Raw genomic sequence first — 57,671 nt, forward strand, 5'->3', positions numbered from 1 at the left:
GAAAGGAGAGGTTTTGCTTTTATAGCACCCATGTCCAAAATTGATATAGTTGTAACGGACAAAAACATTTCCGAGGATGCGAAATCCAAACTGGAGGGCGCAGGTGTAAAAGTAATTATTGCGTAAACAGGTGTTCTGGCCTCTTTCATGAGATTAAATAGATTTTTTTGGTTCAGCCCTGAGCTTAAAGGGTGGCCAAGTGCTACTGGTTCTATCTGTGCTTACAGGGTTATTTGTATCCACTAATCCATGATTTAACAACAGTATCAATGGTGATTATACGGTACCCAATCTTTTTTTGATTTTCTCCTGGAATCCTCGTATTTGGGTAGGCCATTCCAATACCTTCCATTCTTTTGAATGGACTCTAAAGATGATTTTATATGGGTAATTCCATTCTGAATTTCGGGAATAGAAAAATCAGTAATAGGGTGATCCTGTGTGACATCATGCGAAAGGTTATAGGCTTCGAAGGAATCTATTTGGATAGTTTGTATGTATTTCATATCACTTTCCGCAAATGAATGAGAGTGTTTTATGGTGTCATTGGGTATCCCCAGAATAGAATAATCCCCTATTCTTACGGAGAACTGAGGTGTAGTGCGGTAAAAGAACCAGGACAAGGGGCTTTTTCTTATGAATGGATTATCAGACCACAGGGGCGTTAAATCTTTTCCGTGGAGGTTCTCAGTGTTCCCTCCACTTGCTCCGGTAAGACCTGATATAGTTGGGAATAAATCTATTAACCCTGCGGGAGTGTGTTCTACGCCTGGTTGAATGTTTTTAGACCAGGAAATAATTCCTGGAATTCGAATTCCCCCTTCATATACATAACTTTTTAATGCGCGTAATTCCCCATTTGAGCCATTTCGGTATGAGCCGTTATCGGAGGCAAAAACTATAAACGTATTTTCTAGCAGGTTTTGGTCATATAGGTATTTATATAACTTGCCAAAAGCCGAATCCAGGTTTTCTATGTTGGCAAAATATTTGGCATCAAATGGATTTTCTGATGGATAGTGTTGTATCAATTGAGTAGGAGAAGCTATTTTCTTGTGGGGTTCATGAAAAGAAATATTAAGGAAGAATGGATTATTGGTGACGTTTGTTGACTGCAACCAGGCCATGGCTTCCTCAATTACTATTTGGCAGGAAAATCCATCTATTTTCCCAATTTCCTTTCCATTTTTTATAAAGTTCACAGGATTTTTGTGTGATGGTTCGGCATTATTTTCTGTGGCGAAGTAAAATTCAAAACCCTGCTCCAGGGGCCCCGGCTGTCCCTGTTCGCCGGTTAAATTACTAAGGTGCCACTTGCCGAAGTGTCCGGTTTTGTATCCTTTGTTTTTTAAAATTTCAGCAATGGTGATTTCTTGATCATGTAGATGCATGGGGTGCCCTGGTGGACGGTAATTGTACATCCCTGCAATTGAGGGTAATTTTCCTGTCAGATAACCGGTTCTGGAAGGTGAGCAATTGGGTGCAGCAGCGTAAAAGTTAGTGAACCGAAGCCCTGATTTCGCAAGTTTATCCAGATTGGGGGTTTTTGCTTTCCCCCCATAACAGCCTAAATCCCTGTAGCCCAAATCATCTGCCAAAACAACGATAACATTAGGACTTTGTCTTTTCTCGACACTGGACTTGCAACTAACGGTGAAAATTAAAAGAATTATTCCCAGTACGGTCATCGTTGGCAATCCATTTTCCATTTTCCCAAAATTAATGGAAATACATCTTTTTGTAGAACGAAATATATTCGTTTAATTCAACAAGATATTTTTCCATTCCCAATATGTCCTCATCGTACACCCAGTATCTCATATCAGGTGTGCGGTTCGCAAAATGCCTAGCGCGGTCTTGTTGGAAAAAATAATCCTTTTCACGGGTTGAAAGTCCTTTCGGTAAACGTGTTTCTTCCCAAACAGATACCATATTTTCATATATTTCTTCCTTGCGATTTATAGCTGTCTCCACGAGATCTTTTGCTTGAAATAAGTAATCTAGAGCGGTTTTATGACTTACGTAGTGGTTCCTGTGTGCATCGCGAATTAGGTATTCAAGCTTTGAAAGGTCCCGATAGGTCAGAGCCGTGTTTCTAATCACTTCCGCTACGGTTTTAAAAACCCTCAGGTCATAAGCATTTTCAATCTTTTCAGCCAGATTGTTGTTAATTATCTGGATAGCTCTATACATTTTCTTTTCCATTCTTCGAGAATAAGTCAACATTTCCTTGTATTCCCTGTTCCAGAATGGGTCATATTCTATATTTTCCGCTCTGGGCAAATCGGGCATGTGTGTTTTTCCTACGTCCCCCCAATGCCATACTTTCCGTTCCAGAGTTGACATGTAATAATAAGCTCCTTCATTGAGGAGTTCGAATAATTCAATAAGTTCAGTCGAGTTTTTTCCGTAATAGTTCCTAAAAAATGAATGGGTAAATTCTGCCAGGTCGGGTTTGTTGCCGTTCCATGAAAAAGCAGCGGAGGTTACAAAACTGAGGATCCAGGCTTGATTGTGATGGCCCGAATCATCCCAGGAGGTATTGATCATCCCATCAAAAATTCCCGATTGAGCGGTAGCTTTGAGGAATTCATACGAATTCTGAAGGCTTCCCGTTTGATTAATTCCTCCCCTTTCCGAATAAAAATAAGGTAAAAATCCCATTTCAATCCCGGGGTTAGGGTCATAGGCAAACACTGTATAACCAAGGTCTTTGGCTTTTTTAGCATATTGAAAGTCGGGTTCTTCATAGTCGTAGCTTTCCGTAAGGACCAGACTGGTATCTGGAGTCATGTTTTTAATAGGTGAATTACTCATTTCCCATCCCATGGGCCTTTCCCAGACCATAACTTCTCTTCCCAGGGTTTTCAAATATGCATTGGCTTTTTCTACAAAGTAGTGGTATACCCCACTGGCACCTATTTCTTGTGCTTTTGCCTTGCATTCATAACAATGGGCTAATTCAAAAGTTTCATCGCTCCCAATGTGAATATATTTGGATCCGGGGGTCACTTCTACTGCCTCTTTCCAAAGGTCGAAAAGTAAATCATAAGTTCCTTCTTTTAAAGGACAAAATTCCCAGGCAGATGCTTCTATTTCACGGAGATGGTGGTACTGTGGCCACTTTAAAATAAAGCTGACATGTCCCAGTCCCTGTACAAGGGGAACCAATTGGATATGATATTTTTTGGCATATTCTGTAAATTCGATCATCTCTTCTTTAGTAAACGCACCTGGAGCACCGATGTCCGGATGTGTTTCATATGCAAGTTTATCTTCCCATTCCCATACAATTATATTGATTTTGTACCGGGCCATATCCCGGATAAACTTTTTTACATAAGATTTTTTATCCTGATGGTGTTTTGTGTCGTAGTGAACTGCCCTTTCTTCGATGTCCGGCCAGTCGGAAATGGTCATTCCCGGAATATAGGTACTTGCATCTCCTTGCTTGACTAATTGTACCAATGTCTGGCTTCCATAAAACAATCCTGTTGATGATTGCGCTTCTATGGTTACTTCATCAGGTGTTATTCTGATCGTATATCCCTGTTTTCCGAGGGTATTATTTTCTTTATTGATTTTGAAGAAAATGTTGCTATTACGAGCCGAGGTAGATGTTGACAGGCTAAGGCCAAACCCATCATGCAATTCTGTAAGTAAATTTTCTATTATAAATTCTTCCTCCTCATTGAGATTACCGGATTGGTAAACCTTTGCCCCTTTTAGATAGAATGGGGTTCCATCGACAGTTACTTCCTGCGGGTATGGAATCACATCCAGGCCTAGACGGCTCAATTCGGATGAGTGTAATAAAACGATTTGGCAAAATATAATAAGTAAGAGAGTAAATACAGAGCGTTGGATACTAGTTGTGTACATATGAGTAATTAAATTTTTAATAAACGGAAGTGATACCTGGTGTTGGAAATGGGTAAATTCCTTTTTGATCCGGAAGAACAGGTGGTATGTCGTCCCAACTTGTAATTTCCTGATATAACTTTAAATCGGATTTCAACGCCATTTCCTGAGAAATTTCCCTGCCTGAATGAGCGGCCATCCTGCCCATATTGGCCGTAAGAGTACTATAGGCACCAAACCTGGTATCATTTTGTGGTTTGTCATGGATTATAGCGTCAAAAAAGACGTCGTGTTCCAGCTGGTATGCATTATTCCCTTTTGAAGGATCAAAACTCCACAAGGCTTTTCCGGTGTGGCTTTGGATTCCTTCACGTACGTTAGCTGTACCTTCTGTACCTATAAACCATGTTCCGTTTTTATTGAAATTTTTGTCAATATTTCTGATTTCACTATGCATTGTAGTGCCGTCATCATAGGTGTATTCAATATAAAAATGATCAAAGACATCTCCTGAGTCCGGGCCTTTAAGGGAAGCTCGTCCTCCCATTCCCTGGGCTTTTACGGGGTAATTGCCTTTTGCCCAATGAACAATGTCTGCATTGTGTATTTGCAGTCCAGCAGGAGCTCCGGCCCAAACCCAGGTAAAATAATGCCAATTCTTTATTTGAAATTCTAATTCTGACGAAACAGTACTCCGAGGAATGAGTGGGTACCCACCTTTCAAATAATAACATGTACTGGAGACTATTTTCCCAATGACCCCGTCTTGAAGCTGTTGAACCATTTCCTGATAAGCCGGGTCGTATCTGTTTTGTAACCCTACTACAACCTTTAGATTTTTCTCATCTGCTACTTTTCCCGCATCCAGTATCCTGCGTGTCCCGGGGCCGTCGCAGGAAAGAGGTTTTTCCATAAATACGTGCTTGCCCTGGTCAACGGCTAATTCGAAATGCTCAGGGCGAAATGCTGGTGGTGTTGCAAGAATGACCACATCACATTTTTCTATCACATTTTTATATGCATCAAATCCCAAAAATTTATTCTCATTGCTGACTTGAAGTTGCTTTTGGATTTCTTCAACTTCCATTAACCCTTCAAAACTTCTGGATAAATGGTCCTCAAAAAGGTCGCCCATAGCTACAAGTGTATTTCCCGGATGAGCCATAAGGGCCTGGGCTGCCGCTCCTGTTCCTCGACCTCCGCATCCCACCAATCCAATTTTCAAGCTGTTCGTTGTTTGGGAACCAAATCTTAAAATACCCGGAAAGGGGGAAACAGCTACTCCACCTGTTATTAATCCGGATTTTTTAATAAAACCTCTTCTATCATATCCTGACATAATCAATTAATGCTTTTATTTCATTTGCAATATATGTATTATGCTTTTATTTTCTTATTTTTATTGCTAGTTTTTAAATCGAAACCTTATTTTTAATTAATTAATTTAAAATGAAGTATTATCCGTTAGTATTTGTTCTTACAGTTTTTTTGGGGTGTGGAACAGAGGAGAATTATTATACAATGGAAGATTTTTCCAAGGTAAAAAAGATAGATACTCACGTACATATAGAGACAGAACGTGAAAACTTTATGGAAAAAGCCCGTTCTGATAATTTTGAGATTATTAATGTTTCGCTGGAAACAAAGAATGGTTGGGATGATGTACATAGAAAGTATCGTTATGGTAATATCCAAAAGAAAAAATACCCTGATCTAGTAGAGACCGTTACGGCTTTTTCTGTAAGTGACTGGGATGATGAGCATTGGAAAGAAAAGGTAATTACCTGGTTGGACAGTTGTTTCCAGGAAGGTGCACTGGGTGTAAAAGTTTGGAAAAATATAGGAATGGTGTCTCGCGATACCATGGGTAAATTAATAATGATTGATGATCCGAAATTCGATCCCATATTCAATTATATCCGGGATCAGGGGAAAACGCTAATGGGGCATTTAGGAGAGCCCAAAAATTGTTGGTTGCCCCTGGATTCAATGACTACCAATAACGACAGGGGGTATTTTGAAAGACATCCGGAATATCATATGTACAAACATCCGGAGATGCCGAGTTATGAGGATCAAATTGAGGCCAGGGACCGTATGCTTGAAAAGAATCCCGACCTTCCTTTTGTTGGAGCTCATATTGGAAGTATTGAATGGAGTGTTGATGAGCTGGCCAAGAGATTAGATAAATTTCCTAATATGTCTGTAGATCTGGCTGCCAGAATGGGGCAAATCTTTTATCAGACGGCGCGGGACCGGGAAAAAGTCCGTGAATTCTTTATAAATTATCAGGATCGTATTTTATACGCAACTGATTTGGCAGATCATGGTAATTCAAGCCAGGAAGAATTATATCAAGGAATGGATAACAATTGGAAAAGGGATTGGCGTTTCTTTGTGACGGATGATGAAATGGAGAGCGACCTGATAAATACAAAATTTATAGGGTTGAAATTACCGGCTTCTGTAATTGATAAAATCTTTTATGGGAACGCTGTAAGATGGTTTGGTATAAAAAAATAAAAACATCCATGAAAAGCACTATCTCTTTATTTGTACTTTTTATCATTCCTGGATTCCTAATGTCCCAATCTTATCACGAAGTGATTACAGGCCCCCTGGACCAGCCCAATAATATCCGGAATTATTTGATGAAGGAGGCTGCTGAATTATCATCAAAATCCTTGGATTCTATTACTACACTTGGAGAATGGAAAGCGGTAAAGGGACAAAAGAAAACCGAATTGGCAGAAATGTTAGGACTAGAGAATTATCCCGTTTTTGAAAAAAGGTCATCCCCGGATATTACGATAGTGGATACCATTTCTCAGGATGGCTTTGATATTGTAAAGCTGTACTATGAGTCGCTGGATAATGTATTTGTTCCGGCGAATTTGTACATTCCCCAGGATCTCGGTACAGCTGCACCTGCTATATTGTACGTTTGCGGTCATGCTCATACGCAAAAACATCATTATCAGGCACATGCCCGCAGTTTTGCAGAACAGGGCTTTGTATGTTTGATCATTGAGACCATTCAGCGTGGAGAGGTCAGAGGAGAGCATTTGGGCGCGTACGAAAAAGGTTGGTTTCAATGGTATAGTCGCGGATATAACCCTGCGGGAGTTGAAGTATGGAATGGGATTCGTGGTATTGATTTGTTGCAACATTTGGATGAGGTAGACCCGGGCAGAATTGGGGTGACAGGCATTTCCGGGGGAGGTTCCCAGAGCTGGTATTTGCCAGCATTGGATGAAAGAATACAAGCTGCTGTAGCTGTGGCAGGCGCTGGATCCCTGGAAGGTCAGGTTTGTCAAAAAACCTTAGACGACCATTGCGACTGTATGATGCCTGTAAATACATATTTGTGGGACTTTCCCGATATAGGGGCTCTCATTGCTCCCAGGCCATTTGTCATTGCACAGACCAGGCATGATGGTTATTATTCTATTGAAAGTGTTCGCGATTTATACCATAGAACTTTAAAAATTTACGACCTGTATGGTACTGCGGAGAATCTTGCTATGATGGAAGCTCCCGGAGGGCATAGTTATGGAGCCAATGAAGAAATGCGTCCGTTGATTCTATCTTTTTTTCTGGAACAATTGCAAGGCATTAAAAAGTCACCGGATGAAATTGGAGTCATTGAAATCGCAAAAGTACTTTCTAATGAGCAACTAGCTGTTTATACAGAAGGTCCACCTGATAAAGATCGTACTAAATCGATCCAGGAAACTTTTGTCCCTAGAGCAAATATTCCTGATTTCAAGAATAAGGAAGAATTGTTTGAGTACAGGGAAGAAATTAAGAAGGTATTGAAGGAAAAGACTTTCAGGGCATTTCCGGAAGAACCTGTTTCATTTGAAGGAAGGTTGGACTTTTCCACCCGTAATTTTTCCAAATTCGGTAGGGAAGTATACAGTTTTGTGCCAGAGGAAGGCTGGAGGTTGAAATTAGATATAAGAAGAACGGCTTCCCAGAAGGAAGAACCTGCTCCAGTGATCCTGGTTCTTAAGAATCCGAATGAAGGTAAATGGGAGTCCAATCATTTGGTATCTGGGAAAAATAAAGATCACAACGTAGTGTATTTTGAAGCCCGGGGAATAGGGGAATCCGGATGGGCTGAAAATCAAAAGTGGCATATACGGAGAGCTTCAGCCTGGATAGGAAGGACGATAGCCTCAATGCGAGTATATGACGTGATACGGTGCCTCGAATATTTGAGGACCCTGGATGGAGTAGACCCCAATAATATTCATCTGGCGGCAAAAGACGAAATGACCGTCGTAGCAGCCTATGCAGCACTGTTGGATGGTAATATTAAATCCCTTACGCTGGAAAACCCACCAGCTACGCAAGATATAGAGAGTGATCCGGAAGGAAGAGGGCCAGCGATGGAAATGTTGAATTGCCTGCGAATAACGGATATTGTGCAGGTAGTTGCCAGTCATTTTCCGCAAAAAATTACATTGCTCGGGCATATTCCGGAGACTTATGAATGGGTAAAAACGACATACAATAATTTAGGATTTGCTGAAAGAATAGAAATTTTGGATTAATCCTTCCGGGATAGAAGGCTTATGAATTCTTCGAAAAAATATTTTATTTTTTCCTCTGTTTCAGAATCTATTATATTCCCGTCATTCTTAATTTTACTTTTTACGCCCCGAATCAACAAGGTTGTTTCTTCTGTAAATACGGCTTGTAAAGTTTTCATAATAAGCTTTAATTCTTCATGTCCTTTTATACCGCTGGTGGAAGCAGTAATGATTCCTACGGGTTTGTCGGACAAAACGGTAGTGGATACACACCACTCCAATATATTTTTCAGTCCGCTGGGAATACTGAATACATATTCAGGTGTACATATAATGATTCCATTGCATGTTCCAATTTGTTTTCGCAAATGTTGTATTTTCAGTGGTATATTATGTTCTGTCCTGTCTGTTTGAAAATGCGGAAATTCAGTCAGATTGTCCAATATTTCAAATTCGAATTCTTTGTTTGTTTGCTTTTCTATCCATTTGAGAATGGATAGATTGGAAGAATTGGGACTTGCACTTCCATTGATAGCTAGTATTTTTTGTTTCATTAAAATGGCTTTAGTAGTTTTGGAACATTTTCATTATTTACCTGCGCTGAGAACAAAACCAACTTAAGGATTTCTATATTGTTTAATCCCTAAGTAGGAAAAGTTAGGTATTTATCTTTTATACTTTAACGCAATAAGCAATCACTTCGGATGTCAGAATTACGGTACTTACGATTTACAGGATTCCATACCAGGGGGACAAAACAAAATAAGAAGATTTCGTTGCAATCTATTCTATGTATTTCCGGGGGTAGTGAGCAATTACGATCTGAATTTATCAAAGAATTATATAATTCACGAAATGGAGGTAGCAAGAGAATACAATTGGTCAATGAGAACGGAGAATCTGTGGTCCAGCACATATTATTGGCGCAGGATAGGAATAAATATTTGAAGAAACATAGTCATCAGGGGCTGTTTTTTCAGCAACGGTTCCAGAGTGCCTATGCAGATATCGGCGATACAGTCAAGGATGTGATCTATAGTGCCCAGCAGAAATTTCATTTTCCCGACTTTCCTAAGTTACTGGATATTCTGGAAGTTCAACCCCTTTTGGAAAAACCGTTAATACAATTGTCATCAGGGGAGTGGCAGAGATATACCTTTATGTTAAATATTATAAAAAAGCCGGACATTTTACTTTTTGAGGACGGATTGAAAGGCCTCGATTCCCGGTGGAGAAATAATATTATCGATTTATTTTTGTCCGGGGTATTACCAGTTCCGACCCTGATTTTTACTTCTGATAATGTCCTTGATGAAATACCCACTGAATACAAACTACATTTAGGCAATCAATATAAAGAAACTTCAGGTGGGGATCCCGGTATTTCTGATGATCTACGGGATTTGATCAATTCATACTATTCTTCGCCGAAAAATCCAAAAGTGATTGTGCGCATGGATGGTGTGAATATACAATACGGTACAAAAAAAGTATTGCAAAATATCAGGTGGGAAGTAAAAAGTGGTGAAAGCTGGAAGATTCAAGGGCATAATGGAGCCGGAAAAAGTACATTATTGAGCCTGATATATGGAGATAATCCCCAGGCTTATAGCCAACCCGTATACCTGTTCGGAAGGAAAAAAGGAAGTGGGCAGTCAATTTGGGAACTTAAATCTAAAATTTCTTACTTCAGCTCAGATCTTTTCCAATACTTTAATTCCAAAAAGTCCGGATGGGGTGTAATTCAATCTGAAATGAAAACACCACATATAGAATCGAATATGCCAGCAGAGGAATTAATATTTGGATTAGCGGATTATTTTGAGATAACAGAGCACTTGGATACACCTTTCTCTCGATTAAACCCGAATGTAAGAAGGCAGGTTTTACTTATTGCTACCTATTTAAAATCCTCAGAGTTAATTATTCTGGATGAGCCGTATCATGGCTTTGACAACAAAACTATCGCCAGGAATAATCGCTTAATTGAATATATAATATCAAATTCTAACCAAGCCCTTCTGTTTGTTTCCCATTATTCACAATATTTTCCTGAAGACATAATGAATAAATTGGTATTAAACGAAGGAGAAATACATGAAATCACAATTTCCTGATCCATACATTCCGGAAGCTAACGGGATTGCTATGATCTTGAAGAACAAGAGGACCAGGCCCGTGAGTCTCATAGCTCGGTTGACCAATAAATGCGGTACCTCCTTTTATCTCGGAATGGTTTTGTACGAGAACACCATTGTGTAATACAGTGACATAAGCTGGTTTTTCAAGGGATCCATCACTTCCAAACTTGGGTGCGGTATAGATTATATCATAGCTATTCCATTCTCCAGTTCGCTGCATTGCATTGACTAACGGAATATGTTGTTTATATATACTAGCGGCCTGGCCATTAGAGTAGGTCCTGTTTTGATAGGAGTCTAATACCTGTACCTCGTATTTACCCTGGAGAAAAATACCACTGTTTCCCCTTCCCTGTCCTTCACCTTTTATTATTAAGGGAGATCTCCATTCAATGTGGAGTTGAAAATCCTCAAATTTTTCTTTAGTTTGAATGGGACCTGTTCCCGGAACTACAGTAAATAGATTTCCTTTAATCTGCCATGATGGATCATTGCCATCCTTATCTGTCCATTTGTCCAGATTATTCTCAGAAAATAAAATAATTGCATCGCTAGGCGGGGTGGCATAACTTCGTCCGGGGTTGATAACTTGAGGTTCTGGTTCCCATACCTCGGTATCTTTAGGATCGCCTTGGCCAAAACTAGTTCCCATACTAAATGCCAATAAAAATGCGAGGAAAAATATTGCTTTTTTCATTAAGGATAAAATTTTCCACTAAATATACATGAAAATGGTAAAAATAAAAGGGGCACATAAAAAAAAAGAGGAGGTTGGACATTGCATCCAACCCCCAAAGCTAAACCCCAAAAGAAACAAAAAGATATATAATCTTTGTGTAAAGATACAAAAATAAAACTATTCTGTATCTAATGACTCTTTTATTTTAGATTCAATTTCTTCGGCTACCTCAGGATTATCCAGCATAAATTGTTTAGCTGCTTCTCTACCCTGAGCAATCTTGGTATCGCCATAGCTATACCATGATCCCGCTTTTTTTATTACATCCTGGTCTACACCAAGGTCTACTATTTCACCTTCTTTGGATATACCCTTACCATAAAGGATATCAAACATAGCTACTCTAAAAGGTGGTGCCAATTTATTCTTTACTACTTTTACCTTAACGGTATTTCCGACGACATCTCCATCTTTATTTTTTATTGGAGAACCACTTCTTCTAATGTCCAGTCTGATTGAAGAATAAAATTTAAGGGCATTTCCACCCGTAGTGGTTTCGGGATTTCCAAACATTACCCCAATTTTTTCCCTCAACTGGTTGATGAATATACAACAACATCCGGTTCTCCCGATTGTCCCGGTCAATTTTCTTAAAGCCTGTGACATTAATCTTGCTTGCAGTCCCATTTTTGAATCCCCCATTTCTCCTTCGATTTCGGAGCGGGGAGTCAAAGCTGCTACGGAGTCAATGACGAGAATGTCAATAGCTCCTGAACGAATTAGGTTTTCCGCTATTTCAAGTGCTTGCTCTCCATTATCGGGTTGCGAAATCAGTAGATTTTCTGTATCGACACCCAAAGAGTTGGCATAATTTCGATCAAATGCATGTTCAGCATCTATAAAAGCAGCAATTCCGCCTTTTTTTTGACATTCGGCTATTGCATGTATAGCTAATGTAGTTTTACCTGAGGATTCTGGGCCGTAAATTTCCACTACCCTGCCTTTGGGAAGTCCATTTACTCCCAATGCCAGGTCCAGGCTCAACGAGCCCGTTGAAATCGATTCTACATCGATTACCGGGGAATCCCCCATTTTCATTATAGCGCCTTTGCCGTAGGTTTTTTCCAACCTATCCATGGTCATTTTAAGCGCTTTGAGTTTAGCTTCCTTATTTTCTGACATCTACATTACAATATTTTCTCTTAACAGAGTTAATTCAAATGTATGATATTTTCTCAGGGAAAACAAATATTTATTGGCAATAAATCCGAAAAAATACAAACACTTTTAATTATGCCGTTTTAATTCCTGTTTTCTCACTGTATTCTAAAATTCTTTGGCGAGATTTTCGTGAAGGTTTTAAGTTTTCACTGTTCAAAATCTCTTTTGCCTCCATAAATTCTGAATACATGTCATTTGATTTGGCATCAGTTTGTATTCTATCCAATATCTGCGAATTCTCTTCAGCAGACGTTTCGTTGTAAATGAAAGAAATTAATTTAAGTGTAAATTCTAGTTTCATAGGCACTTTTAAAATTTAATAATCAAAATTTCCATACTAAAACTATTTTTAATTTACCAATATTGCAGTCTTTTTTTACTTTAACATATACAAAATCTTTCTCATTTATAAAAGATAAAACTTCGTATCAAACCACAACATTGGTTTATATTGATGTTATTGTAACTATTAATCTTGTTATCTTATTTTTTAAAACCTGAAAAGTTTTCTAAATGAAGAGAATGAAGAATTTTTCAATATTATTCAATCTTTATCATAAAGGTTTTAAAATGACAGTTTAACGTCAGGGGGTTAATAGATTTTTATAACAACTCATTAGCTGGAACCCATAAGTAGTTTTGAATTTTAACTACTTTATTGTGTTTTACTTTCACCCCTTCCGACTCTAATTGATTAGCCATGAAATCAGGGGTGGGAAAATGCAACCTCCCGGAAAGTACCCCGGCTGCATTGACGACCCTATGTGCCGGAATTTCCCCATAACCTGCATGGTAATTACGAAGGGCATACCCGACCATTCGGGCCGACCCCAAAGCTAAGTAATCAGCGATATTTCCATAAGTGGTAACCTTACCCCTAGGAATTTGGGCTACAACTTCATAAACCTGTTCGTAATAAAATTTGCTATTATTTGTCATACCTTTGCCATCCTGAAAGTAAAAAATCGATATGAATTTTTCAGATATTAGCTATTTAATTTTAGAAGTTAAAAATTTAACGGACGCCAGATATTTTACAGCTATGGGGGTTGATTATCTTCATTTTGAACTTGATCCCCGGGAGGAAGGTGCCATAACAACGGAGGCGTTTACCGGAATTATTGAATGGGTTGAGGGCCCAAAAATTTTATGCTCTATTGATCATATGTTCACGGACGAGCATATAAGGGAAATTATAGAACAAGATGCTGTACATGGTATCCTTAGTAAACATGCAGACCTCATAGACTTTTGTAACAGAATCAAACCATTAACATCCATTTTAAAGGTAGGAAATGGCACCGCTCCATTAAAGGAGGATCAGACCATAAATGGTATTCTTAGTGAAACTATAGTATCAACCTCAATTCCTAATTTTGTGATTTGTAACTCACCTCATGATGCTCATAAGAAAATAAAAGAGGGGCTTAGGGAACTGGCTCTTTACGCCGGTGATGAAACGCAAGTGGGCATTAAGAATTTTGATGACTTTGATGATCTATTTTACATGGAATAAACTTACTTTCCAACTTCTTCCACTTTTTTAGCCAAATCAACAAAAGTTTCCATTTTTACCTGTTCACCCCGTAAGTCATTGAGATTCATTTCTTCAGCTTTTTGTTTAAGGACGGGGTCAGAAAAGTTATTTCTCAATTTTTTACGGCGGTGAGTAAAAGCCGATCGAACTACTTTTTCAAGCGAGTGGAAAGAAATACCGGGGTCTTCATTTTTCCTTTCAAAACGCACTACAGCTGACAGGACATTTGGGGGCGGGGAAAAATCTCCGGGTTTAACCTTATACACAATCTTTGCATCGTAGAAGACCTGTGTAAGTATTGCAAGAGACCCGTAATCTTTGGTATTCACTTTTCCCACGATCCTTTTGGCCATTTCATATTGAAACATCCCTAATCCGGCGGGAATCAAATTTTTATTCTGCAACATTTTGATCACTATTCGCGAGGATATATTGTAGGGGAAATTACCGACCAGCAAGAAGGGTTCCCCTTGAAATACCTCTTTCATATCCAGTTTCAAAATATCTTGCTCTATGAGCTCATTATCCGCAAGTAGATGTTGGTCTTTTAAATAGGCTATCATATCTCTGTCTAATTCTACTGCTCGAAACTTTTTATCCAGACGAATTAGCTCTTTTGTTAGAATTCCCCGGCCCGGACCAACTTCCAATAAGTTGGGAACATGATTCCATTCACTTACTATTTTGGCCATATTAGCCGTTAAATATGTATTCTTTAAAAAGTGTTGACCAAAAGATTTTTTTGCTTTCATGGATATTTACAATTCATCAATCGCTTTTGTTAACTTTGCGAATGTTTTGACTAAAGTAACACGAAAATATGTATAAGCCTAAAATAGGAATTTCCCTGGGGGATGTTAATGGAATAGGACCCGAAGTAATCATCAAGGTTTTGATGGAAAAACGCATTCTCAATCAGTGTATTCCATTAATTTATGGTTCTTCAAAAGTTATTTCGTACCACAAAAATATTGTTAATCCTACCGAATTCGAATATTCCAATCTTTCTTCAGCAGAAACTCCTGTCGAAAATAAGATAAACATCATTAATTGCTGGTCAGAGAATGTAAATATTACGTTGGGGGAGCCCACTGAAGATGGGGGGAAATATTCAGCTTTGTCATTGGAAAGAGCATTGACAGATTTGAAAAATGGTCTGATTGATGCTGTAGTTACTGCTCCTATTAACAAGCAATCCATGTCCAAAGTCAATTTTGGATTTCCGGGTCATACGGAGTATATCACGCAATTCTTCGGAGAAAAAAATTCCATGATGTGTATGGTGCGTGAAGATTTGCGGATTGGATTGGTTACCAACCATATCCCTATTTCGGTAGTAGCTTCCTCCATTTCTAAGGAATTGATAGGTAAAAAAATAAAAACATTCAAAGAGAGTTTGATCAGGGATTTCGGGATTGAAAAACCGCTCATAGCTGTTTTGGGATTAAATCCACATGCCAGCGACGGGGGGGTAATTGGAGATGAGGACGAGACCATCGTCCGCCCTGCGGTTATTGAAGCAAAAAAGAATGGCAATCTTGTATTCGGGCCCTTTGCAGCTGATGGGTTTTTTGGGAGTAATGAGTATAAGAAATTTCACGGGATACTGGCTATGTACCACGATCAGGGTTTGGTACCATTTAAATTACTTAGTTTTGGTGAAGGTATTAATTTTACAGCAGGATTGCCAATAGTCCGCACTTCTCCTGATCATGGAACCGGGTTCGATATTGTCGGCAAGAATATTGCTAATCCTATGTCCATGCGCAAGGCTCTTTATCAAGCGGTAGACATCGTTCGACAGCGTAAGACTTTTGATGAATGGAACAAAGACCCTTTAGTAAAACAAGGAACTCACCAGGAAGGGGATGACAGTTTTAATCCGGATGAATTCGATCAATAAAAATAAATAACTTGAAAAAAAGTACTATTTCGATATTAGTCATTGTCGGCGTTTTGTTAGTCGATCAGGTCGTAAAATTCGTTATAAAAACGAACATGTACTACCATCAACAGATCCCTATTCTCGGACAAGACTGGGCATTTATCCATTTTGTAGAAAATAATGGAATGGCGTTCGGAATTAGCCTTGGTGAAAATTACGGAAAGTTAGCTTTGAGTATTTTTAGAATTATTACCGTAATAGGACTGGGTTGGCTAATCAACTCATTACTAAAAAAGAAAGAGCGTTTTGGATTAATTGTGGCGCTTTGTTTAATATTTGCAGGCGCAATGGGCAATATTATTGATAGCGTATTTTACGGTGTAATATTTTCAGATAGCGGATTTGTACCCTCGGAAATAGCTACGTTCCTACCCCCGGAGGGAGGCTATTCTTCATTTTTGCACGGTAAGGTTGTCGATATGTTTTATTTTCCGATGATTGATACGGTGTGGCCATCCTGGGTTCCCATAATTGGAGGAAATAGTTTTCAGTTTTTCAGACCGGTATTTAATGTCGCCGATTCCAGTATCTGTATTGGAATGTTTACACTACTTATCTTTTACAGGGATTTTTTTTCCGGAGGGAGCCATAAAAAAGCGAAAGAAGTTCAAGAGACAGCTAACACAGATTAGTAATTTTAAAAAATAAAAGGCTATCTATTGTTGATAGACAGCCTTTCAATTTATTCCTGCTGGGAAGTCAGATATTTAATAGTTTTCTTAGCTGAACTGACCAGCAATTTCTTTGCAGTTGTTGCAGAAATCAATGGGCCATTTGAAACAGTTGATCCGCTTTGGTATATGATGCAACCGCAGAGGAAGCTTTGCTTATGCGATCATAATTGATGGCATAATGTACAAACTTTCCGTCTTTTTCATTTGAAACAATGTCCGCATCGCGTAAAATTCTCAAGTGCTGTGAGGTGATAGATTGCTCAATCTGAAGAGTTTTGTAAATGTTATTTACATTTGTTTTCCCCATGCTGTCAATATATTCCAATATCCTCAGACGGAGGGGATGAGCTAAAGCATGGGCAATAGCCCAAGCAGTATTAACCCGCTCAGGGTTAAGTGAAACCTTTGTAGTTTTCATAACCTTTTAGTTTTCGTAGTTTTGAATTAATTAAACCTTAGTGTAACAAATATTACAATTTTTTATATATATTCCAAGTAAACACAAAAAAAAATGCTGTAAATTTTTACAGCATTTAGGTTCTAGGTTCTAATAGGTCATATTCACAGAGTCCTTAACGGTCTCGTAAAAACAAAACTCATCGTAAAAAAAGGTTTATTCGTTAGTTGGTAAAAGAGTAAAGGTTCTTGGAATAGACAGAAGGTTTTCTTTGAAATGCTATTCAGCTAACTCTTCTACTAAGCGGTTGATTTGTTTAAGTCGTTCTTTATCAAGAGAATAATAAATATACTTCCCTTGTCTCTCTGTACTTACCACTCCTGCTCTTCTTAAAATGGCTAAATGTTGAGACGCTACACTTTGTTCGAGTCGAAGTTTGATATAAATATCGGTTACAGTCATCTCCCCATTCTCTTCAAGCAAGTTAATAATTCTTTGCCTGAGTTTGTGGTTTACTGCGCGTAATACTAATACAGCCTTTCTTAACTCGGAATAGTTCAGAAGGATATCCTTCTTTCCCATTTTCAGTGTAAATGTCTCTTTCTTATGCTTTCTCATTTTTATTGTTTTAGGCTTATCAAATGACATTTAATCTTAATACCAAAACTGTACCAAAAACAGACAAGCCTATAAATAATTATTAAAATTTGTTAAACAATCATTTCCAATTTCAAATATACAACAATAATAACAAATGTGTAAAACATTGATTATTAATTAAAGTATTGCTTTTTCGACGTAGTTATATTCGGCTTTTTAATATAAAGCGGGTTCGTATGAAAAAGATCAGAAAATTTATTTTTACCGTATTTTTCTGATGAAATAGGGCCCATCATTCCGGCATTCTGATCGCAATTCAAATAGTACCATGACTTGCCAGCTGGTGCTATAGACTCCCACTTGGGAACTCCATTTCCAATAAAACACACCGAATGGTCAAAAAATTCCCTGAAAGATCTCGGTGTAAGTATTTTGGCCCCTCCAGCGGAAAAAAGAGACAATGATTTATCAAATGCGGAAGTGTATACTTCCATTCTTCGGGCATCAATTAGTGGAATATAATAATCCAATCCCGGATGCTTCCGGCTGGCTTCATGCGCTAAAATCTCAAATCCCGTCATAGTAATCATAGGAATACCCAATCCATAGCACATTCCTTTTACTGTGGACAATCCAATTCGAAGGGATGTATAAGATCCCGGACCTATATTTATAGAAATCGCGGTTAAGTCTTTCATATTAATTGAACATGACTTTAGAGCCTCGAAAATCATTGTGTTTATATCCCTTCCATGCTGAAAAGTTTCTTCATTAGACTTAACATACAAAATTTCATCGGTAGATTCCTTTTGAAGGCTAATGGAGCAAAAATTTCCGGATGTTTCAACATTTAAAATCATGAATTCCCATTTATGTAAAGAACAAAAATAGAAAAGTAAGTGCAATTTGATACAATTGTACTTAACATTGATCTAATTGTAAGTTCCAACTATGTCCTTTGATGGAAGGGAACAACATCATTTTTGAATTATAGGCTCTGTTCTCCAGGTCATCAAAAGATGAAATACACCCTATCTAGGAAAGATGAAATACATAATTGTTAACTTTGATAACAAGTATTCTAAACCATTATGAACGTTCAGGTAAAATCATTTACTGGAGAAAGTGCCAATATTTACAAGAAGGATCTTGCTCAATTGAGGATTGAGGTGTTTCGGGAATTTCCATATTTGTACGATGGAAATATGGAATATGAGGAAAAATATCTGGATACTTTTATGCAGGCAGAGGATAGTATTATTGTTGTGGCGTTTAATAGAGATAAAGTGGTAGGAGTGTCTACGGGTATCCCGTTAATAAATGAACCTATTGAAATAAGAGAAGTATGGATTGATAAGGGGTATGATATTGAAGATATTTTTTATTTCAGTGAATCGGTATTGAAAAAAAATTATCGCGGTCATGGGATAGGGGTTACATTTTTTGAACAAAGGGAGCAATGGGCTACAAAACTAGGGTATGGATCTGCAATTTTTTGTGGAGTAATTCGATCAGAAAATCACCCCCTCAAACCCGAAGGTTATGTGAACCTGGAATCATTTTGGGCCAATAGAGGTTATGAAAAGAAAAAAGGATTTCAATGTTCTATGTCCTGGAAAGATATCGATCAATCCAATGAAAGCTCGAAATCGCTTCAATTTTGGTCCAAATCTCTTTCCTCCGGGCAATAATCAGGCAAATTTTTAGGAAAACAATGAAAGTCAGTGTCTCCTTTGACAGGAATCATTGTACGATTGATTTCAGTAATGCACATTTGCATTGATCAAATATGTATTGCTATGTTTATACGGGGGATTATAATTGCCTGTAGTTGCGGACTTTTGTTCTCTTGTGTACATAAAAACACGAGCGAAGTTACCGAGGTGCTGAGAAGTCAATTGGTCAATGACTCATTCTTTTTGTCCGGTACCTATTACTGGAATTTTAAATTAATGGGGGGTGTCCAGAAAAGTAATCATTCCTTTTTTCGTGATAGTATCAAATATTCCATGCGGGGGAAAGTGTATTCTACAGACTACACGATGAAAAAATTATCATTTGACGGGTCCCAGGGAAAATGGATAGGTGAAGATAGTAAAGGGATCGTTTACGTTTTATTTTTTAAAGAAATCAATGGGAATATTGTTAGTATTTATAAACATAAATGTAAGTCAAATGGTCTGCAGGAAGCAATCAACTTTGATCTTCCATTACCTGATGCCACGGAAGACCATGGATGGAACAGGTATTCGACAAATGAAGTTGTTCGGGAAGAGGTCTTGCCGATACATGGACATTATGTCCATAATAATGAGAAACTTATTATTTCTGACCATGAAGTAATAATGAATGGAAAAGCATTTACAAAACTAAGTTTTCATAAAGGAGAGAGAAGGTGGGTTGGAATTTCAAATAAGCAGTATTTACAACTGTTTTTCCAATCTGTCTCTCATGACAAGGGAATTCCTCTTTCCGTACATGAATACACATCATTGGAAAGTGCGTATAAAACTAAATATACTTCCGTAAAGTTTGATGTTTATGACAGATTATAGACCCGATATTCATACAGAAAATGACATAAAATTAATGGTTGATTCTTTTTATGAAAAGGTAAATAATGATCCTGTTTTATCTCCCATATTTAATGATTTTGCCCAGGTAGAATGGGACAGTCACTTGCCTGTAATGTATCGTTTTTGGAATACCCTAATTTTTGCAAATCAAACATATAAGGGAAACCCATTTGGTGTTCATATCCCATTACCTATAGATAAAAAACACTTTGACAGGTGGATAGAATTATTTGAAAAAAATATTGATGAACTTTTTGAAGGGCCGGTTGCAAATAATACCAAGGAAAGGGCAAGGTCCATCGCTATGGTGTTTGAGAGTAAATTGAAGTATATTAAATAATTGAAACAACTTTCCATATGATAAAGGCGAACTTGAGAGAAAATTTGAAATTTGATGACAGTAAGCCGGTTCTTACTGTTATGTTTGACAGTGGTTTTTCGAGAGAAATTCGAATCGTTTTGAAAAAGGGTCAGACGATGAAGGAGCATCAAACTCCATTCCCCATAGTGGTAGAAGTGGTAAAAGGAAAGATCGAATTTGGTGTGGATGGAGTATCAACGGAATTAAATGAAGGGGACCTGGTGGCATTGAATGGAGGAATCCCCCATGATTTATTAGGAAAAGAAGAGAGTATAATTCGGCTATCCATTTCCAAGAAGGATAATGTAAGGAGAGTAGAAAAAATTCTCGAAAACTCTTAATATGGTAGTTCTATACAATTGTATAGAGGAGGTGTAGTCTTTACCTGATAAGTAAAATTATATATTTGTCCTGAAAGAACAAAATGTAATCCAGTGGGTAAAGCAAAACCAAGGCTGACACGATTGGCATCGATTGTTACACAATTGCAATCAAAACGCCTTGTGACTGCTACTGAAATCTCCAGTAAATTCGACGTCAGTATTCGCACAGTATACCGGGACATAAGAACCCTTCTGGATTCCGGTATACCAATTATTACGGTAGAAGGGAAAGGGTATTCATTGATGGAAGGATATCGTCTTCCTCCCATAATGTTCACAGAACAGGAAGCCAGCGCATTAATTACAGCGGAACAAATTATCAATCAAAATAAAGACAGGTCTTTTTCGGAACAATTCCATAATGCTATTACCAAAGTAAAAGCCGTTCTGGGAAGCTTACAAAAGGAGAAGATTGAATTAATTGAAAAAAGGATCCAGATAAGAAATAATCCGGAGCAGGAAAAAACCAGTAACTATTTAATGCAAATTCAGACCGCGATTTCCGATTACAGGACGCTAAGCCTGCAATATTTTTCCCTTAGCAATAAGGACAGTAAAAGGACTGTGGAACCATTTGCATTGTATACCACAAAAGAAAATTGGGTTTTAATTGCCTTCTGTAGGTGGAGGAATAACTTCAGAGCGTTTAGATTGGATCGCATGCAAAAAATCCAACTAAACAGTGAAAGATTCGAACCCCATAAATTATCTCTGGAGGAATATTTTAAAAGCTGTCGTAAAAAATGGGATAACACCCCTGACAAACCTTTGACATAAGAGGACTTTACCTTTGGTTCGAATCAAAAAATTATCAAATGAAATATGTAAACATTGATCCATTTCAGATTATTGGGATCTCCATTCACACAACCAATGAAAATGGACAGGCATCTTCTGAAATTGCTGAACTTTGGAACCAGTTTATGACAAAAGGACTTTTACGTAAAATTCCCAACAAAATAGACAATACCATTTATTCCCTTTATACTGATTACGAAGGAGACCATACCCAACCCTACACAGCTTTATTAGGGTGCAAAGTAAATTCCCTTGGAATAATACCTGAGGGAATGATTGGAAGGCGTTTTGGAGAAGGGAAATATGTAAAGGTTTCTGCACATGGTGATCTAACGGAGGGACTTATTGTCAAGCAATGGTCTAAAATTTGGAGGATGGAACTAGATAGAAAATATTCCATAGACTTTGAAGTGTTTGGTGATAAGGCTCAAGATCCCACAGACGCTGAAATAGATTTTTATATTGCTGTAAAGTAATGGACATATGACAAATAAGAAGGATATCTCGGAGGAAATAGAAAGTTTTTATTTAAATAAAGAAGAGCCTTTTCGAAGTTGCTTATTGGCCTTACGTGAAATAATCCTCAGACAGGATGAAAATATAACTGAAACAAGGAAGTGGGGCATGCCTTGTTTCTGTTTTAAGAAAAAGATGTTTTGTTATTTGTGGATGGAAAAAACAACTCATAAACCTTATATCCTAATGGTTGAAGGAAAACATCTCAATTTCCCTGGGTTGGAGTCTGGTAATCGTACAAGGATGAAGATTTACAAAATTGACCCTAACAAGGATATTCCAATCGATTCTGTGGAGGAATTACTTAATATGGGTCTTGATTTATACAGAATGGGCGTAATCAAAATCAAATAGGACTATTTAAAAGGTCTGAGACTCATTTTAAAACTTAGCAAAAATTTAAAATTACCCTCAAAACAATTTATGCCCAAAAGCTATTTGATCTAGATTAAAATAAAAATAGTATGTCTGAAAATTGGCTGGAAAAGTGGAATCAAAGATATAGCGAAAAGGAATTTGCTTTCGGTGTAGAACCCAATATTTATTTTAAGTCACATGTAGATAAATTACCCGTTGGGAAAATCCTTTTTCCTGCAGAAGGTGAAGGAAGGAATGCGGTGTATGCTGCCCAATCTGGGTGGGATGTTTCCGCCTTTGATATCAGTTTCAAAGGAAGGAAAAAAGCTATGGAACTGGCCAAACAACGGAATGTTTCTTTAGATTATAAAGTAGGGGAATTACCAGAACTTGCATTTGACAATGATACATTTGATGCGATAGCATTGATTTATGCTCATTTTCCGACGGAAATTAAATCAAATTACCACCAAATATTGAGTTCTTTGCTAAAGACTGGAGGAACAATTATTTTCGAGGCTTTTAGTAAAAACCACCTTGAATACAGGGCTAAAAATCCTGGAGTAGGTGGCCCCAGCAACTTTGATTCTCTATTCTCGAAAGAAGAAATATTAAAAGATTTTAAAGGTTACGAAGTGATGGAACTGGGAGAGGAAGTTATTGATTTACAAGAAGGAAAATACCACGTGGGCAAGGGGTCCGTAATTCGGTTTGTAGGAAGAAAAAGTCGGGCATATAGTATAAGCAAAATTTAATTTTTACCTTGAAAGGTCATAAATGATTTTGCTGAAAAAACTACCGATATTCCTTCCATTACTCTTTTGCCTCTATTGTTCGAGCGAACAAAAGCCAGCTGTTTTAACTTTTGAGTTTATTGAGGAATTCCCACAAGATGTAATTATCACTCGTTTTACAGACCAATTTGTGCATCAGATTGATACTTTTCACATGGAAAGTAAAGAGGATCGCAGCATTGTACTGGAAGTGGATCGTCCGCAATACTTATATGTATTATTTCACGACAGGAAAGAAAAGTTTTTTACACAACCTGGCAGCAAATTAAGAATCTCCCGGTTTGATGATCGGTATGAATTTGAAGGTGAATTGAAACGGGAAAATTATTTTATATTTCAAATTCCTGATAATCTTGAATTAAAAAATAAGGTATGGGATTACAAGTCTCCTTTGATAGAGTTCAAAGAAGAGGTAGCTGACTATTTTGCTTACAAAAAAAAGGTGTTGTCCGATTCTTTTCCGGAGAAAGAAGATAATTTTTTCTATCGCCTAAATCTTATTGAGGACAGGGCTATGCAAAATAGTGTAGTCCTTCAACATATTAATAAGAACAGCGAATATTCAATTCAAAACAGTTTGTTTTATGAATCGATTGATACCGGTTTATTTGATTTTAAAAAAATGAGCCGCTTTCTCGATGCTGCCAATTTGCGATCATTTTATAGTAAAATGGGAACCCAATACTACATGATGAAAAAATTTGGATCCAAATTTCATGACCTCCGGATAGAGGAGAAATACCTTTTGCGGGGAGAAGTAATAAGTGAAAAATTTCCACAACCTATTCGATCAGTTCTGATGTATGACGATTTAAAATATTATCCTCTGGAGTACGACCATATACCTGATTCCATGGACCTTCCATCACCCAGGGAATTGTTGGATCGTTATGAAGAGAGTTTATTACCGGAAGCATATGCATTTCTAGTAAAAGAATTTGATAAATGGGAAGAAGCAATATTTGCTTATGTAGATGGTCAAATGATACCAGTTTTTGATTTTAAAAGCAAGTTGAATACATCCTATACATTATCGCCGGAAACATTTGGGAGTTCAGTATTAATTGATGTATGGGCAAGTTGGTGTGGACCTTGCATTCAAAGTTTTCCAACAGTAGTTGAATTACAGAATAGACACAGGGATAACTTAGAAGTTATTTCAGTTTCTATAGACCAGAAAATTGATCTTTTCAAAAAAGGACTTTCCGAATACGAAGTGCCGGGGAAGCTCCAATTATATGCTGAACATGGATTTAACAGTGACTTTGCTGAATTTTTTCAAATAAAAGGAATCCCAAGGTATATCCTAATAGGAAAGGATGGAAGGATTATTGACGGGAATATCAACCTATTGGATGTAAGTGCTAAATTATTGGATCAATGATAAAAATGATTTTCACTTTGGGCAAAGTTAATTTTGACAATGAGACCAACTAGTCTTGTCTCGTGGGTATCTTTTTAGTATTGAAGAATTAATTTGAATCACCAATTTATGCCAAAAGAATTATCTAGATTCATATAATTGTTGAGGTCTTGTGCCGGGAATTGTTATGTCTGGAATTAGAAATATGTCAAGAAATTGGCTTCCCAAATTTGTAGAGGAAGGTCCAACGAAAAAGGTTTAACAAGTCATAATTTTGACCGGGAAGGGACAGATTTCGGAAACATAAATTTATTCCGTTACCTTCAATTTACGAACTATGTATAAAAAACCAGAGAGCCACAAAATTTAACCAGGATAGGGTCATTGCTACCCCATCAATAAGGATAGCAAAAGAATATGAAAGGGTATAGAGCCCCTGTCAATACTTTTGTGTTAATGATAGTGGTGATAGGACCCCATTACTGCCATAGTCCACTTATCAAAATACAACTGTCCGGTTTTGTGATCAAATTGTGACTTTATACAATTTAAAAGGAGAGTGGAAAAGTGTAATTGCGGAAATAGAGTTTAAACCATCATAGTTAATCCTGACAAATGCGCGGTATTAATGAGGGCAAAGATCTACGGTAAATCATGTAATACAATTACTCTTTCATTTCTGAATTCCACCTGGATCTAAGATAGTGTGCTGCTTGCTTTGGTTTCCGGTCACGGGTAAATACGCCTTTGAGATTCATGCCTCCTACCCGAATCAATGATTGTCCCGTTCTGAAATCAGCAAAGTTCCATACGTGCATTCCTGCAACGTAATTTTTTGTCTCAGCGATGTCTAAATAGGACTTGATCAATTTGGTTTGATATTCTTCCGAATATATTTCATCTTCCAGTGCGTGCATACCCGCTATTGCATCTGCGCCGAATTCAGTTATAATTACGGGTTTTTTTAATTGGCTGTGAAGCATATCCATTTCCCCTTCGAGATATTTCAATGCACTCGAAAAATCTCCTACATTCGTGTACCATCCCCAGTACCGGTTGATAGCGATTATATCACAAGACTTCATCCAGGAAGATGGGCCTCCCATCACTCCGACGAAAGTAACTAAACGAGTGGAATCCAATTCCTTGGCGTAAGCAATCAACCCACTCAAAAAAGCTTCTGCAATTTTGCTCTCTTCAGTCATCTGGCTGGTTCCGTTAAATCCTTGTGCCCCTAAATTTGAAGGGAAAGGTTCATTTGCTACACACCACATAATTACCGAAGGGTGGTTTTTGTCTCTTGAAATCATTTCCTCTATGTATCTTTTACATTGTTTTTCGCGGAGTGATATGCTGGCAGAATCGTCATTAAAAAACAGGCCCACAGAAGGAGTCTCATCAATTATTAAAAAACCTTCCCGGTCAGCCATCTTGTAAAATTCTTCATCATAGGGATAATGAGAAGTGCGGAAGGAATTTGCGCCGGTCCATTTCATCAACTCGTAATCTTTTACCATAACCGGGTAGGCACTGCCGCGACCAAAAATCGGGAAATCTTCATGTTTCCCAAATCCTTTTAAAAATAGGGGATTGCCATTTAATAAGATTTCATTTTCTGTTACACTAACCGTCCGGACTCCAGTCTCCATTGTGTACATATCCACTGGAGAATCGTCTTCAATAATAGATACTTCAACATTGTATAGGAAGGGGGAGCTTGGTGACCAAAGCTTTACATTGGGTATTTCTATGGTAACAACAGCCTGGTCTTTGCTAAAGGTGAGTGGTTCCTCTATTCTATATTCTCCATCAGATAGTATAATACTGCCGTTTTTTGTATTTCCGTATTTTTCTACTTCCACTTGTATATAGCCTGTGGAGTTCTCAAAATCAGTTGTCAGGGTAATATCTCTAATGGATGATTTAGCTGGAATGGTAAATAACCAAATGGGCCTATTCAACCCGGCATAGGGAAAAAAATCATAATTTGCTGAAGGAAAGCTATTGAAAGGGCCTCCATTGACATTTCCCGGGGCCACACGATCCGGCTTCAGAATGTTTTCTATTTGTATAGAAATTCGGTTTTTTTCACCCCAATTGACCGTTGAAGTTATATCAAAGGTAAAGGGAAGGTGGCCCCCCATGTGTTCACCAACAGCTGTTCCGTTTATCCAGACTTTGGCCGCATAGGTTGCAGAGCCCACTCTAATAAATATTTGTTCTCCCCTCCAGGAATCGGGAATATATGTTTCTGATTCGTACTAAGCCAGACCCAGGTAATTATGTAAATCAGTATACTGGTCATTCCAGCTTCCGGGAACAGATATAGATCGGGCATTGCTCAGACCATCATACCAACTTTCTTTTTCACCTATACCCGAAGTATCTGGTTTGAACCTCCATATGCCTGATAGGTTTAAAGTATTTCTAAATTGATTTTGTTGTGGAAATAGAGCAATATCTTTAGGATTTGCTGAAATAAAATCCTGCGAATACAAAGGCTGAAAAAACATACATAAGATAATAAATACCCAAAGTGATTTTAAATGAATGATCATGCTTTATCCTTTTATATAATTAGAAAACTATTGGAATCTTACTTCTAAGAAGGGAACTCAATAGTAAATGTAGTAAGAAGAGTATCCAGTAGCGTTCATATGGAATGGCGGATTAGTTCGTTTTTTGTAGGAGATTGATAATCAGGATCATACTGTGTAGGGAGAGGTGTTTTTTCAATTCATATGATAGTATTTAAATAATATCTTCTATGCAAAAATCACAAATTATTGGCTTTATATTGGCTGGGAGTTAAGCCGGTATTTTTTTTAAAATAATTGTAAAAAGCCGTTTTGGAATTAAAACCACATTCGTAGGCTATAGAAATAAAGGTCATAGATTGGTGTTCGGAGGACGTAATTAACTTTTTTGCGTACTCTACCCGATATTCATTTACAAAAACGTAGAAATTCTTACCTAAATATTTATTTAATACTTCGGTAATGTGATGACTGGCAATTTTTGTTTGCCTTGATAAGAGGGCAACTGACAAGTTTTGATCTTTCCATGCTTCTGATTCGTTCATAAATCGAATAAGTCTTTTCTTATATTTCATAGCCAGGTGGTCATTCAGTCCTGACTTTCTATACTTTTTTGAGGCCGTTTTTGCATTAATCTGGCTGCTGGGATCAATAAGTCTCATATCCATTGCCAATTGATTTTGCCGAAAACCCCAAACCCCTATAACATAAACGTAAATCAATAAAGCAGCATCTCTTATAGTATCGATTTCGGTTATTATAATGCGGGTTTCCCGAAGCATACTTACAACAATAATGATATTATATACAAGTATAAATGAAATAATTACCAGCAATAACCACGATAAGCTAATCCGGTCCGATTTGTAGGAATAAATATCTACAATGTGCCTCTTGTAATTCCGAATATTTCGCAATGCAAGTAACCCGTATAACCAAAGCATGATTACAAATCCACCTCCTACAACATTTCGAATCCAGGATATTAAACTTCCTTTTTTATAGAGGGTATTCTTTGGGTTTTCTCCTACAATAAGAAGGATGATGATTAATACAATTGGGAGTAAAATGTGGGCAAGATCTTTTTGCTGAAACTTGCCTAAATCAATCGTAACATATTTTGAATATAAATACAAAAGAGGTGGATAGGTGATTGAAATACTCAACGAAACACTCCATTTTTCTTCCTGCGCGAGTCCTAAGTCCTGGAAAATATTCAGCCCAAACATACAGGCAATCGTCACTGTCCATACACCAAGTATAATATCTGCAGTTTTTAAAGGTTTTTTTAAAAACAGAAGAATACATATAAATATTGATTGGGCAAATCCTACATAAGCTATAGGTAATTCCATGTTTTAGGAGTAAAATATTTAATTTGTTCGCTAGCCCGGTTTGTGCAAATGAAAGTATTCGTTAACCTAAGCCCTTTAATATATGAACATTCGTAGGATCTTACTTTATACGGTTTGTTTTTTCTCTTCAGTACTTGTGATTCGACATCTTCGACAAATAAAGTGCAAATAAATGATACTGCATTTCATATCAAGTCTTTTGGTAAAGGAAAACCCGTAGTATTATTCGAAGCCGGTCTGGCTTCAGATATGAATACATGGGAAAATATTCCTAAAAAGGTTGCAAATAATACTTCCATATTTTTATATGATCGGGCAGGAATCGGAAAATCTGGATTGTCCTCCAGGGCAAGGACCATTCCCAATATGGTCCTGGAATTACGGTCCATCTTAGAAAAGACGAAGATAGAACCTCCGTATGTATATGTGGCCCATTCCATGGGCTCTAACATTGCAAGGTATTATGCGAAGGAATATCCACAAGAAATAGTAGGCCTATTACTTGTCGATCCCTCTCCAGACAGATTATATGACGATTACACGGAAAAAGAATATATAGAGTTTGTGGAAAGGGGTAACAAAGCATTTGAAAATTCAAACCCAGGAGCCAGGAGAGAGTGGACCCATTATTTGGAGAATCGGAAATACATGCGAGGTTTACAAATTTCCGATGAAATTCCCATGATAATTATTTCTGCTACGGAATGGGACTTTAGGCAGTATCACAGGAAAATGATAAATCATCATGAAAAGTCCAGAAATATTACCATAGAAGGAAGTCACGGAATACACCAGGAACAACCAGGTCAAATAATAGATTTAATTTTGGACTTAGTAAATATTTCCGAATAGCATTTAATTACCTGATTTCGGTAAATATTTAGGGTTCAGACCCTTTGAGGATAGTGAGATTCAAGTATAATGGGTGAATATATAGTGAACTATTTAGAGCCCTGTGTAGGAAGAAGGTCGCTGTTTTCAAGCGGAAAAAAAATGAAAAACTCAAAAGCATGGATCGGAAAAGCGAACCTATGATGTTGCCTCGTTTCCCTTTATCCTGATAAAGCTTCAGGATGCCCCTTCTATATTAGCCTCACGCTCCATTTAAACCTATAATTCTTCTTTCAAATCAGGTTAAATAGTGTAAAAAAACTTATCTTTTCTGGCTATGAAAAATATTGACAAATCAAAACCGGTAATGGTTTCAGGTGCTACGGGATACGTTGCAGGATGGTTAGTAAAAAAATTACTGGAAGAGGGAATTACTGTTCATGCAGCAGTGAGGAGCCCGGACAATAAGGAGAAAACCGGGCACTTAGATCTAATGGCGGGCGAAACACCTGGAATGATTAAATATTTCAAAGCCGATTTACTGTCTTCAGGGTCATACAAAGATGCTATGAAAGGGTGTGAATTGGTATTTCATACAGCATCCCCATTTACTACGCATGTAGATGATCCACAAAAGGAATTAATTGAGCCAGCAGTGAAAGGTACCATAAATGTATTGGAGTGTGTAAACAATACACCATCAGTCAAAAGGGTGGTGTTGACTAGCAGTTGTGCGGCGATTTATACAGATGCGATTGATACGATAAATGCACCGGGGGGTAGGATAACGGAAGACGTGTGGAATACTACTGCTTCCATCGATTACCAACCGTATTCTTTGTCCAAGACCTTGGCTGAGAAAAAAGCCTGGGAGATAGCCGGGGCTCAGAATCAATGGGATCTGGTAGTGATCAATCCAAGCCTGGTTTTGGGGCCGCCCTTAAACCCAAAAAGTACGACTTCAGAGAGTTTTTCCATTCTAAAGCAGTTTGGTGACGGGACTATGAAATGGGGGGCACCGAAAATGGGAGTGGGATTAGTCGATGTAAGGGATGTAGCCGAAGCTCATTTCAGGGCAGGTTTTATGCCTGCTTCAAATGGCCGGTATATTACTGCTGCACATAGTACCGACTTCCTGGAAATGGCAAAGGCGTTACATAAGAAGTTTGGAGAAAATTATCCCCTTCCTAAAAAGGCTATACCCAAATGGCTGTTAATGTTGGTGGGACCAATGGTCAATCCGTTATTCAGCAGAAAATTTATTAAAAATAATATCAATGTTCCCTGGAGGGCAGACAATTCAAAAGTAAAAAAAGAATTAAATATGGATTTCAGGCCTATGGTGGAAACTTTGAATGATTCATTTCGGGTGATGGTGGCAGAAGGAGCAATTTGACAGGGAAGCACCCTTTAATAAAATTCTAATAATTTCTTCTTTATGACAAAGTCAGTAAAATTAGTTGAGAATAAAGACTTCGATCACAAGCAGGTATTAAATCTTTATCATCTAAATGGTTGGTCATCGGCGAATAAGCCAGACTTGTTGTTGAAGGCACTTATCAATTCTGATTCTTTAGTCCTTGCGTATATTGATAAAGAATTAGTAGGGTTGGGGAATGCTATCAGCGATGGGTTTTTAGTCGTTTATTATCCTCACCTCCTGGTTCATCCTGAATATAAAGGTTTGGGCATTGGGCGTAAAATTATGGAACGCATTCAGGAAAAGTACCAGACGTTTCATCAACAGATGCTTATAGCAGATAAGAATTCTACTGGATTTTATAAAAAATGTGGGTTTGAAAAAGCGGGAAAAACCCAATCAATGTGGATTTATTCGGGAAGTGAACACTAAAAGGTATGGGCTGTAATTTTCCGACGATCACAACAAAAACATTATTATTGCGGCAATTTAGCGATTCCGACCTGTTAAATGTATTTAAAGGGCTATCCGATCCCAGGGTTACAAAATATTACGGAGTCCATTTTCATTCTATTGAAGAAACTATGGAACAAATGAAGTGGTTCCGGGACCTCAGAAAAAACAACACCGGGATTTGGTGGGCAATATGCTCACATGATGGTAGAGTTTTTTATGGTGCTATCGGTTTGAATAGTCTTTCAATGATTCAAAAAAAAGCTGAAATCGGATTTTGGTTATTATATAAATATTGGGGAAATGGAGTAATGAAATTAGCAATACCGATTATTTGTGAATATGCTTTTAGCCAATTACACCTCCAGAAAATTGAAGCTTTTGTAGAGACTGAAAATATTAACTGTAAAAATCTATTAAAAAATCTGGGTTTTGCATTAGATGGAACTTTACGAGACTGTGAAATCAAATATGGAAATTATATTAGCCTGGATGTGTATGTTAAATTATCTAATTAAATGGTAAAATTAAATAAGGTCCTGTTATTACTTTTACTACCGTTCCTCTCATTTTCACAGTCCAATGCCGGATTCAATTCATTTCTAGATAAAACTATGAAGGTGGAGCTGAAGCTTTTTTAGGCCATTTACACGAACATGTTGAATATTCCCTGGAGGCCAGACGGAACCGCATTATGGGAATATTAAAAGTAAATCTAAAGCGCGACACGGTAACAAATACGGTGAAAGTAGGGTTTTATAATTTACAGGGATACGAACTGGAACTATTAGAAATTCTAAGTTTAACCAATGGAAAATGGGAGAAAAATGCGGGAAAAGAGTCAATGGATTTTTTTGTGGATTTCAGAATCAATGAAAATGGCTTATATCCTGAAATTATTACGATAGCAGCTCAATCCTCATCACCAGAATGCATCGTAACTGAGGACCTTATCAAAAAGCTATCAAAATTATTAAGAAGGAAAAAATACAGGAAAGCGAAAAAGCTTTACAGTATACTCAATCAGAGAAACCCATATAGCAAAGATTATATAGCGGTAAAAAAGCTATTGGCTGAAAATGGATACTAATTGGTTCTAAGTGTTTAAGAGAATTGTGAATAAGTGAACCTGAGCATACAGTATGCCTTAATTAAATAATTTGGATAAACACTTAGAATTTATAATTTACAATACTTGTTAGTCTAGCAAGTGAGTACTGTTACGTACAAACAAGTCATAATATTTGTAAATTTAAACAGCTATGAATTATCTAAAGACCACTTTTTTACTGTTTCTGATTACCTCTTTTCTTTTTGTCAGTTTAGGATTTACAACATTCAGTGACCAATCCAGGGTTTCTATAATTACGGGAAAAATTAAAAATTATGAGAAATATTCAAACACTAAAATTGTAGGTCTTTGTGCTCAGGGATTTGGTCCCGGGTTTGGTCCGGATATAAAGGAAGCAAAAGTACAATCAGATGGGAGCTTTCAAATAGAAATTACACAGGATGAGCCCAGGGAATTTGTTTTAAAACCTTTTTTCAATGTCCATATTTATACACATCCAGGGGATCGTGTTGAATTGACAATCGATTTGGATAATACAGGAGGCACCTTTTTTGAAGGAAACACCAAAGAAGACAATACAAAACTCAATCAATATTATTTGGACGGATTCTTTACCCACGAACGGACTTCCCGCCGGATAGTTGAATCCAAAACCCCGGATGATTTTTTACTTTATATTGACAGCATTTATAGAGTCCGGCAAAACTTACTCGATTCATTTAAGTCGAAATATAGTCCCTCGAATAGACTATATAACAATCTTAAAGCCTTAATACTGAACAATCACTACCAACAACTTATTAGGTACGGCTTATTCATTAATAGAAATTCTCCCGGGGTTTCCAAAGAAATCTCAGGAGATGAATCTTTTAGGTACTTTAACAATGTATTTGAAAATCTCAATAAAGATTTTGGTCAAATGACATCGCATCCTTCTTATGAGCATTCATTGAGTTTATATCAAGCGTATCTATTGCAGTTATTTATGCCTGAAGTTAAAAGGACTCCAGATTTGAAGGAATCAAAAGCATTTGCCAACCGAGTTGTAGAAATTTCAAAAAAGGGTAAGCCTCTTTTAAATGACCACCTATTGCTGAGTCTGGGAAGTTTAATTATCAAATCCAACCTGGACCACTTTGATTCCCTTCGATCTATTTTTGAAAAAAATATCCATTCCGCCGATATAAAAGCGCTACTTCGACAAAAGTATTCGGATCAAAAAAGACAAATTTATTCCATAAAGCCCCTTGAAGAATTTTCGTTGGAGGATGTAATGGTCAGTGAAGAGGTGAATCGGCTTATCAGTGAAAACAAAGGTAAAATAATCTATATCGATGTTTGGGCTACCTGGTGTAGTCCATGTGTAACGGACATGATCGAATCCAGGAATTCTGTGGCCAATGAACTAATGAAAGGAGATATGGCCGTGATATATGCCGGGACGGGAATTGATCAAAATGCCTGTGAAAAGTTTATTCAGAATAATGAAATTCCCGGAGAATTCACATTCCTGGATGAGGAAGCTGCTAAATATATTATGAACCGGTTTGGTAATCACGCCCTGCCCTTCCAGATCATCATTAGTCCACAAGGGGAAATAGTAGGGAAAGGAAACCGCTATAGATTTACTTCGTATGAGACTCAAAAGATGTTTGACTTGTTACGTAAAAATAGGCAGAATGAGGATGAAAGTCCTTAAATTAGAGTGGCGAGTGTGGTGATTAAGAATTACTGGATTAATTTACTATTTACTAAACAGTTGATATCCACGTTGACACAATGAATTACCTATATTTAATGAATATAATGAAGAGGGGAAGGATTATTTTAATTCTACTGGGTATTTTACATCTTTTTTGGGGGTGTGCTTCGGATTCTTCTGAACCACTTAAAGTAATGACCTGGAATATATGGCACGGGGGTATACACGGAAAAAAAGCCAATAACTTTGCTGAGGATACTGCTAATACGGAGAATATTTTAAAGGTTATTCAGCAAGAAAGTCCGGATATTCTTATGATGCAGGAAACCTATTGTTGTGGAATGAAAATAGCCAAAGATGCCGGATATCCATACTCGTTGAGAGGTAGTTCCAACTTGTCCATTCACAGTAAATACCCGATTGTTGACAGCATTGCCCTTTTCAAGCCATTTAATTCCCATGGAGCTATTATTGATGTTAATGGGCAGAATATTTTATGTATAAATGTTTGGTTGCATTATTTGCCAAACTATTTTGAAAGTATTAAAAATCTACCTCCGGATTCGTTGGTTCTGAAAGAGGCAGATACAAGACTAAAGGAAATAAAAGCTATATTACACGGTGTGGATAGTCTGGAGGCGGAGTTGGATATACCAATTATTATGGGAGGTGATTTTAATTCCGGGTCGCATCTGGATTGGGTGGAAAGTACAAGGGGTGCACATTACGGTAAGGTAGTTGAATGGCCTGTAAGTAAAGCCACTATCACTCATGGGTTTTCAGATTCTTTTAGAGAGATAAATCAGGATCCCTCCAAAACCCTTGAAGGAACATGGGGTTTTCTGTCTGAGGATATCATTTCGGACAGAATAGACTACATTTACTACAGAGGGAATGGTTTGGTCCCTGTCAATTCAAGAATCGTAATGGAAGATCCGGAAGGAGGATTTTTTAATTCTGATCACAGGGCCATCCTTTCAGAATTTGAGCTGGGAAAATAAGGATCAATCCTACAGAATTGTCGCAATATGTGCAATGACATACAAAGCCTTCGGAAAAACAAACGAACACATTTCTGTTGGAAATTCATTAATTAGGATAACGGGAGTTCGGCAGAGAAAATAAGAGCTCTGAAGTGCCTGTCCCGACATGAAATCGTCGGGAAGCGAAATATTCCTAACCCTGGGTGCCAACCCCGGGTGGGAAACAATTATTCGTCGAGCTCACGGTAGGGTAAGAACTTTCCGAGTTTAATTTGTTCAAAGGCGGTAAATGAACCTGACTCCTGAATACAACAAAAGCTGGATACAGGTGGATTGTTACTCCAAAGCCAAGTGAATCGCCTTTTCCACGGGTGTAAACCCTGCTTCGGGATTGGAAATGTTCAATTCTTCCTTCAACAACAATGGTGGCTGGGCCATAAACTTAGGTGTCTTTCCCCGATGTGCCTGCGCTGCGTGTACCATAAAGGGATGACAAAGATATATCGTACCCGCCCTGCCGGTAGCCATTACTTTTTCTCTTTCCGGAATTGTGGTTAATGTGTCTGCCAATTCCAAAAATGATTTTCCTGCTTTTCCTGCCGGGTACAGTATTCTCGCGACATCAATATGAGATCCTTTGTAAATAATTGTTGGCGCATCCCATTCCGTCACATCGGAGTATAAAACCAGCATGAGGAGTGCACGGCCCTTGGATTGAACATTAATCCGCCATGCAAGATAATTTGTTGGGTCTTCCCCGGGAAAACCTGCGTCAACATGTTTTCCAGTATCATTTGGTTCTTTTGGGGAAGGGAATCGGATAGGGAATGTTCCTACGTTTCGACAGGGAACCCACATTTCTTTACCTATCAGTTGATCAAAAATAGAGTGCAACTCAGGATTGTTAACAGAATCAACAAAAGGCTTTTGTGAATACATCCCCAACCGTATAACCGGCTCTTTCCAGGTCTCCGGATCTGATTTATTACAAGGGAGGTCTTTCCATAGTATCCTTTGCACCTCTACTGCTATTTGCACAGAAAAAGCATCATCTATACGTACGAATCCATTGATTATAAAATCCTCTATTAAATTAGAATCTAATTTGAAAGACATAAATTTATGATTTATACCGCTGGTTTAAAGAGTAAGCAGTTTTGAAGAAATAAATAAAAAATATAGTAGTTTGGATATAGAAAGTCCTTCCCCTCTATAATAAAGGGTTTATCAGAACGATATTAGGAATTGATGATTATAGTGTTGGAGTCATTTTCATACTTCCAAATTTACAAATTTTGAATAAAAAAATTGTGATTGAAGGAAATAATATAGTGGATATTCCGTCATTTTATAGGGAAATCAACCGTGTATTTATGCACGGGGAAAATTGGGAGATCGGTCAAAGTCTTGATGCATTCAATGATATGCTGTATGGAGGTTTTGGTATTATCCAGGGCTCAGATACTATCCGGTTTATATGGAAAAATTTCAAGAAAAATAAAATGGATCTGGGTTTTGAGACTACCAAGGCATTTTATATTGAGAAATTACAAACTCCTTCCAGGTTCAACACAGACCTAATTCGAAAATGGCTGGATGCTTTGGAAAAAGGAATGGGAAAAACATTTTTTGAAATAGTCATTGATATAATTGAGTCCCATGGTAATATTGAATTGATAGAAGAATAAAGTTTTCCAATCTTTAGGCACTTTTTGCGTATATAATCCCAACATTATAAACCTATATTTTTCATTGACTTACTATATTGTTTGTCATTTTACATCACTTTTTCTTACTATTACGTAGCATTTTATGATTAGTAGATTTTAATGTCAGGAAAATGAAAAAAATTGGCATCCATAAGTTGTACCGGAAGAACGCAGAAGAGGCAGAAAAAAAATTATTCGGAGCTTCGGGAAATCGAAGGGGTTTTTTGAAAAAATCTGCAGTTGTAGCGATGGGAAGCGTACTAGGTGCACCAGTAGTTTTTGGAAAAAATTATCCTTCAGGAATGATTCCTGCCGCTTTGGCAAATTCTTCAGAGCCGTTTAATTTGCCGGGGAAAGACCCGGGTCTGGTGGTGCTCAATGACCGTCCTATCAATGCGGAGACCCCACCCCATTTATTAAATGATAACATCACCCCGGGGGATAAATTGTTCGTGCGGAATAATGGAATTCCCCCGGAATTGGAAGAAATTAATGTCGACCAATGGACATTAACCATCGAAGGTGAATCGGCAGCACAGAAGAAAACATATACACTGGCTGAGTTAAAATCAAAATTTAAACATCATACATATCAAATTACCCTGGAGTGTGGAGGGAACGGACGAAGTGAATACAATCCTCCTGCCACAGGAAATCAATGGACGACAGGTGCCATTGGTTGCCCGGAGTGGACCGGGGTTCGACTTAAAGATGTATTGGAGGATGTAGGAATCAAAGATGATGCTGTATATATCGGATATTATGGGAATGATTCTCATATAAGCGGACAACCGGATAAAGTAGTTATCTCCCGCGGTGTACCCATGGAAAAGGCCCTAAAGAATGAGAGTTTGATCGCCTGGGCTATGAACGGTGAAGATATTCCTTATCTGAATGGTCATCCCCTTCGATTGTTGTTCGGCGGATGGCCTGCTTCTTGTTCCGGAAAATGGTTGAGCCGGATTGTTATTCGTAATAAAGTACATGACGGCCCCAAAATGACGGGCAAATCGTATAGGGTTCCTTGCAAGCCGGTAGCTCCGGGAACAGAGGTGGCGGATGAAGATATGTGTATTATCGAAGCCATGCCGGTTAAATCATTGATTACTTACCCAAAGACGGGAGCTATTATAACTTTAGGAGAGAAATTGCCGATCAAAGGTCACGCCTGGGCAGGGGATACATCTATACAAAAGGTAGAGTATTCCATTGACTTCGGAGCAACCTGGAATAGTTGCAACCTCAAAGCACCGGTTAATATGAATGCATGGCAGCACTTCGACGCGTCTGTTAGTTTTCCAGAAAAGGGATATTATGAAGTGTGGGCGCGGGCTACGGATGCGGAGGATGTTTCTCAGCCGATGGTTGTACCAGGTTGGAATCCCAGGGGATATCTGAATAACGCTTGTCACCGTATAGCTATTAAAGTCCAATAAAAGAGGAATATGCAAAAGCGAGAATCTCCATTATTTAAAACCTTTTTCTCAAAAAACAATAAGACGTATAGTCTGGTATTTCTGATTTTGTGTTTAGCGTTTCTTGGAGGGTGTGGTTCTGATAATTCTCAGGTATCTGAAGAAGAAGGATCGGAAGTAATAGCAGATAGTATTCATGTTGAAACAGGCCTGGTCTTAGGTGAGGGGTTTGACATTGTCAGGGCTACTTGTACGGCATGTCATTCTGCAAACCTGGTTACCCAAAATCGCGCTACAAGAGAGGGATGGGAAGAGATGATCCGTTGGATGCAGGCCAGCCAGGGCCTTTGGGATTTAGGTGAAAATGAAAGTCTGATCCTCGATTATTTAGCTGAGCATTACGGTATTGACCAGGAGGCAGGAAGAAGGCCGGGATTGGACATGTCGGCTATAGATTGGTATGATTTGGATCTTGAGGGTAAATAATTAATGCAAATAGTTTTTCAAAATATTAAATGTCATTTTCGTTCTGTTTTTGTTATACTTTTTTCTTGTGAGCTGTTCTCCGACCAATTCTTCCGGTACGGATGAGATGTATAAATCACCCGTTCTTGAAATTAAAAAGGTTGCAAACCGTAAAAAAATAGAGGATAAATACCCGGATACGAAAGTGATTATCGCGGGTCTCGGTCAGCCGGAGGAATGGAATTGTTGGACTATACCATTGAGTTATTTGGACAGAAGTGAAAATAGGCTCTTAATCTTCCAACACCGACCGGTCTAATGTATGTATTGAATCTATACCCATAAGTGAAAGTTGTAGTTCAATTTCCGCCAAAAAGTGCCTAAAAACAGCTTCTACCCCCTTTTCTCCAGCGACAGCAAGTCCGTAAACATAAGGTCGTCCAATTAATACTGCGTCAGCTCCCAGGGCCAGGGCTTTGATCACATCAGCCCCACTGCGGATCCCGCTGTCAAAAATGAGGGGAATTTCCTGGCCTAATTCCCTGTTAATATTATCCAGGCATTTCAGCGCACCTACTGCTCCATCAATTTGACGGCCACCGTGATTGGAAACTATGATACCATCCACTTCATGCTTTATAGCCAGTTGGGCATCTTCCGCTGTATGCACCCCTTTGACCAAAATGGCAAGATCCGTCATTGTTCGTAACCGTGGCAGGTCTTCCCATCGTAGTTCCGGCCGCATATAGATGTTAATAAAAGTTCGTACGGCGGCCATAGCCCGTTGGGTGCGAAGGTTTGCCCAAAATGAACCGGGGTATTTTCTGCATACACCCAGTACATTTTTCAAAGTCCGAAAGTTGATCGGGGGTTTATCTCCGGACTTCATAATTCCATCTGCCAGATTTTGATCCACGATCTTGTTGAATATCGGGTCCGAACTGTATTGAGCCAGGCCCAGACCGTGCAAAAAAGGTAAGTACCCGAGATCCAGGTCTTGTGGTCGCCAGCCAAGGGAAGTGGTATCGAGAGTTACAACAATGGCTTCACACCCGGATTTCTCAGCCCGCCGGATAAAACTTTCCACCAGTTCGTCTGACTTGCTCCAGTACAACTGGAACCACCGTGGGTTTTCATCCATTACCTCGGCACATTCTTCAATACTATATGATGCCTGGTTGGAAAAAATCATTGGAATGTTTAGGGTTTTACAAGCTTTGGCTACAGCTAAATCTGCTTGCGGATTTGCAAGTTCCAGCACACCAACAGGTGCGGCGATCAGGGGCGTGGAATATTCTTTCCCAAAGAGCTTTACTCCCAGGTCGATTTCCGACGAAGCTCGCATCATATTTCCCTTGAGTTCATAATCAGCAAACGCTTTACGGTTGGATATCATCGTGTTGCCTTGACCTGCACCTCCGGCTATATAAGCAAATGCTTCGGCAGAAAGAGCTGATTTAGCTTTCTGTTCCAACTGCTCATAATTCACCGGGACAACGGGTTTTTTCCCGGCCATTCCGCCGATAAAAATGTGCTTTTGTATGGGAACTCCGTACTTCACAAGTATGGGTTTTGTGTATTTGTAAGATAGGAAAAATTGTGTGGATATATGGAGTCAGGAATTTATTCCGGAGATAAATTTAGCCTGTTAAGGAACTTTTGCTTTGGGGAGTACGATGATATTACTTACCTTATAGTTATGTTTTGCAGCTCTTGGTCATACTTCTGGTTGTTAAAATAACGTGAGTTAGACAGAGAAAAAAGAGCTCTGAAGGAGCGAAATATAATTAACCCTGAGTGCCAACCCATGGTGGAAATCAAGGTAAAACGTCGATTCTGGCATTGATTTCCACAAAGTGAAGCCTTGCGCATTGCATTTTTCGCAAAAATAATGACAGAATCAATTATTCGTCGAGCTCACGTTAAAATATAAGTGACTGTGTTAGTGACAATTCACTAGTTAGAAATGGTATCTTATTTTGTGGGATATAAAGTAAAAATTCTTAACAAAAATAAATTTGCCCTTATGAGGAGAAAGAGTAAAATATTATGAACAAAGATTTAACAAATTCAGATATACATAGGAAGAATATCCTAAACAATAAGTTTGCTCTTCAAGGAATAGAGAAAGAGGTAGATTTTCGGGGTATTCGTTTTGAAGGCATATTACGTTATACAAAGAGGCAAATTGCTCGATTTTACTATATTGATGAAGGGACGATTAATCGGTATTTAGAGCAACATGAAAAGGAATTTCATCTAGTGGCAATGAACTGTTAAAAGGGAGATGCCTTAATCACTTTAAGGCAAAATAGAAATTTACAAATCAAATGATGGTTCCGAAATTGAGGTGACATTGGAATCGGAAACAATTTGGTTGGATGCCCACCTTATGGCAAACTTATTTGGGGTACAACGTCCTGCAATAGTTAAACACATTGGGAACATTTATAAATCCGGAGAATTGGACGAAGTTTCAACCTGTTCCAAAATGGAACAAGTTGCCTCAGATGGAAAACGTAGAGTAATGAACCTCTATAATCTCGATATATTTATTTCTGTTGGATATAGAGTAAATTCCACTAAAGCAACACAATTCCGTCAGTGGGCAACCCAACGGCTCAAAGACTACCTGGTGAAAGGCTATTCGATCAATCAAAAGCGTCTCGAGCGAACCCAGCAAGAAGTCAGAACGCTCAGGACAGGCATCCAAATATTTTAAGTAGGGTCATAGAAAACAAAGCCGGAGAAGAAGGTTTTGAATGGCTGAATCAATACACTAATGGTCTGGAATGGTTGGATGATTATGACCATGAGCGTCTGGATGACAAGGGACTAACTGAACGAGCAGCCCTGTATCCGTCAAGAAAAGAATATCAGGAACTCATCGACCGGATGAAAACCGATTTTGATTCCACGGTTTTCGCAGTGGAAAAGGATCAGGGATTTGAAAGCGCCATTCACCAAATTGCTCAGGGTTTTGGTGATGAAGAATTTTATCCCGGCCTGGAGGAGTAAGCGGCCATGTTACTTTATCTTATTGTAAAAAATCATGCCTTTACTGATGGTAATAAACGAATAGCAGCTGCTTGCTTTCTTCTTTTTCTTGAAAAGAATCAACTACTATACAATGTCCGGGGACAATCAATAATCAGTAATGAAGCCCTGGCAGGTCTCACGCTTTTTGTGGCTGACAGCAAACCCGAAGAAATGGAAACTGTAAAAAAATTGATTGTTAGTATATTGAACAGAAATAGATAATAAATTGGAAGAATGTATTTAATTAATAGGAAAACTATACTTGTTTATGACAATCCACTGTCACTACGCAAAGGTAACTTAGCGGTGAAATAAATAGTACCAGTCATGGAATTGAATAATGGCATTGAAACTTACTATCCCCGGACTAAAGCTCATTGGCGTAAGTGGTTAGAAAAAAACAGTCAATCAAAAACGGAGGTTTGTCTCATTCTCTACCATAAAAAGAGCCCTGTACCTGGCATTAGTTACGATGAAGCCCTGGAAGAAGCCCTTTGTTTCGGCTGGATCGATTCGATGCGAAATAAAAGGGACCACGAAAGTTATTACCAGCGCTTTTCGCCCCGAAAGACCCGTAGTAACTGGAGTGACCGGAATAAGAAGATTGTCGGTAGATTAATTAGGGAAAAACGCATGAAATCAGGTGGTTTGCAAATGGTTGAAGAGGCGAAAGTTAAGGGTACGTGGGATTGAATATTTTTTGCAACAATGTTGCATGATTTGTGTTCCATTATTTTTAATTTCACCTATATAAATCCAAAATACATGGAAGAAAATATGCACTTTGAAGTTATTATCATCGGCGGCAGCTATGCCGGACTTTCTGCTGCAATGGCTCTGGGGCGATCACTGAGAAATACTCTGGTCATAGACGGCGGAAACCCCTGCAACCGGCAAACACCTCATTCGCACAATTTCATCACACAGGACGGGCAGGTTCCTGCGGAAATATCCAGGATTGCCCGGGACCAGGTATCCAAGTATGAGACGGTAAAGGTTTTTGAAGGATTAGTCACTCATGCTGCGAAAACGCGAGACGGATTCGAAGTCCATACTTCCCCGGGAACAACATTCACTGCCAAAAAATTGATCCTGGCCACCGGCCTCCGGGATATAATGCCTGACATCAAAGGTTTTGCCGAATGCTGGGGTATCTCGGCCATTCACTGTCCATATTGTCACGGCTATGAAGTATGGGGAGAGAAAACGGGTATTCTGGCCAATGGTGATGCCGCCATGCACTATGCAAACCTTGTTTCCCGGTTGACTCCCGATCTTACACTTTTTACCAACGGTCCTTCAACGCTGAGCCCGGAACAAATGGAAAAGCTCAAATCGCACAATATTAGAATCATTGAAAAAGAACTAATAGAGATAAAGCATCACAACGGTCAATTAACCGATATAATCCTAGTCGATCAATCAAAGATCCCCCTGAAGGCCCTTTATCACAGCCCAGCATTTGAACAACACTCCGGCATTGCAGTAGAACTGGGATGTGAAGTGACGGAACAGGGATTGATCAAAGTGGATGATTTCCATAAAACCAATGTACCGGGGGTGTTGGCCTGTGGAGACAATTCCGGAATGCGTTCGGTATCTATAGCTGTGGCCTCCGGAACCAAAGCCGGGGCAATGGTTAATCTTGAATTGGCAGAAGAGGAGTTTTAAGCTAAGGATAAAAGCTTAAAAGTCTACCTTGCTTTCTTTGTATTATTTTGGTTGGATATAGAGCTCTTCATTCGTAAATTTAAAGCGCGAAATATGCTTCCCGAAGCTTGGTTCATAAAGGAACATGGCTATCCTTTCCTGGTACATAAATCTTGCCCAAAATTGATCCGTTATTGCTTGCAATCAGAAGAATTATTCAATCGGTATATAAATACACTAATCTGATTCAACCATCAGTATGAAATGAAATACCTGGGTGATTTGGACCCTGAAGCTGAATTAAATCGAATGGTTGTTAACGGTGCGGGAAACCCTTTGTATTACATTCTTAATTTCAAGGGCCTTTATCGGAAGAAAGGATTTGTACCAGGGAGTATCCCATTAAAAACAAATAAGGTGAAGGCTACAATTTTAAAAGTTTACATACACGTTAAACATTATGTTAGCTTTATTTTACCGAACCTCCGACAGGTATTGGAAAGAAGCTTTTTTGAATCTGTACTTTAATTCTTATATTAAGGCTACTTAAAAATCACAACAACAAAATTATGAAATCAGGTATGCTGGTTAGTCTGGCCATCCTACTGTCAGCATTGTCTTTCGGGCAGAAGATTGATGGTAGGTATTACGGAGGATCTGATAATATATTTTTTAATCCTGGTAAAAATGTGGACTCGGTCTACTTTTCCATAAAAAGCGATCGTTCTGGAATTATCGGAGATTTTTATGGTTCCGGAACCTACAAGATACTGGACAAATACCTAATCATTCATACAGGTGAATATCATGGGAAAAAATCAACATATAAAAAGACAAAAAGGGATCAGGAATTTGTAATAATTACCGTGCTTGACTTTGAAGGAAATCCGCTTATTGGAGCCAATATCGAGATAATGGACACTTCGGGAAACATTATACTGGGAAAAGTCTCTGATATAAATGGGAGGACTTTTATTGACAAGAATCAAACAGCTGATAAACTTGTTGTCTCCTACTTTCGGGAATCTCATGCTATTAATTTTACCGATAAATATGACTACCAGGTACAACTTCGAACTTATAAGGTAATCGAAGATAAAACGATAGTCTTCAAGATCAATTCACTGGAAAAAGAGGCAATGAATGTAACGCTGTTGACGACGAACCTGGAAGGTGATAATAATAAACCAATTGCTATGGAGATGCTCAAAGCTTTGGAAACACAACATTCATACAGGGAAAGGGTCCTGGTAAAGCAATAAAATTTATCAATTTATATAATTAGTCAAAACTTACCTGTAAGCATTGGAAAGTTTTATACCAGCTTTGCTGCGATTAAATGATGACTCCATACATATTTGCAAACTAAAATAATCGGGATTATCCCTGGCATGATTGATGGTAAATCAAATAATTGCAATCAATCCTCAACATTATTCACCTTTTTCTCGTGAATAAAGCTGTTTAAAATTCTCAAATTAAGAATTTGTTTCATTAATCATAAAAAAGTTAAACTCTTAATATCGCCAACACTAATTGTTTGTTATTTTGTGTTTGCGTACACATATTCATTAGATTAAAAAATTATTCATAAATTTAGGCCGTTAATCCCGATGGGATAAGTATGTAAGGGGCCACAACTCATTATTTACTCATATTAATTTATACAATGAAACAATTTTTATTATTCTTAATTATTCCCCTCTTTTTGGCTAGTTGTTCGGAATCTGAGGAGGAATGGGTTGATCTATTAGATGAGGAACACGCCCAAAATTGGCGGGGGTACAATGCAGAATCTTTACCTCCCGGATGGACGATCGAAGACGATATGTTGTACTTCGACACCGAAATGGAACTGGAACAGGATTATGAGGGTGGCAGCGACGTAATTTACGGTGGTAAGGAATATGAACATTTTGAATTATCGGTTGAATGGAAAATTCCCGAAGGAGGGAATAGTGGGATTTTTTACCATATCCAGGAAGGTCATAAGTCCCCTTCAGGTACCTCACCGGAATACCAATTGATCGACGATGAAAATTATGCAGACATTCATGATCTTACGAGCTATAATTCACAATTTGGAGCCGAACATCCTGAATTGCTCCAGGACTGGCAGATGACAGGTGCAGACTACGCTATGCACACGGTAGAAGCGGATAATAAAGTGCTTCACCCGACAGGGGAATGGAATACGTCCAAAATTGTTGTTGCTCCTGATCGAACCGAGCATTGGCTCAATGGAGTGAAATTATTGAGCTTCGTACCCTGGTCTGATGATTGGGAAAAAAGGAAAAACTCAGGGAAATGGGATAAATATCCTGACTACGGGAGTTTTAAAACTGGATATATTGGATTCCAGGACCATGGAAGTTCTCTTTGGTTTAAAAACATAAAGATTAGACCACTATAATTAAATAATTGGAAAATGAAACGAAGAAATTTTATAAAAACTACTACCGCAGGCGCTTTAGCAGGCATGTTGCCTTTTTATTCGAAAGGGGCAAATCCGGCTAAGAAATTGAGAATAGCCCAGGTAGGGTTAGGAATGATGGGTGTTGCAGATTTGAATGCGATTTCATCACATCCTGCAGTGGAGGTTGTTGCTCTTTGTGATGTAGACAGCGACCGATTGAAAGAGGCTCATATGAACTTCAAGAGTGCCAAAACATTTGTTGATTATAGGGAGTTGCTGAATTCAATGGAAGATGAAATCGATGCGGTAGTTGTTTCTACTGCCGATCATGCGCATGCACCCGTATCGCTAATGGCAATGGAAATGGACAAAAACGTGTATTGCCAGAAACCACTAACCAAATATGTTGCGGAATCCAGAAAGATGGATGCTGTTGCCAAAGAGAAAAACCTGATTACTCAAATGGGGATCCAGGTACATTCATTTTACGATTACAAATTGGCTACCCAGTTAATCCGTGGAGGAATTGTTGGAAAAGTAAGTAAAGTGATTGCCTGGTCTCCCAAAGTTTGGGGCTATGACGGTGAAGAACCGCAGGGAAGTGATCCGGTGCCCAGTAATTTGGATTGGAATTTGTGGCAGGGGACCGCGCAGGAAAGGCCGTATAAGGAGGGATTTTACCACCCATCCAACTGGAGAAAATGTTTGGACTATGGTTGTGGAACCCTTGGTGATATGGGTGTGCATATATTTGATACACCATACAATGCCCTGGAATTAGGAGTTCCTCTTACGGTGAAAAACAAGTGTAGAAAACCTAATGGTTTCGGTCATGCAGAGAAAAATGAAGTGACGTATGTTTTCCCCGGAACACCATATACAGCAGATACATTGGAGTGGGTATGGTATGATGGTGAAGGGGCACCCAAAATGCAAAGAAAATTAAAATTACCAAACGGGGACGATTTGCCAGCCCAAGGTGCCATGTTTATTGGTGAAGATGGAAGACGGCTATTGTTGCCTCACTTTATGGAATTACCAAGACTAATCGTCAAAGGCGAATACCAGGATTTGGAGATAGAGAAATACGATCCGAATAAGTCCCTGGGAGAACCGGTCCGTGATTATGCAGGTGAGTCCCCAAAGCATTATCATGAGTTCGTGGATGCGTGCCTGGGTAAGGCAGAATGTAGTGCTTCATTTGACTATGCTGCTAAGTTGACAGAAGTAATTCTATTAGGCGTTATTGCTGCCCAATTCCCCAATAAGAAATTGCACTGGGACGGAAAAAACGCAAAATTCAAGGAAGAAGAAGCAAATCAGTTCCTGAGTGGGAACTACCGAGACTTTTAAAGCCTTTTTTCTTCTTATAACCTAATATAGCTGATCCTGCCTCCCCCGGATCAGCTTTTTTTATTAAATATTTTGTTGATACATATAATTATCGTAATATTGCAATTAAACGATTGATTTTGTTATGGGAATTACCCGATCAGATATTTTTACGGATTACCAAAATGAAATGGCGGCATTGGCTAAAGTCCTGGGGCACCCAGCACGAGTAGCCATTTTGCAGCACCTTTTTAAAATAAATGCTTGTGTTTGCGGAGATCTGGTAGATGAAATAGGTTTGGCTCAACCTACCATTTCCCAACATTTAAAGGAATTGAAAAACCTCGGATTAATCAAAGGGACCATAGATGGCACCCGTGTATGTTATTGTATAGATAAGGAGAATTGGACAAAAATGAAAAGTAAATTTAGTCAATTTCTAGACCAGGACCTGGATTCAGTAAAGGAGTGTTGTTGAATACATTTTTTTTGAAATCATTTATCGCAATATTGCAATAAACAAATATTTATAAAATGAAACTATCACAGATTAAAGAAATCTTAGAGTATCAGGAAACTATAGAGTTTGAACTTCCTGACAGCACATTGGTACCCAAACACTTTCACGTGACAGAGGTAGGAAAAATCACAAAACACTTTATCGATTGCGGTGGAACCATACGTCACGAAGAATTAGTCAATTTCCAACTATGGGAAGCAGATGACTATAACCACCGGCTTCATCCGGAAAAATTGATTGAGATCATAGAACTGTCACAGGACAAACTTGATATTGGGGACCTTGAAATAGAAGTGGAATACCAGGGGCAAACCATCCAAAAATTTGGATTGGACTTCGACGGGACTAGTTTCCAGCTTACAAGTAAACATACGGACTGTCTGGCGAAGGAAAAATGCGGTGTGCCCGAACCAAAATCTACTTTAGTCACCATAGGTACCAAGGAAAGTGAATGTTGTACTCCAGGGAATGGTTGTTGTTAGAGCTTGAATCTTCTCATCTATAAAATAACAGTTACATGAAAAACACTCTATTTCCGGGAGTTAAAGAAATTATTCAATCGCTGGATACAACAGCTATCACGGATGAAAGAAAAGCAACACTTGATGTGTTCGTCAGGCACATACAAAACAAGTTGAAAGACCAAAATCTTGTCAGGCTAAACTTTATTTGCACGCATAATTCCCGCCGGAGTCATTTGTCCCAAGTCTGGGCTCAAACCCTGGCGCATTATTATGGGATTGCCAATATACTGTGTTATTCAGGAGGCACGGAAGAGACGGCCCTATTTCCCAGGGTATCTGAGACGCTCACAGCGTTGGGATTTCAGATACAAACACTATCGGAAGGCAAAAATCCTGTGTACAGCATTAAATACGCTGAAAATGCCTACCCTGTAATCGGATTTTCCAAAACATTTGATCATCCGTTTAATCCGAAATCCGGTTTTGCTGCCGTGATGACTTGTTCCCACGCAGACGAAAACTGTCCTTTTATACCTGGGGCCGATGTAAGAATCCCTTTGACTTTTGAAGATCCCAAGGCATTTGACAATAGCCCTCTTCAAGCTGAAAAGTACATGGAACGGAGTCTACAAATAGCGACTGAATTGAAATATATCTTTTCAAATGTCAAAAAGTAATCTATGTCTGGTGTTAAAAAGCTAAGCTTCCTGGACCAATACCTTACTGTATGGATTTTTCTGGCTATGTCCGTAGGTGTGGGACTGGGGTATTTTATCCCATCCATGCCGGATTATATTAATACTTTTAGTGTGGGAACAACCAATATTCCAATTGCAATTGGCTTGATCATTATGATGTATCCCCCACTGGCCAAGGTAAATTATAAATTGCTTCCCCGTGTTTTTCGAAATGCAAAACTGCTTACCATATCACTATTATTGAATTGGATTATCGGACCAATCTTAATGTTTGCCCTGGCGATTATATTTTTGAGGGATTATCCCGAGTACATGGTTGGCCTAATTTTGATCGGATTGGCGCGTTGTATCGCCATGGTACTGGTCTGGAATGACCTGGCAGAAGGAAGCAGCGAATACGGAGCGGGACTAGTAGCGTTGAACAGTATTTTCCAGGTATTTGCATACAGTTTTTACGCGTGGGTATTTATTACGGTATTGCCGCCGTATTTTGGTTTTGAGGGCTCCATCATAGAAATATCGGTAAGTACCATTGCTGAAAGTGTAGCTATCTACTTGGGCATTCCTTTTTTACTTGGGATTCTTACCCGTTGGATATTAGTCAGACAAAAAGGAATAGAATGGTACAACCAAAAGTTTATTCCTGCCATTTCTCCATTGACGTTGATTGCTTTACTATTTACGATCCTCGTTATGTTTTCGCTGAAAGGCGGATTAATTGTCCAAATACCCTATGACGTATTGGTAATTGCCGTCCCATTGTTGCTTTATTTTACCCTTATGTTTATTATTGGGTTTTTCGTCACCCGGTCGTTTGGAGCGAAGTACGATGAAACGGCGTCGGTAGCCTTTACAGCTGCAGGTAACAACTTTGAATTAGCGATTGCTGTAGCCATTGCAGTTTTTGGATTGAATTCCGGACAGGCTTTTGCCGGGGTGATTGGGCCACTGGTGGAAGTTCCGGCGTTGATCCTTTTGGTGCGGGTCTCATTTTGGTTGCGAAAGAAGTTTTATTTACGAGAGAGTGTGGTGAAATAGAAAGGGTTTCAGTCGGAAAGAGGGTATCCCGGAATTTAAAAATATCTACAATGTTTAATCAATAAAATAAAACCGAACTAAGGTTCGCGTCAGTGTCTCGCGACCTGACGATCATTTCAATTATGTTTAAGAGAAGTTTCTGGCTTTCCAGAACCATGGTTTTGATATCTTTTTTGCCTTATCAACCCCCATTTTGTGTCAAAGTAATAGTACAGTGAAAGAAATTACAATGGATGACGTAGAGGAAGCCCGAAGTGTTGCCTTCGATAGGCCCAGGCAACGCAAATGATTGTTTTGGGTGGCCTTTGTGTAGATACGAAAGCCCTGTCTAAGGAGTTGCAGAGCAGACTGAAGCCTCGTACTCAACGTTAGGATAATCTGAGATTAAATTTATGAAATTCAACCAATAGGAAACTTCTGTTCCTGCTCTGTGGGCATCGTACTATTAAGATATAAACATAAAATCAACAAACCTACAACCTATCCGGCCAAATATTCGGTAATTCCCCGCTAAATCCCATTTCCGGAAGATTGTCGATTTGATCCATTTCTTTATCTGAAAGTGTAAAGTCAAAAATATCTATATTTTCATTTATCCTTTCGGGTGTGGTAGACTTGGGAATGACGATAACATCGTGTTGTAAAATCCACCGTAGGCAAACCTGGGCTACCGATTTGCTATGGTTGTGGGCAATTTTCTGAAGGGTATCATTGCCAAAGACTTTTCCCCGGGCCAGGGGTGACCAGGACTCTATCAAAATGCCGTGCTTTTTGCAGAATTCGGTCAAATCCGGCTGCCAATACCCCGGGTGGAATTCAATTTGGTTCGCTGCCGGAATGACATTGGCAGTCCGGAAAAGGGCCTCCAGGTGTTCTTTCCAGAAGTTGCTCACACCGATAGATTTAATTTTTCCTTCCGTCTGCATTTCTTCCATAGCCCGCCAGGTGTCCGCATTGGTTTTTTGCCAATCGTCGTAATTCCTGGCATTGGCCGGCCAATGGATAAGATAGAGGTCGATGTAGTCCAGATCCAGTCTTCGCAGGGATTCTTCCAATTCTTTTTTGGCTGATTCATACCCCAGGTCTTCCCGCCATAGTTTAGTCGTCACTACTATTTCGGATCTCGGTACGCCGCTTGCTTTAATACCCTTTCCCACGGCTACTTCGTTTTCATATTTGGCGGCAGTGTCTAGCAGACGATATCCTGCTTTCAGTGCGTTTTTTACGGATTGTATGCCCTCATCCTCTGTGGCTTTGTAGGTTCCAAAACCAATTTGCGGAGTGGTGTTGTTGTCGTTCAGCAATAAGTCTTTCATGTGATTAGGTATTATATTTATATAGGTTTTACGTTGATAATAACGAGGGTGGGGGGTTATTGTTTTGTGTTCATATTATCATTACAAATACCATTAGCTAGATGGGCAATAGTTTCAATCATGATTCCAAAATAAGTTGACAAATCCTTTTCCTGTCCCTTTGTCTTGAAAAAAAGTTTGTGTTCCTCTCGTGGGGGACCAAAGTTCAAGACAAAATAATTGCTATACACAAAGCTTACCCGCCTTACAGTGTTAAAAGTAAGTTTCGTAGGAGGGGTAACAATGGAAGAAATTAAGAGAAGCTCTTAATGTGATTAGATACAGTGAATTGAATCATAAATATATTTCTTTGATTCGATCAACAAAGATGGAAAATTACTAATCCCGCTATTCATTCAGGTTTTACGTTGGTGGAAGGTCGTTTTCTTAACATAATTTTTATATTAGCGGGGGTTAAATAGAACACTCTCATGTCTACCTACATAGGCTAGATATGTGCAATGCATTATATATTGGATATACGCAATGTGTGTATTTGTGTGTTCGTGCGTCGGAGCCCCAAAGGGCGATGGCGCACGAACATCCAGATCGGTTCCACTCTCGTTCTGCTTCGCCCTGACGGGCAATATCGTCCCAGAGGGATCGAATTGACAGAACGGTCAGATTGAATCAATTCTGCCGAGAGCATAGCTTCACAGAACTGCGTCAATCCGATTTGGATGTTAGCTGAAACGCGAACAAAACATAATTAAAAGATTTGACAAATTTATTAAACTTATGAATTTTCAGTAGTTTGCTTAATGACATTTCGTAGGCGTTCTTCATTTTTATCACCCCAATCCCCTAAAGCAGAAATCACAGGAATTAGAGTTAATCCAAAATCAGTTAGAGAATATTCGACCTTGGGCGGAACAACAGGGTATATTTTCTTTGTCACTAATTCGTGCTGTATCAATTCATTCAGCTGAATGTTTAATACTCGTCTTGAAGCATCTGGAATTTTACGTTGCAATTCGCTTGGACGTTTATGACCTTCATTAATAAACCATAGTAAACGAATTTTCCATTTTCCATAAAGTACTTCACCAATTAAGTCAAGTCCACAATTTAGGTTCAATGGTATTTTTCTATTTTTCATGGAACAAAATTAGCACTATGTGACAAATTGTACAACAGGGGAAAAAATTATCCCTATGCAATTCGATTTTCCGTACTTGTATAAACTATTTATATGATAGAATTTTGCCCTAAAATATTTATTCAAATGGAACAGTTTAATTTCAACAACGAATTATCAGGAAAAATAGCCTTGGTGACAGGAGGCACAAAGGGTGCAGGAAAAGCAATAGCAGAAAGACTTTTTCAAGCAGGTGCAACCGTTTTAATAACGGCAAGAAATGAACCCGAAAAGAAAAACAGAAATCTACATTTTATTTCAGCAGATTTAAGCAAGCCCGAGGGAACAAAAAAAATAATTAAGGCAGTTTTAGAAAAATATGGTAAACTCGACATTCTTATAAATAACCTTGGCGGATCAGAAACACAAGGTGGTGGTTTTGCAGTATTAACTGATGAAGATTGGGAACATTCCATTCAAACCAATTTGCTTGCACCGGTTCGGCTAGACCGTGGATTTTTACCCAAAATGGTAGAAAATAAAAGTGGCGTTATCATACATATTGCTTCTATTCAAGCAAAATTACCTTTGTACGACAGTACTTTGCCTTATGCATCTGCAAAGGCGGGTTTATTGAATTACAGTAAAAGTTTATCAAATGAGGTTTCGCCAAAAGGTGTTCGGGTATTGACTGTTTCGCCAGGTTGGATAAATACATACTCGTCAAAAGCAATGATGGAGCGAATAGCAGAAAGTTCAAACATAACCATTGAACAATCCGCACAATCCGTAATGGACGGTTTAGGAGGAATACCTATTGGGAGACCTGCGCAACCCAAAGAAATTGCAGAATTGATTGGCTTTTTAGTTTCGCCAAGAGCCAACTATTTGACAGGAACAGAATTTGTAATAGATGGTGGAACCATTCCTACAGTATAATTTTAATATTTATCAAATAACAAAAACAATGAACTTGCCAAAAGTGTTAATGGAACTAGTAAAAGCACAAGACAATTTTGATAGTACAGCTTATATCAATTGTTTTACGGAAACAGCAGTAGTTGTTGACGAAGGGAAAACATATGAAGGAAAAAAGGAAATCAAAAATTGGATTGAAAAAGCCAATAAAGAATACCAAGTAACAATGAAACCCCTTGAATATTCACAAACAACAGAAATTCTTAAAGCTGAAGTTTCGGGTAATTTCCCGGGAAGCCCTGTTATTCTATCTTACAAGTTAAATTTTAAAAACGAACACATTCAATCCTTGAGAATTACTAGCTGACCAAAAAAGGGGCAGCAGCTAACAATGTATAAAAGCAATAGCGGTTTGAGCACTAACTCGAACCGTTTTTGTGTTAAATTAAGTATCTAACAATCCGAAAAGTCAGTAGAATTTTAATCTGCTACTGCTCTTATACGATACCGTTTGTGTGCCACCGCTTTGACAAGCAAAAGCGCAGAACTGAGTTTATTCGATCCGAATGTTATTTGTACCAAAATTTATTTTTGGTTCAAATGAAAGAATATGGTACAAAATGCACCTCTTGCCAAAGGCAACCCTTTTGGGGGGGACACTTCAGTACCCTTAAGCTTTGCTCAGGCTTAAACAAGTGGGTCTTTCCCAAGATATTTCGATGTACACTATAATTAAATACCAAAAATTGGTATATTTATCATAAATAATTAGTTATGAGCAAGAACACATCTATTTCATTGGGAAGTTATTATGATCAATTTATTCAATCCATCCTTCAGGAAGGCCGCTATAAAAATGCGAGTGAAGTGGTTCGTGCAGGCTTGAGATTACTCGAGGAGGAAGAGAAAAAGGTAGTTTTTCTACGAAGATCCATAGAAGACGGTATTAGTAGCGGATGGGTGGACGATTTCGATCCGGAAGAACACCTTAAAACCCTCAAGACAAAGAAAAAATAAGTGGCGAACTATAAATTCACAAAATGTGCTCTTAAAGATCTTTCGTCAATCTGGGATTATACCGTTGATACCTGGTCCGAAAAACAAGCAGATATATACTATAGACTAATTATCGATACATGTGAAGAATTAGCAAATAAACCTGCACTAGGTAAAGATTATTCAGAGATATTTCCAAATTTAAAAGGACAAATAACATCAAAACATATCATCTTTTACAGGGAAATTGATAACAACACGATTGAAATAACAAGAATTCTGCATGGAAAAATGGACCTGAAGAATAAATTGAAAAAGTAATTACCCATATCTAAGAATCTACTAATTGGGAATTAAACTTGATTATTTTAAAGGTATGACTGCACAGGTATATTGAATTTGATACCTCATTTATTACAACTTTTATGCCATTAAATGAAAATCACAAAAACAAGAATCACCAAGAAAATTCTTCAACATAAAATAAAGAGTCTATGGACAAAAATGTAAACAATAACTCAAATCCTGAAGCCATTGTCAGATCCCTTATCCAAGCGATGAGTTCCAACGATGCCGATAAAATTCGATCGTTATTTCATGAAAATGCAAAACAAGCCTATGGTGACGGTTCGTGGAAAAAAGGGGAAGATTTTTTTAGTTGGTTGCAAAGTGACATAATTGACCGCAAAGGGCATGTTGATGACGCAAAATTTTCGATAAAAGAAAATCAAGTGGTAGTCACAGGTCAATACAGCAGCTTAGGGTATACTAATAAAGCTAATTTCCTATTTTTTGTCGAAGGAGATAAAATTTTAAGTTGGCAAATGCGATATTAACTTAAATCAGGTCTGAAAAGATCATGATAGACTTTCATGTTTAGAAAATAAAAGTTTTATAGGGCAGTAATTGTTACTCCTTCAAATAATTATCTATGATAGATTAGATAGTTAAGAATACATTAATATAAAAGTAAACCCTTGAATGATTTTATCAGATAAACCCGTAAATAACAGCTTGAAATTGTTTGGATTGGGCGGTAGATATCAGAACATGAGTGGAGGTATGTTTTATAGATTGGCTTTTACTCCTACGTTTTCTCCGTATAACCAGCAATTATTTTTCCCAATGTTCGGGGTTTCTATAGGATATACATTTAAAGGTAGTTGAGCGCAAATCAATTAATGGGAACCAAATCGTGATTTAAGAGAATAATAAACGCCCGGAAACTATGTTTTTTTTATTGATGTTCAATCGCTAAAATCAAGTACTTCGATTATTGACTTGGTACTTCAGATCAGACAGGAATGTGCTACGAAAATGGATGCAATCAATACGCCAGAATGTTAGTCAATGATTATATTTAGGGAAAATAATAGGTGATGTGAAGACTGTCGAAGTTTTGTAGTCTTGCGATACGATGTAGTGTTTTGAGAGGAAGTAAATAGGCTATCTGTTTCAGTGTGTTCATTTTACGTTCATCTGACATCAATAGAGATAATTTAATATTTATAAACCATCAACCATAAACTGATAAAAACAAGGACATGAACAGATTGGATAAACAAGGAGCTACTCCTTTTGCTCAAACGTATTTTCACGGAACAAAAGCCGACTTGAAAATAGGAGACTTAATTAAGCCCGGCTTCAACTCAAACTTCGGCCTGAGGAAAAGTGCAAAATATATTTTCTTGACGGCAACTTTGGATGCAGCAATTTGGGGTGCAGAACTTTCATTAGGAGAAGGAAAAGAAAGAATTTATTTAGTAGAGCCAACAGGATGTATTGAAGACGATCCAGACTTGACAGATAGAAAATTTCCTGGTAATCCATCACAATCGTATCGTTCAACAGAGCCATTTAGAGTTGTTGGAGAAGTAACCAATTGGATAGGTCATTCAACAGAACAGGTAAATACAATGAAAGAAAATCTTGAAAAACTTAAAAAACAAGGAATTAATTCCTTAAATGATGATTAAAAAAATAAACCGCCAAAAGTCCCTGGGATAATATCAGATGGATTCTAGCCTATAATGTTTGATTTTCTCTAGGTGATTTTGGTTGTAGTGGCCAGGTCATTTCATGGTATATGTCCATAAAGATCTATTACGATTCTTTGTACTACATTGTAAATAAGAAAACTATATAAAATGAAAGTAGCTGCGATGGCTAAAATTATGTGTTTGGTATTTTGTTTCTTGCTGGGATCGAGTTGTAATAAAACCCCTTCCAAACAAAAACCAAATATTCTACTCATTTGTGTGGATGATCTACGCCCGGAATTAAAAAGCTTTGGAGTGGAATACATTAGCGCGCCCAATATAGATGATTTGGGAGCAAATGGGTTTACTTTTCAGCAGCATTTTGTTAATGCCCCGAGCTGCGGACCCTCACGGTACACCTTATTAACAGGGCTCTATGGGCCTCCGGGAAACAACGCCCTATTTCTCCGTGCCAAGAAAATAGAAGAGGGATCAGAGGAAGTACATCCCAGTATGCCGGAGTGGTTCAAAACTCATGGATATACCACTGTGTCGGTAGGAAAAGTTTCTCATCACCCAGGAGGAAGAGGGGGAAAGGACTGGAATGATAGCACAATCATTGAAATGCCAAATGCCTGGGATAAGCACTTAATGCCAGTAGCAGAATGGGAGCATCCTCGTGGCATGATGCACGGATTGGCGCATGGAGAGATTCGTATAAATCGCAATGAAATGGACGTCTTACAGGCTGTAAAAGGGGATGACAATATCTATCCGGACGGGGCAATAACTGACGAAGCACTACACCAATTAGGAGCGCTCGCTGAAAACAATGAAAAGCCCTTTTTCCTTGCAGTTGGTATCATAAGGCCACACCTGCCTTTTGGTACACCAAAATCCTATTTGGACAGATACGATGGTGTACAACTTCCGGAAATACAACACCCAGAAAAACCGGAAGGAAAAACCACATGGCATAAATCAGGGGAGTTTATGGCATATAACCGTTGGGGCAAAGACCCCAATACTGATTCGGTTTTCGCAGACGAAGTGCGTCGTCACTACGCAGCCTGCGTAAGTTATGCGGATGCACAAGTAGGTAAAATTCTAAATGAATTGAAACGTTCCGGGGCTGATAAAAATACCATTGTGATACTTTGGGGAGATCATGGTTGGCACCTGGGAGAACATGCGATTTGGGGTAAGCATAGTTTATTTGAAGAGTCATTGCATTCTCCCTTGATCATGCACTATCCCGGAATGAAGAATATAGGTTCTCAAACAGATGCCATCGTAGAGACCCTTGATATCTTTCCCACATTGTGTGATTTAACAGGTATCGATATTCCTGAATTTACGCAAGGCATGTCACTGAAGCAGGTATTGGAAGACCCGAATAGAGATGGTCATCCGGCAATAGCTTACAGAAGCAACTTTTCGACGATTCGTACTGAGACGCATAGGATGACGCTTCATCAGGATGGATTTGTTGAACTTTATGACCA

Annotated in this window: 62 protein-coding genes and 2 pseudogenes (2 of these 64 cut by a window edge); 44 read left to right on the forward strand and 20 right to left on the reverse strand. The window is 38.4% G+C overall.

The window, feature by feature from the left end:
* Positions 1-126, forward strand: the 3' portion of a protein-coding gene (gene agaR / locus LVD47_RS02425; protein ID WP_236973931.1) for a transcriptional repressor AgaR. Its footprint begins 657 nt before the window's first position; the window shows 126 of its 783 coding nt (coding positions 658-783); the start codon falls outside the window, past its left edge; the stop codon is at positions 124-126.
* 140 nt (positions 127-266) lie between these two features.
* On the opposite strand, the gene LVD47_RS02430 is transcribed toward agaR, so the two are convergent.
* From LVD47_RS02430 to LVD47_RS02440, 3 genes are all read right to left on the reverse strand, one after another.
* Positions 267-1,709, reverse strand: coding sequence for a sulfatase-like hydrolase/transferase (locus tag LVD47_RS02430; RefSeq protein ID WP_236973932.1), 1,443 nt, complete (start codon positions 1,707-1,709; stop codon positions 267-269).
* 10 nt (positions 1,710-1,719) lie between these two features.
* Positions 1,720-3,798, reverse strand: a complete 2,079-nt coding sequence (locus tag LVD47_RS02435) for a beta-N-acetylhexosaminidase (RefSeq protein WP_236973933.1) — start codon at positions 3,796-3,798, stop codon at positions 1,720-1,722.
* A gap of 100 nt (positions 3,799-3,898) precedes the next feature.
* Positions 3,899-5,200, reverse strand: a complete 1,302-nt coding sequence (locus LVD47_RS02440; RefSeq protein ID WP_236973934.1) for a Gfo/Idh/MocA family protein — start codon at positions 5,198-5,200, stop codon at positions 3,899-3,901.
* A gap of 110 nt (positions 5,201-5,310) precedes the next feature.
* Between LVD47_RS02440 and LVD47_RS02445 the strand changes: the two genes are divergently transcribed.
* Positions 5,311-6,384: an amidohydrolase family protein gene (locus LVD47_RS02445; RefSeq protein ID WP_236973935.1), complete on the forward strand. Its 1,074-nt coding sequence runs from the start codon at positions 5,311-5,313 to the stop codon at positions 6,382-6,384.
* Between the two features lie 8 nt (positions 6,385-6,392).
* Positions 6,393-8,420, forward strand: coding sequence for an alpha/beta hydrolase (locus LVD47_RS02450; protein WP_236973936.1), 2,028 nt, complete (start codon positions 6,393-6,395; stop codon positions 8,418-8,420).
* On the opposite strand, the gene LVD47_RS02455 is transcribed toward LVD47_RS02450, so the two are convergent.
* The gene (locus LVD47_RS02455) at positions 8,417-8,953 is read right to left on the reverse strand and encodes an NADPH-dependent FMN reductase (protein ID WP_236973937.1); all 537 of its coding nucleotides are present in this window, start codon (positions 8,951-8,953) and stop codon (positions 8,417-8,419) included. The genes LVD47_RS02450 and LVD47_RS02455 overlap by 4 nt on opposite strands.
* A 150-nt stretch (positions 8,954-9,103) precedes the next feature.
* Here LVD47_RS02455 and LVD47_RS02460 point away from each other — a divergent pair, with 150 nt between their 5' ends.
* Positions 9,104-10,516: an ATP-binding cassette domain-containing protein gene (locus tag LVD47_RS02460; protein WP_236973938.1), complete on the forward strand. Its 1,413-nt coding sequence runs from the start codon at positions 9,104-9,106 to the stop codon at positions 10,514-10,516.
* Here the strand turns inward: LVD47_RS02460 and LVD47_RS02465 are convergent.
* The 4 genes from LVD47_RS02465 to LVD47_RS02480 form a co-directional block, all read right to left on the reverse strand.
* Positions 10,503-11,237, reverse strand: coding sequence for a 3-keto-disaccharide hydrolase (locus tag LVD47_RS02465; protein ID WP_236973939.1), 735 nt, complete (start codon positions 11,235-11,237; stop codon positions 10,503-10,505). The two genes, LVD47_RS02460 and LVD47_RS02465, sit on opposite strands and share 14 nt — an antisense overlap.
* Before the next feature lie 159 nt (positions 11,238-11,396).
* Positions 11,397-12,401 (reverse strand): recombinase RecA, encoded by a 1,005-nt coding sequence (gene recA, locus LVD47_RS02470; RefSeq protein WP_236973940.1) that lies wholly within the window; start codon positions 12,399-12,401, stop codon positions 11,397-11,399.
* Positions 12,402-12,510: 109 nt separating this feature from the next.
* Entirely contained in the window at positions 12,511-12,741 is a 231-nt protein-coding gene (locus LVD47_RS02475) for a hypothetical protein (protein WP_236973941.1), read from the reverse strand.
* Positions 12,742-13,043: 302 nt separating this feature from the next.
* On the reverse strand, positions 13,044-13,379 hold the full coding sequence (locus tag LVD47_RS02480) for an MGMT family protein (protein ID WP_236973942.1): 336 nt from the start codon (positions 13,377-13,379) through the stop codon (positions 13,044-13,046).
* Between the two features lie 31 nt (positions 13,380-13,410).
* On the opposite strand from LVD47_RS02480, the gene LVD47_RS02485 reads away from it, so the two are divergent.
* Positions 13,411-13,956, forward strand: a complete 546-nt coding sequence (locus LVD47_RS02485) for a hypothetical protein (protein ID WP_236973943.1) — start codon at positions 13,411-13,413, stop codon at positions 13,954-13,956.
* Positions 13,957-13,958: 2 nt separating this feature from the next.
* Here LVD47_RS02485 and rsmA read toward each other — a convergent pair whose 3' ends face one another.
* Positions 13,959-14,729 carry a 16S rRNA (adenine(1518)-N(6)/adenine(1519)-N(6))-dimethyltransferase RsmA gene (gene rsmA / locus LVD47_RS02490; RefSeq protein WP_236973944.1) on the reverse strand — a complete coding sequence of 257 codons (771 nt, stop codon included), beginning with the start codon at positions 14,727-14,729 and terminating at the stop codon, positions 13,959-13,961.
* A gap of 68 nt (positions 14,730-14,797) precedes the next feature.
* Here rsmA and pdxA point away from each other — a divergent pair, with 68 nt between their 5' ends.
* On the forward strand, positions 14,798-15,880 hold the full coding sequence (gene pdxA / locus LVD47_RS02495; protein WP_236973945.1) for a 4-hydroxythreonine-4-phosphate dehydrogenase PdxA: 1,083 nt from the start codon (positions 14,798-14,800) through the stop codon (positions 15,878-15,880).
* Between the two features lie 11 nt (positions 15,881-15,891).
* Positions 15,892-16,554 (forward strand): lipoprotein signal peptidase, encoded by a 663-nt coding sequence (locus tag LVD47_RS02500; RefSeq protein WP_236973946.1) that lies wholly within the window; start codon positions 15,892-15,894, stop codon positions 16,552-16,554.
* Positions 16,555-16,684: 130 nt separating this feature from the next.
* Here the strand turns inward: LVD47_RS02500 and LVD47_RS02505 are convergent, their stop codons facing one another.
* From LVD47_RS02505 to tsaB, 3 genes are all read right to left on the reverse strand, one after another.
* Positions 16,685-17,014 (reverse strand): ArsR/SmtB family transcription factor, encoded by a 330-nt coding sequence (locus tag LVD47_RS02505; protein WP_236973947.1) that lies wholly within the window; start codon positions 17,012-17,014, stop codon positions 16,685-16,687.
* Between the two features lie 258 nt (positions 17,015-17,272).
* Positions 17,273-17,611: an ArsR/SmtB family transcription factor gene (locus LVD47_RS02510; protein ID WP_236973948.1), complete on the reverse strand. Its 339-nt coding sequence runs from the start codon at positions 17,609-17,611 to the stop codon at positions 17,273-17,275.
* 155 nt (positions 17,612-17,766) lie between these two features.
* Complete coding sequence (gene tsaB / locus LVD47_RS02515) at positions 17,767-18,453, reverse strand: tRNA (adenosine(37)-N6)-threonylcarbamoyltransferase complex dimerization subunit type 1 TsaB (RefSeq protein ID WP_236973949.1); 687 nt, start codon at positions 18,451-18,453, stop codon at positions 17,767-17,769.
* Positions 18,454-18,684: 231 nt separating this feature from the next.
* Here tsaB and LVD47_RS02520 point away from each other — a divergent pair, with 231 nt between their 5' ends.
* From LVD47_RS02520 to LVD47_RS02560, 9 genes are all read left to right on the forward strand, one after another.
* Positions 18,685-19,284: a GNAT family N-acetyltransferase gene (locus tag LVD47_RS02520; RefSeq protein ID WP_236973950.1), complete on the forward strand. Its 600-nt coding sequence runs from the start codon at positions 18,685-18,687 to the stop codon at positions 19,282-19,284.
* 108 nt (positions 19,285-19,392) lie between these two features.
* Complete coding sequence (locus LVD47_RS02525; RefSeq protein WP_236973951.1) at positions 19,393-20,148, forward strand: hypothetical protein; 756 nt, start codon at positions 19,393-19,395, stop codon at positions 20,146-20,148.
* Complete coding sequence (locus LVD47_RS02530) at positions 20,135-20,509, forward strand: group III truncated hemoglobin (RefSeq protein ID WP_236973952.1); 375 nt, start codon at positions 20,135-20,137, stop codon at positions 20,507-20,509. The genes LVD47_RS02525 and LVD47_RS02530 overlap by 14 nt, the downstream gene beginning before the upstream one ends.
* Positions 20,510-20,526: 17 nt before the next feature.
* Positions 20,527-20,871, forward strand: a complete 345-nt coding sequence (locus LVD47_RS02535) for a cupin domain-containing protein (RefSeq protein WP_236973953.1) — start codon at positions 20,527-20,529, stop codon at positions 20,869-20,871.
* Positions 20,872-20,964: 93 nt separating this feature from the next.
* A complete protein-coding gene (locus tag LVD47_RS02540; protein WP_236973954.1) occupies positions 20,965-21,690 on the forward strand; it encodes a helix-turn-helix transcriptional regulator in 726 nt (241 codons plus the stop codon).
* Between the two features lie 38 nt (positions 21,691-21,728).
* Entirely contained in the window at positions 21,729-22,187 is a 459-nt protein-coding gene (locus LVD47_RS02545) for a GyrI-like domain-containing protein (protein WP_236973955.1), read from the forward strand.
* Positions 22,188-22,194: 7 nt separating this feature from the next.
* Positions 22,195-22,581 carry a DUF1801 domain-containing protein gene (locus LVD47_RS02550; protein WP_236973956.1) on the forward strand — a complete coding sequence of 129 codons (387 nt, stop codon included), beginning with the start codon at positions 22,195-22,197 and terminating at the stop codon, positions 22,579-22,581.
* Between the two features lie 110 nt (positions 22,582-22,691).
* Positions 22,692-23,339, forward strand: a complete 648-nt coding sequence (locus LVD47_RS02555; protein WP_236973957.1) for a class I SAM-dependent methyltransferase — start codon at positions 22,692-22,694, stop codon at positions 23,337-23,339.
* A 22-nt stretch (positions 23,340-23,361) separates the two neighbouring features.
* The gene (locus LVD47_RS02560; RefSeq protein ID WP_236973958.1) at positions 23,362-24,762 is read left to right on the forward strand and encodes a TlpA family protein disulfide reductase; all 1,401 of its coding nucleotides are present in this window, start codon (positions 23,362-23,364) and stop codon (positions 24,760-24,762) included.
* Positions 24,763-25,406: 644 nt separating this feature from the next.
* Here the strand turns inward: LVD47_RS02560 and LVD47_RS23630 are convergent.
* The 4 genes and pseudogenes from LVD47_RS23630 to LVD47_RS02575 form a co-directional block, all read right to left on the reverse strand.
* The gene (locus LVD47_RS23630) at positions 25,407-26,399 is read right to left on the reverse strand and encodes a glycoside hydrolase family 2 TIM barrel-domain containing protein (RefSeq protein ID WP_369427739.1); all 993 of its coding nucleotides are present in this window, start codon (positions 26,397-26,399) and stop codon (positions 25,407-25,409) included.
* A pseudogene (locus LVD47_RS23635) lies at positions 26,385-26,990 on the reverse strand (sugar-binding domain-containing protein); the annotation flags it as partial. The gene LVD47_RS23630 and the pseudogene LVD47_RS23635, both read right to left, overlap by 15 nt.
* 12 nt (positions 26,991-27,002) lie before the next feature.
* Positions 27,003-27,299 (reverse strand): hypothetical protein, encoded by a 297-nt coding sequence (locus tag LVD47_RS02570; protein ID WP_236973960.1) that lies wholly within the window; start codon positions 27,297-27,299, stop codon positions 27,003-27,005.
* Between the two features lie 218 nt (positions 27,300-27,517).
* On the reverse strand, positions 27,518-28,633 hold the full coding sequence (locus LVD47_RS02575) for a helix-turn-helix domain-containing protein (protein ID WP_236973961.1): 1,116 nt from the start codon (positions 28,631-28,633) through the stop codon (positions 27,518-27,520).
* Positions 28,634-28,795: 162 nt separating this feature from the next.
* Here LVD47_RS02575 and LVD47_RS02580 point away from each other — a divergent pair, with 162 nt between their 5' ends.
* The 7 genes from LVD47_RS02580 (at position 28,796) to LVD47_RS02610 (ending at position 35,112) form a co-directional block, all read left to right on the forward strand.
* Positions 28,796-29,485 carry an alpha/beta fold hydrolase gene (locus LVD47_RS02580; RefSeq protein WP_236973962.1) on the forward strand — a complete coding sequence of 230 codons (690 nt, stop codon included), beginning with the start codon at positions 28,796-28,798 and terminating at the stop codon, positions 29,483-29,485.
* Positions 29,486-29,801: 316 nt separating this feature from the next.
* The gene (locus tag LVD47_RS02585) at positions 29,802-30,860 is read left to right on the forward strand and encodes an NAD-dependent epimerase/dehydratase family protein (RefSeq protein WP_236973963.1); all 1,059 of its coding nucleotides are present in this window, start codon (positions 29,802-29,804) and stop codon (positions 30,858-30,860) included.
* Between the two features lie 42 nt (positions 30,861-30,902).
* Positions 30,903-31,316: a GNAT family N-acetyltransferase gene (locus LVD47_RS02590; protein WP_236973964.1), complete on the forward strand. Its 414-nt coding sequence runs from the start codon at positions 30,903-30,905 to the stop codon at positions 31,314-31,316.
* 5 nt (positions 31,317-31,321) lie between these two features.
* Positions 31,322-31,855: a GNAT family N-acetyltransferase gene (locus LVD47_RS02595; RefSeq protein ID WP_236973965.1), complete on the forward strand. Its 534-nt coding sequence runs from the start codon at positions 31,322-31,324 to the stop codon at positions 31,853-31,855.
* A 176-nt stretch (positions 31,856-32,031) separates the two neighbouring features.
* Entirely contained in the window at positions 32,032-32,427 is a 396-nt protein-coding gene (locus LVD47_RS02600; protein WP_236973966.1) for a hypothetical protein, read from the forward strand.
* A 172-nt stretch (positions 32,428-32,599) separates the two neighbouring features.
* On the forward strand, positions 32,600-34,108 hold the full coding sequence (locus tag LVD47_RS02605; RefSeq protein ID WP_236973967.1) for a TlpA family protein disulfide reductase: 1,509 nt from the start codon (positions 32,600-32,602) through the stop codon (positions 34,106-34,108).
* Between the two features lie 98 nt (positions 34,109-34,206).
* Positions 34,207-35,112, forward strand: coding sequence for an endonuclease/exonuclease/phosphatase family protein (locus LVD47_RS02610; RefSeq protein WP_236973968.1), 906 nt, complete (start codon positions 34,207-34,209; stop codon positions 35,110-35,112).
* 318 nt (positions 35,113-35,430) lie between these two features.
* On the opposite strand, the gene LVD47_RS02615 is transcribed toward LVD47_RS02610, so the two are convergent.
* Positions 35,431-36,210 carry a phytanoyl-CoA dioxygenase family protein gene (locus LVD47_RS02615; protein WP_236973969.1) on the reverse strand — a complete coding sequence of 260 codons (780 nt, stop codon included), beginning with the start codon at positions 36,208-36,210 and terminating at the stop codon, positions 35,431-35,433.
* Positions 36,211-36,389: 179 nt separating this feature from the next.
* On the opposite strand from LVD47_RS02615, the gene LVD47_RS02620 reads away from it, so the two are divergent.
* The 3 genes from LVD47_RS02620 to LVD47_RS02630 all read left to right on the forward strand — a co-directional run bounded on the left by LVD47_RS02620 (position 36,390) and on the right by LVD47_RS02630 (position 38,704).
* Positions 36,390-36,782, forward strand: coding sequence for a barstar family protein (locus LVD47_RS02620; RefSeq protein WP_236973970.1), 393 nt, complete (start codon positions 36,390-36,392; stop codon positions 36,780-36,782).
* Positions 36,783-36,934: 152 nt separating this feature from the next.
* Positions 36,935-38,239 (forward strand): sulfite oxidase, encoded by a 1,305-nt coding sequence (locus LVD47_RS02625; protein WP_236973971.1) that lies wholly within the window; start codon positions 36,935-36,937, stop codon positions 38,237-38,239.
* A gap of 9 nt (positions 38,240-38,248) precedes the next feature.
* Positions 38,249-38,704, forward strand: a complete 456-nt coding sequence (locus LVD47_RS02630) for a hypothetical protein (protein WP_236973972.1) — start codon at positions 38,249-38,251, stop codon at positions 38,702-38,704.
* Between the two features lie 271 nt (positions 38,705-38,975).
* On the opposite strand, the gene LVD47_RS02635 is transcribed toward LVD47_RS02630, so the two are convergent.
* Positions 38,976-40,244: an alpha-hydroxy-acid oxidizing protein gene (locus tag LVD47_RS02635; RefSeq protein ID WP_236973973.1), complete on the reverse strand. Its 1,269-nt coding sequence runs from the start codon at positions 40,242-40,244 to the stop codon at positions 38,976-38,978.
* Positions 40,245-40,994: 750 nt separating this feature from the next.
* Between LVD47_RS02635 and LVD47_RS24290 the strand changes: the two are divergent.
* The 10 genes and pseudogenes from LVD47_RS24290 to arsB all read left to right on the forward strand — a co-directional run bounded on the left by LVD47_RS24290 (position 40,995) and on the right by arsB (position 49,840).
* A pseudogene (locus LVD47_RS24290) lies at positions 40,995-41,944 on the forward strand (virulence RhuM family protein/type II toxin-antitoxin system death-on-curing family toxin).
* Positions 41,945-42,049: 105 nt separating this feature from the next.
* Complete coding sequence (locus LVD47_RS02650) at positions 42,050-42,415, forward strand: YdeI/OmpD-associated family protein (protein ID WP_236973976.1); 366 nt, start codon at positions 42,050-42,052, stop codon at positions 42,413-42,415.
* A gap of 72 nt (positions 42,416-42,487) precedes the next feature.
* Positions 42,488-43,393, forward strand: a complete 906-nt coding sequence (locus LVD47_RS02655; RefSeq protein ID WP_236973977.1) for an NAD(P)/FAD-dependent oxidoreductase — start codon at positions 42,488-42,490, stop codon at positions 43,391-43,393.
* 548 nt (positions 43,394-43,941) lie between these two features.
* Complete coding sequence (locus LVD47_RS02660; RefSeq protein WP_236973978.1) at positions 43,942-44,634, forward strand: hypothetical protein; 693 nt, start codon at positions 43,942-43,944, stop codon at positions 44,632-44,634.
* 407 nt (positions 44,635-45,041) lie between these two features.
* Positions 45,042-45,785 carry a 3-keto-disaccharide hydrolase gene (locus LVD47_RS02665; protein WP_236973979.1) on the forward strand — a complete coding sequence of 248 codons (744 nt, stop codon included), beginning with the start codon at positions 45,042-45,044 and terminating at the stop codon, positions 45,783-45,785.
* A gap of 15 nt (positions 45,786-45,800) precedes the next feature.
* Positions 45,801-47,141, forward strand: a complete 1,341-nt coding sequence (locus LVD47_RS02670) for a Gfo/Idh/MocA family protein (RefSeq protein WP_236973980.1) — start codon at positions 45,801-45,803, stop codon at positions 47,139-47,141.
* A gap of 124 nt (positions 47,142-47,265) precedes the next feature.
* Positions 47,266-47,598, forward strand: coding sequence for an ArsR/SmtB family transcription factor (locus tag LVD47_RS02675; RefSeq protein ID WP_236973981.1), 333 nt, complete (start codon positions 47,266-47,268; stop codon positions 47,596-47,598).
* A gap of 56 nt (positions 47,599-47,654) precedes the next feature.
* The gene (locus LVD47_RS02680) at positions 47,655-48,122 is read left to right on the forward strand and encodes a DUF6428 family protein (RefSeq protein WP_236973982.1); all 468 of its coding nucleotides are present in this window, start codon (positions 47,655-47,657) and stop codon (positions 48,120-48,122) included.
* A 35-nt stretch (positions 48,123-48,157) separates the two neighbouring features.
* Positions 48,158-48,781 carry an arsenate-mycothiol transferase ArsC gene (locus tag LVD47_RS02685; RefSeq protein ID WP_236973983.1) on the forward strand — a complete coding sequence of 208 codons (624 nt, stop codon included), beginning with the start codon at positions 48,158-48,160 and terminating at the stop codon, positions 48,779-48,781.
* Positions 48,782-48,784: 3 nt separating this feature from the next.
* Positions 48,785-49,840, forward strand: a complete 1,056-nt coding sequence (gene arsB / locus LVD47_RS02690; RefSeq protein ID WP_236973984.1) for an ACR3 family arsenite efflux transporter — start codon at positions 48,785-48,787, stop codon at positions 49,838-49,840.
* A 473-nt stretch (positions 49,841-50,313) separates the two neighbouring features.
* Here the strand turns inward: arsB and LVD47_RS02695 are convergent, their stop codons facing one another.
* Together LVD47_RS02695 and LVD47_RS02700 are read right to left on the reverse strand one after the other, a co-directional pair.
* Positions 50,314-51,156: an aldo/keto reductase gene (locus tag LVD47_RS02695; RefSeq protein WP_236973987.1), complete on the reverse strand. Its 843-nt coding sequence runs from the start codon at positions 51,154-51,156 to the stop codon at positions 50,314-50,316.
* Between the two features lie 775 nt (positions 51,157-51,931).
* Complete coding sequence (locus LVD47_RS02700) at positions 51,932-52,294, reverse strand: winged helix-turn-helix transcriptional regulator (protein ID WP_236973988.1); 363 nt, start codon at positions 52,292-52,294, stop codon at positions 51,932-51,934.
* A gap of 126 nt (positions 52,295-52,420) precedes the next feature.
* Here LVD47_RS02700 and LVD47_RS02705 point away from each other — a divergent pair, with 126 nt between their 5' ends.
* The 8 genes from LVD47_RS02705 to LVD47_RS02740 form a co-directional block, all read left to right on the forward strand.
* A complete protein-coding gene (locus tag LVD47_RS02705; RefSeq protein WP_236973989.1) occupies positions 52,421-53,212 on the forward strand; it encodes an SDR family oxidoreductase in 792 nt (263 codons plus the stop codon).
* Between the two features lie 28 nt (positions 53,213-53,240).
* The gene (locus LVD47_RS02710; protein ID WP_236973990.1) at positions 53,241-53,558 is read left to right on the forward strand and encodes a hypothetical protein; all 318 of its coding nucleotides are present in this window, start codon (positions 53,241-53,243) and stop codon (positions 53,556-53,558) included.
* A 407-nt stretch (positions 53,559-53,965) separates the two neighbouring features.
* Entirely contained in the window at positions 53,966-54,208 is a 243-nt protein-coding gene (locus LVD47_RS02715) for a type II toxin-antitoxin system ParD family antitoxin (protein WP_236973991.1), read from the forward strand.
* Positions 54,209-54,508, forward strand: coding sequence for a type II toxin-antitoxin system RelE/ParE family toxin (locus tag LVD47_RS02720; RefSeq protein WP_236973993.1), 300 nt, complete (start codon positions 54,209-54,211; stop codon positions 54,506-54,508). It abuts the gene before it with no gap.
* A 173-nt stretch (positions 54,509-54,681) separates the two neighbouring features.
* Positions 54,682-55,023, forward strand: coding sequence for a nuclear transport factor 2-like protein (locus LVD47_RS02725; RefSeq protein WP_236973995.1), 342 nt, complete (start codon positions 54,682-54,684; stop codon positions 55,021-55,023).
* 145 nt (positions 55,024-55,168) lie between these two features.
* Complete coding sequence (locus tag LVD47_RS02730) at positions 55,169-55,354, forward strand: hypothetical protein (protein WP_236973996.1); 186 nt, start codon at positions 55,169-55,171, stop codon at positions 55,352-55,354.
* A gap of 377 nt (positions 55,355-55,731) precedes the next feature.
* On the forward strand, positions 55,732-56,163 hold the full coding sequence (gene arr / locus LVD47_RS02735) for an NAD(+)--rifampin ADP-ribosyltransferase (protein ID WP_236973997.1): 432 nt from the start codon (positions 55,732-55,734) through the stop codon (positions 56,161-56,163).
* Positions 56,164-56,334: 171 nt separating this feature from the next.
* On the forward strand, positions 56,335-57,671 hold the 5' portion of the coding sequence (locus LVD47_RS02740; RefSeq protein WP_236973998.1) for a sulfatase. 94 nt of this gene lie beyond the right edge of the window; only the first 1,337 of its 1,431 coding nucleotides appear in the window; its start codon is at positions 56,335-56,337; the stop codon falls past the right edge of the window.

It is taken from the genome of Membranihabitans maritimus (assembly GCF_021729145.1).
GTDB lineage: Bacteria > Bacteroidota > Bacteroidia > Chitinophagales > Saprospiraceae > Membranihabitans > Membranihabitans maritimus.

Coding starts and splice junctions, on each gene's coding strand:
- LVD47_RS02600 (WP_236973966.1), top strand. CDS start 32,032: ATGGGAATATTAAAAGTAAATCTAAAGCGCGACACGGTAACAAATACG.
- LVD47_RS02670 (WP_236973980.1), top strand. CDS start 45,801: ATGAAACGAAGAAATTTTATAAAAACTACTACCGCAGGCGCTTTAGCA.
- LVD47_RS02560 (WP_236973958.1), top strand. CDS start 23,362: ATGATTTTGCTGAAAAAACTACCGATATTCCTTCCATTACTCTTTTGC.
- rsmA (WP_236973944.1), bottom strand. CDS start 14,729: ATGAAAGCAAAAAAATCTTTTGGTCAACACTTTTTAAAGAATACATAT.
- LVD47_RS02510 (WP_236973948.1), bottom strand. CDS start 17,611: ATGAGAAAGCATAAGAAAGAGACATTTACACTGAAAATGGGAAAGAAG.
- LVD47_RS02590 (WP_236973964.1), top strand. CDS start 30,903: ATGACAAAGTCAGTAAAATTAGTTGAGAATAAAGACTTCGATCACAAG.
- LVD47_RS02730 (WP_236973996.1), top strand. CDS start 55,169: ATGATTTTATCAGATAAACCCGTAAATAACAGCTTGAAATTGTTTGGA.
- LVD47_RS02505 (WP_236973947.1), bottom strand. CDS start 17,014: ATGAAAACTACAAAGGTTTCACTTAACCCTGAGCGGGTTAATACTGCT.
- LVD47_RS02715 (WP_236973991.1), top strand. CDS start 53,966: ATGAGCAAGAACACATCTATTTCATTGGGAAGTTATTATGATCAATTT.
- LVD47_RS02700 (WP_236973988.1), bottom strand. CDS start 52,294: ATGAAAAATAGAAAAATACCATTGAACCTAAATTGTGGACTTGACTTA.
- LVD47_RS02725 (WP_236973995.1), top strand. CDS start 54,682: ATGGACAAAAATGTAAACAATAACTCAAATCCTGAAGCCATTGTCAGA.
- arr (WP_236973997.1), top strand. CDS start 55,732: ATGAACAGATTGGATAAACAAGGAGCTACTCCTTTTGCTCAAACGTAT.
- LVD47_RS02575 (WP_236973961.1), bottom strand. CDS start 28,633: ATGGAATTACCTATAGCTTATGTAGGATTTGCCCAATCAATATTTATA.
- LVD47_RS02535 (WP_236973953.1), top strand. CDS start 20,527: ATGATAAAGGCGAACTTGAGAGAAAATTTGAAATTTGATGACAGTAAG.
- LVD47_RS02485 (WP_236973943.1), top strand. CDS start 13,411: ATGAATTTTTCAGATATTAGCTATTTAATTTTAGAAGTTAAAAATTTA.
- LVD47_RS02555 (WP_236973957.1), top strand. CDS start 22,692: ATGTCTGAAAATTGGCTGGAAAAGTGGAATCAAAGATATAGCGAAAAG.
- LVD47_RS02460 (WP_236973938.1), top strand. CDS start 9,104: ATGTCAGAATTACGGTACTTACGATTTACAGGATTCCATACCAGGGGG.
- LVD47_RS02605 (WP_236973967.1), top strand. CDS start 32,600: ATGAATTATCTAAAGACCACTTTTTTACTGTTTCTGATTACCTCTTTT.
- LVD47_RS02475 (WP_236973941.1), bottom strand. CDS start 12,741: ATGAAACTAGAATTTACACTTAAATTAATTTCTTTCATTTACAACGAA.
- LVD47_RS02595 (WP_236973965.1), top strand. CDS start 31,322: ATGGGCTGTAATTTTCCGACGATCACAACAAAAACATTATTATTGCGG.
- LVD47_RS02525 (WP_236973951.1), top strand. CDS start 19,393: ATGTTTATACGGGGGATTATAATTGCCTGTAGTTGCGGACTTTTGTTC.
- LVD47_RS02450 (WP_236973936.1), top strand. CDS start 6,393: ATGAAAAGCACTATCTCTTTATTTGTACTTTTTATCATTCCTGGATTC.
- LVD47_RS02685 (WP_236973983.1), top strand. CDS start 48,158: ATGAAAAACACTCTATTTCCGGGAGTTAAAGAAATTATTCAATCGCTG.
- LVD47_RS02665 (WP_236973979.1), top strand. CDS start 45,042: ATGAAACAATTTTTATTATTCTTAATTATTCCCCTCTTTTTGGCTAGT.
- LVD47_RS02695 (WP_236973987.1), bottom strand. CDS start 51,156: ATGAAAGACTTATTGCTGAACGACAACAACACCACTCCGCAAATTGGT.
- LVD47_RS02585 (WP_236973963.1), top strand. CDS start 29,802: ATGAAAAATATTGACAAATCAAAACCGGTAATGGTTTCAGGTGCTACG.
- LVD47_RS02455 (WP_236973937.1), bottom strand. CDS start 8,953: ATGAAACAAAAAATACTAGCTATCAATGGAAGTGCAAGTCCCAATTCT.
- LVD47_RS02705 (WP_236973989.1), top strand. CDS start 52,421: ATGGAACAGTTTAATTTCAACAACGAATTATCAGGAAAAATAGCCTTG.
- recA (WP_236973940.1), bottom strand. CDS start 12,401: ATGTCAGAAAATAAGGAAGCTAAACTCAAAGCGCTTAAAATGACCATG.
- LVD47_RS02520 (WP_236973950.1), top strand. CDS start 18,685: ATGAACGTTCAGGTAAAATCATTTACTGGAGAAAGTGCCAATATTTAC.
- LVD47_RS02615 (WP_236973969.1), bottom strand. CDS start 36,210: ATGTCTTTCAAATTAGATTCTAATTTAATAGAGGATTTTATAATCAAT.
- LVD47_RS02675 (WP_236973981.1), top strand. CDS start 47,266: ATGGGAATTACCCGATCAGATATTTTTACGGATTACCAAAATGAAATG.
- LVD47_RS02550 (WP_236973956.1), top strand. CDS start 22,195: ATGACAAATAAGAAGGATATCTCGGAGGAAATAGAAAGTTTTTATTTA.
- pdxA (WP_236973945.1), top strand. CDS start 14,798: ATGTATAAGCCTAAAATAGGAATTTCCCTGGGGGATGTTAATGGAATA.
- LVD47_RS02440 (WP_236973934.1), bottom strand. CDS start 5,200: ATGTCAGGATATGATAGAAGAGGTTTTATTAAAAAATCCGGATTAATA.
- arsB (WP_236973984.1), top strand. CDS start 48,785: ATGTCTGGTGTTAAAAAGCTAAGCTTCCTGGACCAATACCTTACTGTA.
- LVD47_RS02680 (WP_236973982.1), top strand. CDS start 47,655: ATGAAACTATCACAGATTAAAGAAATCTTAGAGTATCAGGAAACTATA.
- LVD47_RS02610 (WP_236973968.1), top strand. CDS start 34,207: ATGAATATAATGAAGAGGGGAAGGATTATTTTAATTCTACTGGGTATT.
- LVD47_RS02625 (WP_236973971.1), top strand. CDS start 36,935: ATGAAAAAAATTGGCATCCATAAGTTGTACCGGAAGAACGCAGAAGAG.
- LVD47_RS02480 (WP_236973942.1), bottom strand. CDS start 13,379: ATGACAAATAATAGCAAATTTTATTACGAACAGGTTTATGAAGTTGTA.
- LVD47_RS02570 (WP_236973960.1), bottom strand. CDS start 27,299: ATGATCATTCATTTAAAATCACTTTGGGTATTTATTATCTTATGTATG.
- LVD47_RS02530 (WP_236973952.1), top strand. CDS start 20,135: ATGACAGATTATAGACCCGATATTCATACAGAAAATGACATAAAATTA.
- LVD47_RS02630 (WP_236973972.1), top strand. CDS start 38,249: ATGCAAAAGCGAGAATCTCCATTATTTAAAACCTTTTTCTCAAAAAAC.
- LVD47_RS02545 (WP_236973955.1), top strand. CDS start 21,729: ATGAAATATGTAAACATTGATCCATTTCAGATTATTGGGATCTCCATT.
- LVD47_RS02650 (WP_236973976.1), top strand. CDS start 42,050: ATGGAATTGAATAATGGCATTGAAACTTACTATCCCCGGACTAAAGCT.
- LVD47_RS02430 (WP_236973932.1), bottom strand. CDS start 1,709: ATGGAAAATGGATTGCCAACGATGACCGTACTGGGAATAATTCTTTTA.
- LVD47_RS02465 (WP_236973939.1), bottom strand. CDS start 11,237: ATGAAAAAAGCAATATTTTTCCTCGCATTTTTATTGGCATTTAGTATG.
- LVD47_RS02445 (WP_236973935.1), top strand. CDS start 5,311: ATGAAGTATTATCCGTTAGTATTTGTTCTTACAGTTTTTTTGGGGTGT.
- LVD47_RS02660 (WP_236973978.1), top strand. CDS start 43,942: ATGAAATCAGGTATGCTGGTTAGTCTGGCCATCCTACTGTCAGCATTG.
- LVD47_RS02710 (WP_236973990.1), top strand. CDS start 53,241: ATGAACTTGCCAAAAGTGTTAATGGAACTAGTAAAAGCACAAGACAAT.
- LVD47_RS02655 (WP_236973977.1), top strand. CDS start 42,488: ATGGAAGAAAATATGCACTTTGAAGTTATTATCATCGGCGGCAGCTAT.
- LVD47_RS23630 (WP_369427739.1), bottom strand. CDS start 26,399: ATGTACACAATGGAGACTGGAGTCCGGACGGTTAGTGTAACAGAAAAT.
- tsaB (WP_236973949.1), bottom strand. CDS start 18,453: ATGATTTTAAATGTTGAAACATCCGGAAATTTTTGCTCCATTAGCCTT.